Source organism: Bacillus sp. FSL M8-0277, from assembly GCF_037975305.1.
Classification (GTDB): domain Bacteria; phylum Bacillota; class Bacilli; order Bacillales; family Bacillaceae; genus Bacillus; species Bacillus pumilus.
Genome location: NZ_CP150255.1, coordinates 749,730 through 807,400 on the forward strand (window position 1 = coordinate 749,730; position 57,671 = coordinate 807,400).

Consider the following 57,671-nt stretch of genomic DNA (forward strand, 5'->3'; position numbering starts at 1 on the left):
CAAGATGTGGAACGAGAGTGGATTGCTCAATTATCTGAGATAGACGGTGTTCAATTAATCGACTGCCGTCAGCTTGCGAAGCAATATCAGATAGATGACATCTTTGATGTAAAAGGAGAGCAAGCCGCACATCTCCCATTCACTGAAGTCTTTTGTGGAGCCATCGGTACAAAAGTCGCACGCGAGTTCATTGCATGGCAAGGTGCACCATTTAAGGTAGCGGCCATTGATTGTGATCACACGCTTTGGAGAGGTGTCGTTTCAGAAGACGGTATAGAAGGCATCGATATTACGCCAGAACATCAAATGCTTCAGCGCTTTTTAAAACAAAAGCAGCAAGAGGGTCTCCTGCTTGTCTTAAGCAGCAGGAATAATGAAGAAGATGTGTGGCGCGTGTTTGAAAACCACCCAGATATGATCTTGCAAAAAGACGATATTGTCGACTGGCGGATCAACTGGGAAAGTAAACCGGCACATCTCAAAGAGATGGCAGATTCACTGAATCTTTCATTATCTCAGTTTATTTTCTTAGACGATGATCCTGCTCAGTGCTTGCGTATGAATGAAGAGCTGCCTGAAGTGATGACACTGCTACTACCTGCCAATGAAAAAGCGATCCCATTATTCGCTCAGCATGCTTGGGCATTTGACCGCTATGATGTCACAGATGAAGATAGGTGGCGAACAACAAGCTACAAGGCTGAAAAAGCTCGTCAAAAGGAGAAAGCAGAATCGCCGTCAATGGAGCAATTTTTACAAGATTTGAATTTGAACATAAGTGTAACAGAGTGGGGAGAAAAGCACCTTGCCCGCGTGGCGCAAATGAGCAGTCGCATTAACCAATTCCGCTTAAATGATCAGCGCTTTGATGAACAGCAGCTGAGAGAGCGGATGGAAAATGAGCTTGTTAAGGGCTGGGTTATTGAGGCAGCGGATCGCTTCAGTCATGAAGGAATTGTAGGGGCGATCTTGGCTCATCATGCAGGCGACACCTTGATCATTGATGCATGGATGCTAAGCTGCCGTGCTCTAGGGAAAGGGATTGAGCAAAAATGTCTGACATGGCTCGCTGAATATAGCCGTCAGCACCAGCTTTCTTCTATTGAATTCACATTTGCATCGACTGGACGTAATGAGCTATTCAAGTCATTTATGAAAGAGCACCAGATGCAGGAGATGGGGGAGCAGCAAACATACCGGATACAAGTGGAAGAAATCGGTTCACTGAGCGATCACATTCAGATCGTCGACCACCTGTCACCTCGTCAGCACCTGGCTGAAGAAATAGAAGGTCAAAGGGTGGAGACAGCAAGTCATTCAGCTTCTGAAGGTTACACATGGGAAACGATTCAAACAGATCAAACGCTGCACAGCGGGTATGTAAAAGCCCTTAAGGTACATGATCAAGAAGGTCTTCGTTCATTATTAAAGACGGAACTAACGCAGGATCAGGGACTTTACGCACAGCCAACCAATGAACGCGAGGCATTGCTTCTTGAGATTTGGTGTGACATTCTTCATGTGGAAAAAGTAGGAATTGACAACGACTTTTTCGATTTAGGAGGAAATTCTTTACTTGCTGTCAAAATGGAAGTAGAGATTGAAAAGAAGGGTTGGTATGTTGATGATTTGAATTTTGCTGAAAAACACACCATTCGAGAATTAGCAAAATATATGAAGAGGGAGAATCAGCATGCATAAAGATGTAAAAGCCATATATGAAGAATCAAAAATTTTAGATGAGGCCACTCATTTATACGGAGTCCAGCGAAGTGACATCCACTTTATCGCAGATGCAGAAAACTATGTGTATGAACTTAAAAAAGACGGAGAGTCTTTCATTTTAAAAATTACCCATACCATCCGCAGATCACCTGATTATATTTTAGGTGAAATGGAATGGCTCCATCACTTAGCGAAGGGCGGACTTTCGGTTGCAAAACCAATTGCTTCATTAAATGGCCGTGATATCGAGCAAGTAGACGATGGGCAAGGCGGTTCATTTTTACTGCGGGTCTATGAAAAAGCACCGGGTCATAAAGTCGAAGAGGCAGACTGGAATGATGAATTATTTTATGCCCTTGGACAGTACACAGGCCGCATGCATAAACTGACAAAAAGCTATCAGCTGTCAGATACGCGATATAAAAGACAAGAGTGGGATGAAGAGGAGCAGCTTAAATTGCGTAAGTATGTCCCAGCCGATCAGACGCTTGTATTCGAACAAGCGGATCGGTTGATGGAAAAGCTGGCAAAGCTTCCGAAAAATCAGGATACGTACGGATTGGTTCATGCGGATCTTCATCACGGAAACTTCCACTGGGATCAAGGCAAAATTACGACCTTTGATTTCGATGATATTGGGTACAACTGGTTTATGAATGACATTAGCATTTTGCTATACAATGTGTTGTGGTACCCAGTCATTCCATACGAAGACAAAGCAGCTTTTGCAGGAAACTTTATGAAGCAGTTCCTTAAAGGCTATCGTGAAGAGAATGAGCTTGGGGATGAGTGGCTTGCCTACATTCCTGACTTCCTTCGCTTACGTCACGTGCTAATCTATGGCTTGCTGCATCAAGCATTTGATTTGGCTACCATCGGAGAAGAAGAGAAGGCCATGCTCGCTAGCTTCCGCTCCGACATTGAGCAAGCAGCACCGATTACGACGTTTGACTTTACAAAGCTAAGTCAATCTTAAAATCAAAATCCCCGCCTATGTGATGAGGCGGGGATTGTTTTTTTATGGGCGATAGGTGGACGGTGATTCAATGATATGAAACAGGTTCTTTCCTTGCTTTGTATTATCGATCCAGCCTTGAAATGCTGCTTTACCAGGTCCATATGCATAGACAGGGACATCCTCACCTGTATGAGCAAAGGTTGTCCAGCCTGAGAAAGAACGCTGATCAAAGATGTGTTGAATGCTGAGTTGAATTGTACTGGCCTTCCCTGATTGTGCCGCTTTCTCCACCTGTGAGATTTCCTCATTTGTGAGCGAGAAATCAATATGGGTGTGAAGGACATCACGTACCGATTGTCCGCCTGCGATTTTCTTTGCCATATACACAGGTGTTTTCTTAGCAGCTAAAATAGGTGCTGGGTCCCATTTATAGCCAGTTTCACTTGTCATGCCGTCTGCACCAAACGAAAAGCCGCCAGTCGCATGATCTGCTGTGATGACAACGAGTGTTTCTTGATCCTTTTTAGCGAATTGAAGAGCCGCTTGGACTGCTTCCTCAAAATCCTCCATCTCACTCATTGCGCCGACCACATCATTTTCATGTCCAGCAGAATCAATGGTACTACCTTCAAGCAGCATGAAAAACCCATGCGAATTGTCTTGATTTAATTGGGCTAATGCTGACTGCGTCATGGCTTTTAAAGTAGGCACATGCTTTGGACGATCGATGGCTCGATCCAGTTCGTCCTCCTGGAATAAGCCGAGCATTTTCGAAGATGATTGGGAGGTTAAATCATCTTTTGACCTTAGTATGGAATAACCGCTCTTCTCAAATTCTTTCACAAGATCACGGTCTTTTCGGTCAAAATATTGCATGCCGCCACCTAGAAGGATATCAACTTTGTGCTCTCCGCCTATTTTCTCATCATAAAAGTGGTCTGCAATTTGTTCTTTGTTTTTTCGGGAGACGTTATGTGTGCCAAAAGCGGCAGGTGTAGCATCGGTGATGTCAGATGAGACAACAAAGGCTGTTTTCATTTGTGCTTCCTTTGCTGCTTCAACGACACTTCTAAGAGGTTCTTTTTCTTGGTTGACGGCGATGGCATCATTGTATGTCTTTTTTCCAGTCGCCATGGCCGTGGCTGCGGCAGCTGAGTCGGTAATATTATCTCGAGGATCATCTGGGTGTGTGGTCTGCATCCCGACTAAATACGGGTCCCAGACGGTTTGTGCTTTTGGAGAACCAAGCTTTTCCTGCTTGAATGTGCGGTAGGCTTTGATCACGGGCATCCCCATTCCATCGCCAACGATAAAAATAACATTTTTTGGTGTTTTCGTTTGTTTCTTGTCTGCTGCATTTGTTGAGACGGGAGTGACATAATGTGAGGTCAATAAAGCAGCGAATACGAGTACCGCTAGAATCCCACTCATAAGAAAAATACGTTTTTTACGATCCATAGAGCCCATGAAAAATCCCCTTTTATCATTTATTTCATAATTTGTATTTTATTTGAATGAGGGCAATGGTTCAACCCCTTTTCCCATAAAAAAAGGGATGAGACTTTTGCCTCATCACCTTTTATACCGTATCACACTTGACGCCAACGACGCCTTCTAGATCTTTAATATCAAAATACACATCGGTTGTATAGCGATCTTTATGCACGCGTACACGTACTTCCATAATCGGATAGTTCTTTTCTGTTAAATCATCAATACGAACAGAATGAATGCGAATGTTGAGGGCTTTCATTTCTTTTAAAATATCCGTCATACGGTTTCGATCAGAAAGTGACATTCTGATGCGGATTTCTTTTTCCTGTAAGCGAATCGGTCCGATTCGCTGGAAGAGCCATGGTAGAAATTCGACACTAACCAGAATAAAGAAAAGACTGAGGAAGGCTTCTTTATAAAATCCTGCACCTGTTGCAACCCCAAGTCCTGCTGCTCCCCAGATCATCGCAGAAGTCGTAAGACCTGAGATGACATCATTGCTTTTTCGCAGAATCACACCTGCTCCAATAAAACCAACACCAGATATAATTTGCGCCGGTAACCTGAGTGGGTCCATTTGAAGCCTAGAGACTCGAGGGAAATTGTAGGCTGCATCAATGCTGATGATGGTTAACACGCAGGAGCTGACAGCAATGACAATACACGTTTTTAAGCCGAGTGGCTTTTTCTTCAGCTCGCGTTCAAGCCCAATAATCAAACCGATTAAGGTGGCCACGGCTAATTTTAAGACTGTATCCCATTCAATTGTCCAAAACATGCGTATCGCTCCTTCACTTCATGTACGTTTCACATCATGTATATGATCTTCTCACAGCCCATATGGCTGCACAACTCTTATTTTATTCAGAATCGGAAGAAAGAAAAGCTTTTTATTTAATTTAAAAAGAGAGTCATCCGCATAAGGCAGACGACCCTTCATGTTCTTTATTTTGTTTCTTCTTCAAGATGATTTTCCATTTTGTTAAATAGCTGTTTTGATGCTTTTGACGGCTTACTTGTCAATAAGCTCACAATAATGGCAGCTAATCCACTTAACGCAAAGCCAGGAATCATTTCATAAATACCTGTTGCATGGTTAAGGCCTGTCGTGATCCATGTGAGAACGACTATCGCCCCAACAATCATCCCGACAAGGGCACCATGATGATTCATTCGCTTCCAGTATAGGCAAAGTAAGATGACTGGACCGAATGAAGAACCAAATCCAGCCCACGCATAACCGACAAGGTCAAGAATGGTATCACTTGGATTAAGTGAAAGGCAAAGGGCAATCACAGCGACAACGAGTACAGACATACGGCCAATCATCACGAGCTCTTTATCAGATGCTTTTTTTCTAAAGAACGTTCTGTATAAATCCTCTGTCATTGCACTTGCCGTGACAAGCAGCTGAGACGAAATTGAACTCATAATCGCCGCTAAAATGGCAGAAAGTAAAAATCCAGTGATATATGGATGGAACAGCACCTTAGAAAAGACGATAAAGATCGTTTCAGGGTCAGCAAGGTTCATACCCGTTTCATGAACATAGGCAACACCGACTAAACCGACAGATAGTGAACCAATTACTGAAATAATCATCCAGCTCATTCCGATGCGGCGTGCTGGTTTTAAGTCTTTGACGGACGTAATCGCCATAAAGCGCACGATAATATGCGGCTGTCCAAAGTAACCTAGTCCCCAAGCGAGGAAGGATATAATGCCAATGACGCTCGTTCCTCTAAAAATATCAAGCAATTTAGGATCAATCTGTTGAATATCTTGGAATGTAGCAACAGGTCCGCCTAATTGTGTAAAGGCAACGATCGGCACGAGCACTAATGCTAAAAACATGATAGCTCCTTGGACAAAGTCCGTTAAGCTCACTGCCAGGAATCCACCAAACAATGTATACAAAATAACAATACTTGACGTCAAAATCAGTCCAAACATGTAGTGTGCACCAAATGCTGACTCAAATAAACGTCCGCCTGATACCATCCCAGACGATGTATACAGCGTAAAGAAAATTAAAATGATGACAGCTGATACAGCTTTTAATAAAGAAGATGATCCTTTGAATCGTTTATCAAAGAAATCAGGAATTGTAATGGCATCATCAGCAATTTCTGTATAAGAACGTAAACGGGGTGCAAGAATGAGATAGTTTAAGTAAGCACCGACGATGAGACCAATCGCAAGCCAGGTAGTGGATAAACCTGTTTTATACATTTCACCTGGTACACCCATCAGCATCCAGCCGCTCATATCCGCAGCACCTGCTGAAAGAGCTGTAACGAATGGACCAAGTCCGCGTCCACCAAGCATATAATCATTTAAATCATGTGTTTTCCTGAATGCATACCAACCGATGGCAAGCATCCCGATAAAATAAATAGATAAGGAAATTGTAACTTCAATACTCATTTTGTGTTCTCACCTTTTTCGTATAAATTTGACATCACCTCAATCAAAATATCCAGAAGTGTCAGGGCTAGTTTTTTGATTGAATGCCCTTCTCACTGCTATGGTTACTTAACCTAACAGAGTATTCCCAAGTGATCAACCTTCTTAAACCTCCTCATTTTGAAGAAAAAATGGACAGATCGGTGATACGAATCAGTTTGTATGCGCTTACAAAAGTAAATAAAAGTAAAAATTTTCTGAAAATAAAAGGTGGTCTGTATGACTATTTTCTTTATCTGTTGGATCACTATGATGCTTCGAGAGAAAAGGGCTCTTGCTGCGCCTGTGTAAAGTTGCTTTAGAACAGTAAAATTTGATATGATAAAGTGTATATGACTTATGATCATGACCACGAACACGTATCATTTTTGGAGGTGAACCTGCATGTCTAGAATTTCAATAGAAGAAGTAAAGCACGTGGCGCATTTGGCACGGCTTGCAATTACAGAAGAAGAAGCTGAAATGTTTACTGAACAGCTTGATAGCATCATTTCATTTGCAGAGCAGTTAAACGAGGTAGATACGGAAAACGTTGAACCAACAACACACGTATTAAAAATGAAAAACGTCATGAGAGAAGATGTTCCGAATAAAGGTCTTTCCATTGAGGCAGTCATCAAAAACGCGCCTGATCATAAAGACGGCTATATTCGTGTGCCATCAATTTTGGACTAAAGGAGGCCTGAGGCATGTCACTGTTTGATCACAAAATTTCTGAATTAAAAGAGCTTTTACATAAAAAGGAACTGTCTGTTTCTGATTTAGTGGACGAGTCTTATAAACGAATCAATGAAGTAGACGGGAAAGTACAAGCATTCCTTGCATTAGACGAAGAGAAAGCTCGTGCGTATGCAAAGGAATTGGACGAGGCAGTTGGTGAAAAGGACGAGCTTGGTCTATTGTTCGGTATGCCAATCGGTGTGAAAGATAACATCGTCACAAAGGATTTACGTACAACAGCATCTAGTAAAATCCTGCAAAACTTTGATCCTATTTATGATGCAACGGTTGTCAATCGTTTAAGAGATGCGGAAGCAGTCACAATCGGTAAATTAAATATGGACGAATTTGCAATGGGATCTTCTACAGAGAACTCAGGCTACAAAGCAACGAAAAACCCTTGGAATTTAAACACTGTTCCAGGTGGATCAAGTGGTGGCTCAGCAGCTTCTGTTGCAGCAGGTGAAGTACCATTCTCACTTGGATCAGATACGGGCGGTTCGATTCGCCAGCCGGCATCATTCTGCGGCGTTGTGGGCTTGAAGCCGACGTATGGCCGTGTATCTAGATACGGCTTAATCGCATTTGCTTCTTCATTAGATCAAATCGGGCCGATTACGCGTAACGTTGAGGACAATGCCTACGTTCTTCAAGCGATTGCTGGAGTCGATCAAATGGACGCAACGAGTGCAAATGTCGACGTCCCAGATTTTCTTTCTTCATTAACTGGCGACATCAAAGGCATGAAAATTGCAGTGCCAAAAGAATACCTTGGAGAAGGTGTTGGCGAGGAAGCAAAAGAGTCTGTTCTTCAAGCGTTAAAAGTATTAGAAGGACTTGGTGCCACATGGGAAGAAGTGTCTCTTCCGCATTCTAAATATGCGCTTGCGACTTACTACTTACTGTCTTCTTCAGAGGCATCTGCAAACCTTGCGCGTTTTGACGGCATCCGTTATGGCTACCGTACAGATAATGCCGACAACCTGATTGATTTATATAAAAATACTCGTTCTGAAGGCTTTGGAAACGAAGTGAAACGCCGCATCATGCTTGGCACATTCGCTCTTAGCTCAGGATATTATGATGCATACTATAAAAAGGCGCAAAAAGTCCGTACATTGATCAAAAAAGACTTCGAAGATGTTTTTGAAAAGTATGATGTCATTGTAGGGCCAACAACGCCAACTCCTGCATTTAACATTGGTGAAAAGACAAGCGATCCACTGACGATGTACGCGAACGATATTTTAACGATCCCTGTGAACCTTGCAGGCGTTCCAGGAATCAGTGTGCCTTGTGGATTTGCAAACGGTCTTCCGTTAGGACTGCAAATCATTGGTAAGCACTTTGATGAAGGAACGGTTTACCGCGTGGCTCACGCTTTCGAGCAAGCAACAGATCATCATAAAGCAAAACCTGAACTGTAAGGGGTGAATCAGAATGAACTTTGAAACGGTAATTGGACTTGAAGTCCACGTTGAGCTAAAAACACAATCAAAAATTTTCTCCAGCTCGCCGACACCTTTTGGTGCAGCTGCCAACACGCAAACAAGTGTCATCGACCTTGGATATCCTGGCGTACTGCCTGTATTGAACAAAGAAGCAGTGAACTTTGCAATGAAAGCAGCTATGGCGCTAAACTGCGAGATCGCAACAGATACAAAATTTGACCGTAAAAACTACTTCTATCCTGATAACCCAAAGGCGTATCAAATTTCTCAATTTGATAAACCGATCGGTGAAAACGGCTGGATTGAAATTGAAGTAGAAGGCAAAACGAAACGAATCGGTATTACGCGTCTCCATTTGGAAGAGGATGCAGGTAAACTGACACACACAGGCGACGGATATTCACTTGTTGACTTCAACCGTCAAGGCACACCGCTTGTTGAAATCGTATCTGAGCCAGACATTCGCACACCAGAAGAAGCGTATGCGTACTTAGAAAAACTAAAATCTATTATTCAATATACAGGCGTATCTGACTGTAAGATGGAAGAAGGCTCACTTCGCTGTGATGCCAATATTTCACTTCGTCCGATTGGCCGTGAAGAGTTTGGAACGAAAACAGAGCTCAAGAACTTGAACTCATTTGCTTTCGTACAAAAAGGTCTTGAATTCGAAGAGAAACGCCAAGAGCAAGTATTGCTTTCTGGCGGCTTGATCGAACAAGAAACTCGCCGCTATGACGAAGCGTCTAAAAAGACGATCCTCATGCGTGTCAAAGAGGGCTCAGATGATTACCGCTACTTCCCAGAACCAGATTTGGTGGAGCTGTACATTGATGACGAGTGGAAAGAACGCGTAAGAGCATCGATTCCAGAGCTTCCAGACGAGCGCCGCAAACGCTACATCGATGAGCTTGGGCTTCCTGCATATGATGCGATGGTGCTGACGCTGACAAAAGAAATGTCTGATTTCTTTGAAGCAACCATTTCAGAAGGTGCAGAAGCGAAGCAAGCTTCAAACTGGCTGATGGGTGAAGTATCTGCCTACTTAAATTCAGCTCAAAAAGAGCTGGAAGATACAAAGCTAACGCCGCAAGGCCTGGCTGGCATGATCAATCTCATCGAAAAAGGAACGATTTCTTCTAAGATTGCCAAAAAGGTATTCAAAGAGCTGATTGAAAATGGGGGAGACGCAGAAACAATCGTCAAAGAAAAAGGACTTGTCCAAATTTCTGACGAAGGTGCCCTGCTCAAACTTGTCACAGAAGCACTTGATAACAACCCGCAATCCATCGAAGACTTTAAAAACGGAAAAGATCGCGCGATTGGTTTCTTAGTCGGACAAATCATGAAAGCATCGAAGGGACAAGCAAACCCGCCGATGGTCAACAAGATTCTCCTAGAAGAAATCAAAAAACGCTAATGAACAATAGCAAAAACCGCCTCATGAGAAGAGGCGGTTTTTTTTGCTTGAACTGACAGGGTCTTATAATAGATTCAGACCACCGCCGTATATTAATTCGGAGATTCTTTTCTTATAATGAAGTATAAGCGAAAGTGCACATTCGAAGGGGGATAAAGGTGAACGAACCGGAAAAACAGCACGTAAAGTTATGAAAGAAACAGCTTCAATTGTTCGACTACTCTTATGACAGCAGGGTCCTCACACTTTTCTAAATTCGTCAGCATCCCTTGAATGACTGGCTTACGAGGCTCAGCTTTCGCCAGTTCTTCTTCAATGACTTCAATGGATACAAGGGTATCATCAGAAAGCAAATGCTCAAGCTTTAACAAACGAAGCTCCTCTTCTAGGGATGCAGCGCTCGGCGCTTCATCGTCCCAAATGGTTGGCTTTAAGATCGGTTTCGTCTGAGAACGAAGCATACCTTGAACCAAATCATCTAATCGTTCGAGTATAAAGGAAGAGAGCTCATCAAATGATAATTGCATCTGATCTTGTAAAAGCAGCACCTGCACATACGATTGGATGATTCCTTGAATCATGACTGACAGGTCAGTTATAAATGGTTCGATCTCCTGTCCATAAGTGGTCAAGATGGAAATTTGAATTTCATCATTCATTTGCTTTTTCACAGTTTTTGAATACTTTTTAATTTGCTGGTTTTCTGGAATAATGTTCTCGCTGAGGATCAAAATGATAAAATCCTTGTTCTCAGCAAAATGCTGAAACTGTTCAGCGATTTGCTTCTGGAAGATCTCTCTCGGTGCGAGATGCTGATTCTCTTTTCGAATCGTTTCAATAGTTTGCATAGAAGTGTCGATATAATATTCAAACGCTCGGTTGAAAAGCTGTTCTTTTGATTTGAAATGCAAATAAAACGCGCCTTTCGATATTCCGCACTCATCTGCTATTTCCTGAATGGTCGTAGAAGAAAAACCCTTTTTCGCAAACAACTGGATGCTTGCTTTAATGATTTTTTCTTTTTTTTCGTTCATGAAATAAGGCCCCTTCAGCTTTAGAATGTTACGTCAAACGCAAGAGAAATGGTTGACGGCATTGTATATCACCGTTTATTATGATATAGAATGACCAGTCAGTCAATACATAAAGGAAAATGGAGGACATAATGAATTCGATCATCAATTTTGTATTAAAGAATAAGTTCGCTGTATGGCTCATGACAATTATCGTAACAGTTGCTGGTCTATATGCTGGATTGAATATGAAACAAGAATCAATCCCGAATATCAACACTCCAGTCATTACGGTTTCTACAACGTATCCTGGCGCAACGCCGGACGAAGTATCAGATAAGGTGACCGATCCAATTGAGAAGTCTATTCAAAACCTAAACGGAGTCAATGTGGTCACATCCAATTCTTTTGAAAATGCTTCATCGATTCAAGTCGAGTACGATTATAACAAAGACATGGATGAAGCAAAAAAGGAAATTGAAGATGCGGTTAACAACATCAATTTTCCGGAAAATGCAGAAAAACCAAAAATCGCACGCTTTAGTATCAATGCGGTTCCAATATTAGCACTCAGTGTATCTGGTGATAAAGAATCATTAGAAAACCTGACGAAAAAAGTGGAAGGTGACCTTGTCCCTTCACTTGAAGGATTAGACGGTGTATCTTCCGTCGAAGCTTCTGGACAGCAAATCAAAGAAGTAGAATTTTCGTTTAAACAAAAAAAATTGAAAGAATACGGTTTAGATGAAGAAACCGTCCAAAACATGATCAAAGGCTCTGATGTGAATGTGCCATTAGGTTTATACACATTTGGCAACAAACAAAAATCAGTTGTCGTGGACGGCAATATTTTAAGCGTCAAAGATTTGAAAAACATGCGAATTCCTGTCACACCAAGTGCAAGCAGTGGAGCTGGAGCACCATCTAGCGGCGCTGAAAACCCAGGTGCGCAAGGTGCGGAGCAGCAGGCTGGAAATGCAAGTCAGCAGCAAGCAGCAGCCCAGCAGCAACCTAGTGGAAGTGCAGCGAGCGGTCAATCTGTAGAGCTGCCGACAATTAAGCTTTCTGAGATTGCGGATATTAAAGTCGTCAAGAATGCAGAATCGATCTCTAGAACAAATGGAAAAGACAGTATCGGTCTGCAAATTGTCAAAGGCTCTGATGCCAACACAGTAAGTGTAGCAGAAGCAGTCACAAAAGAACTTGAGAAGTTTAAGAAAGATAACAAAGGAATCAAAGTAAGTACCACATATGATCAAGCAGAACCGATTAAAGAGTCCGTTAGCACAATGCTGAATAAGGCTATCATCGGAGCGATTTTTGCGATCATTATCATTATGTTGTTCCTTCGAGATATCAAATCAACCTTAATTTCGGTCATCTCCATTCCGTTATCTCTGTTGATTGCTGTTTTAATATTAAATCAGCTGGATATCACACTAAATATCATGACACTTGGTGCCATGACCGTCGCCATTGGGCGTGTTGTTGATGACTCCATTGTTGTCATAGAAAACATATATCGACGAATGGCATTAAAGGATGAGCCATTAAAAGGAAAAGAACTCGTTAAAGAAGCCACAAAAGAAATGTTTATTCCAATCATGTCTTCGACGATCGTCACAATTGCGGTCTTCTTACCGCTAGCACTTGTGGGTGGAATGATTGGTGAACTATTCATCCCATTTGCATTAACGATTGTGTTTGCTTTAATGGCTTCACTCCTTGTCGCCATTACGATTGTTCCAATGATGGCACACAGTCTATTTAAAAAGAACCTGTACGGCACAGCGAAAAAGGTAAAAGAACATAAACCAAGCAAGCTTGCTGGCGGTTATAGACGTGTACTCAATTGGACATTGAACCACAAATGGATCACATCAGGAATTGCCATTCTTATGCTTGTCGGAAGCTTATTCTTAGCACCACTTGTCGGTGTCAGCTTCTTACCACAGGAAGCAGAGAAGACGGCGATGGTGACTTATACACCTGAACCTGGACAAACGAGAGAACAAGCTATCGATGAAACGAAAAAAGCAGAAGAATATTTGATCAAACGTGACCATGTCAATACTGTTCAATATTCACTAGGCTCTTCAAATGCCCTGACAGCAAGTGTAGGCGGCAATTCTAACGGTGCGTTATTCTTCGTACAATATGATGAAGACACACCAAACTTTGATAAAGAAAAAGATAAAGTGGTCAAAGCCCTGCAAGACAAAACGTCTAAAGGGGAATGGAAATCACAAGACTTCTCATCTGCTGGCGCAAGCAATACAGTAACGTACTATGTCTACGGTGACAAAGTAAGCGATATTGAAGGCACAGTAAAAGATGTCGAGAACATCTTAAAAGATGAGAAAAACCTGAAAAATGTCAGCACAAGCTTATCTGAGAAATACGACGAATATACGTTTAATGCAGATCAAGAAAAACTGGCGAAACTGGGTCTAACTGCTTCACAAATCGCTCAAGCGATTGCTCCTCAAAATAGTGAAACAACACTGACGAAAGTAACTGAGGACGGCAAAGAACTTGATGTGAATCTTCAAACGGAAAAAGATGAATATAAGAGCAAAAAAGATTTAGAAAATAAAAAGATCACAACACCAACAGGGCAAGAAGTCCGAATTGGTGATGTCGTAAAAGTAAGAAATGGTACGACAGCGAATACGGTGACAAAACGTGATGGAAAAATCTACGCAGAAGTGTCTGGAGACATGACAACAGATGATGTCTCAAGTGTGACACAGGATGTTCAGAAAAAAGTCGACAAGCTTGATCTGAAATCTGGCGTAACGATTGACACAGGCGGCGTAAGTGCGGATATTGAGGAATCCTTTACACAGCTTGGGCTCGCAATGCTCGCAGCGATTGCCATTGTGTATCTCGTTCTCGTCATCACATTTGGCGGAGGTCTTGCACCATTTGCAATTCTCTTCTCGCTTCCATTTACAATTATTGGCGCGCTCGTTGGATTGTTTTTAGCAAAAGAAACCATCAGCTTAAACGCCATGATTGGATTGCTCATGCTGATCGGAATTGTTGTGACAAACGCGATCGTCTTAATTGACCGAGTCATTCATAAAGAGAAAGAAGGACTCTCAACAAGAGAGGCATTACTGGAAGCTGGTACAATAAGAGTACGTCCAATCTTAATGACGGCACTTGCGACAATTGGGGCACTTCTTCCATTAGCATTAGGATTTGAAGGCGGAAGCCAAATTGTTTCAAAAGGACTTGGCGTCACAGTCATTGGTGGTCTCGCAAGTTCAACATTGTTAACACTGGTTATCGTACCAATCGTATACGAAGTGTTAAGCAAATTTAAACGCAAAAAGAAATACGTAGAAGAAGATTGAGATGGGGCCCCGCTTTGATGGCGGGGCTTTTTTATGTTGAAATCTGACAAACAGCTCTTTTCATAAGCTCTTCAAATGCTTGGAAAAATGCGTCACGATCGACATGATCAATCACTTGAATTGATTTTCCATCTGTATGCTCTTCGGTACGTCCTTGCTTTGGCGTTTCGGTGTAAACGATCGCATTCATTTCCTTTGAACGAGTAAATGATGAGGAAGCAAGAGTGATCGTTGTCAGCACGTCCCATAAGTAGTAAGTCGAGTTGGTTTCGTGATGAATGAGAGGCGGGCAAAAGGCGTAACACTGCCCAATAAAATCAATCCCGATATGAGAACGAAGGGAAGCCCACCGCTGACGAATATCAGGTGTAAGCGGAACTTGATTTGTGCTCTCAAGTGCGACCATTTCAATAGGAAAGCGTTCCTTGAAGACGGTGCTGACAGCATAAGGGTCCCAAAATGCATTCCATTCTGCTGTCCCATCATGCTCGGGTTCCTCCACATTCCCTTTCTCAAGAAATGTACCGCCCATCCATACCAATTTTTCAATTTTATTAGAGATTGAAGGATCTTCTTCTAAGGCGCGTGCAAGGTCTGTGAGCGGACCTGTAAAGAGCAGCGTGACAGGTTCTGCAGACTTTTTAACAGTTTCGATTAAATGAAGATGTGCTGGAAGCTTGGACACTTTTGTATCAACAGTGCCTTTCTCGTTTAAGATAGGTAAGGCGTCTACATAAAAAGCATGCATGCGCCACTCTTTTGGAAAGGGATTGACGCCTCTAGAATTTGAAGCAGCGACTTCAATTTCATATGGGCTAAATCGATCAATGATTTTTTGAGACGCACTGAGAGCAGGCTCTAAATAACAATCAGCAGGAATCACAGACGTCCCAATCACTTTCAGATGTTCCATTTGAAGGAGAAGAAATAACGAGACGAGGTCATCAACACCACCATCATGATTAAAATAGACAGGCTTTTTCATCGCAAACCATCCTTTACAGCGTTTTCTTTTATCTTATCAGAATGCTTTCTTGCTGAGGGAAATGTGGCAGGAGATTTGTCATATTAGGGTGTTGTTCTGTTGCCATTTTCAAATCTCATAGTATAATTAAAGGTTGTTAGTGGTGAAAATAGATTGCATAATGAATATAGGATGATGATGAATGAAACGTGCTCGAATTATATACAATCCGACATCTGGGCGTGAACTCTTCAAGAAGAATTTGCCGCAGGTTTTGCAAAAATTTGAACAAGCCGGCTATGAAACATCTTGTCATGCAACGACATGTGCAGGAGATGCGACACAAGCAGCTGAGAATGCCGCACAGAGAGACTTTGATTTAATTGTAGCAGCAGGTGGAGACGGCACGATCAATGAAGTCGTCAATGGACTAGCACCGCTTGAAAAAAGACCAAAACTAGGAATTATTCCGGTTGGAACAACAAATGACTTCGCAAGAGCACTTGGAATTCCACGAGAAGGTGTTTTAAAAGCAACAGATGCCATTATAGATGGTATAGCGAAGCCGCTTGATATCGGTAAAGTCAATGGCCATTATTTTATTAATATTGCAGGCGGCGGCCGGTTAACAGAGCTCACCTATGAAGTGCCTAGTAAGCTGAAGACAATGCTTGGACAGCTTGCTTATTATTTAAAAGGCATGGAGATGCTTCCTTCGATCCGCCCGACAGAAGTCGAAATTGAATATGACGGCAAATTGTTTCATGGAGAAATCATGCTGTTTCTTGTTTCACTCACAAACTCAGTAGGCGGCTTTGAAAAGCTAGCGCCAGATTCTGTTTTAGATGATGGAATGTTTGACCTGATTATTTTAAAGAAGGTCAATTTAGCAGAAGCCATTCGAGTAGTCAGCCTTGCACTGCGAGGCGAGCATATTCATGATAACAATGTCATCTACACAAAAGCGAATCGCGTGAAGGTAGATGTAAAAGATAAAATGCAATTAAATTTAGATGGCGAATTCGGCGGCATGCTGCCAGGTGAATTTGAAAACCTGTATCGTCATATTGAATTTATAGTGCCAAAAGCAACAGCTGAAAAAATAGGGTAGAGATTGAACTTGGTTCCTTATGGCACCAAGTTTTTCTTTGCAAATGAGGTGATAAAATTGGTGAAAATGAAACCGCCTGTTGAAAAGAATGAATACTACAATGTAACCTTCGAAGACTTAACGCACGAAGGTGCAGGTGTAGCGAAAATTGAAGGATTCCCTGTCTTTGTACCGAATGCACTGCCTGACGAACAAGGGAAAATCAAAGTCACACGTGTCAAAAAAGGATTTGCTTTTGGGCGACTCATGGAGCTGACAAAGGAAAGTCAGCATAGGCAAGATGCGCCATGTCCTATCTATAAGCAGTGCGGCGGCTGTCAAATTCAGCATATGAGCTATGAAGGCCAGCTGCTATTTAAACAGAAACAAGTAAAGGACGTTTTAGAGCGGATCGGCAAGCTTGATATGAGCCGTGTAAAAGTTCATCCTGTACTCGGCATGGAAGACCCTTGGAATTACAGAAACAAAGCACAAGTTCCAATTGGCGAACGCGAAGGCGGACTAGTTGCAGGATTTTATCAGCAGCGTACCCATGAAATCATCGATATGGAAAAATGTTTGATCCAGCAGTCAGAAAATGACGAAGTGGTACAGGCAGTAAAAGACATATGTAATGCGTTTGGCATCAAAGCATATAACGAAGAGCGGCACAAAGGCTGGCTGCGTCATGTGATGGTTCGCTACGGCATTGCAACAGGTGAAATGATGGTTGTGTTTGTGACTAGAACGGCTGACTTTCCGCAAAAGCAGCAGGTGATTGAGCAGATTATAGCACGCTTCCCACATGTTCGGTCAATTGTGCAAAACGTGAATTCAAAGAAAACAAATGTCATTTTCGGAGACGAAACGACCGTTTTATGGGGTGAAGAATACATTTATGACACGATTGGCGACATCAAATTTGCCATTTCAGCCCGCTCATTTTATCAAGTGAACCCCGCCCAAACAAAGGTGCTTTACGACAAAGCGCTTGAATATGCAGAGCTGCAAGGCGAAGAAACCGTCATCGATGCCTACTGCGGAATCGGTACGATATCCTTATTTCTCGCACAAAAAGCAGGCAGAGTATATGGCGTAGAAATTGTGCCAGAAGCAATTGAAGACGCAAAACGCAACGCTGCCTTAAACGGGATCAACAACGTCGAATTCGCAGTCGGCGAAGCAGAAACCGTCATCCCAAACTGGTACAAAGAAGGCATCAAAGCAGATACCCTCGTCGTCGATCCACCAAGAAAAGGCTGTGACGAAGCACTGCTTGACACCATTTTAAAGATGAAGCCAAATCGAGTTGTTTACGTCTCCTGTAATCCTGGGACGCTAGCTCGTGATTTGCGTATTCTTGAAGATGGTGGGTATGTGACGGAGGAAGTGCAGCCTGTGGATATGTTTCCGCATACGAGTCATGTGGAGTGCGTGGCAAGTCTTGTAATCAATCATTAATTGAGATATCCCGATTTCGTGAAAAATATCGATATCGGGATATTCTTATTTTTGCTTCCCCTCCGTTAGAATGAAAAATTCGCTTGAAATGCTATTAAAATAAAACTCTATAGACATATGAATATAGATAGAAAAAGCTATGAAATGAATAAACCCCTTCTCCATTATTGGGACTGACCCCGTAAGATGAGACAAATAAAAAACACCTTCAAGTTTGAAAATGGATCGTTGTGATCCGAAATAAAACATGGAGGTGTTTTTTCTATGGGGACAAGAGTGAGTTATCCGGTTGAAGTCAAACAGAAGGCTGTAGAAATGAGATTGGCAGGCGTACCTATGAAAGAGATCATGCAGAAATTGAATATCAAGAATAAGACGCAGGTTCAGACATGGGTGAGGTGGCATAAGGCTGGGGATACACACCGGTTCGAACAGCCTGTTGGAAAACAATATACCTATGGAAAGGGTCCCGAGTACTCTTCCGAATTAGAGAGACTGCAGGCAGAAAATCGCTATTTGAGTCAACAGAATGAAGTGTTAAAAAAGTACAACGAATTGGAAAGGAAGTTGATAAGGAAACGTCAATCAAACTGGTAGAAGAATTTCACAAAACGATGACGGTACAGGACATCTGTGTCCATTTAGGCATCTTACGTACTTCGTATTATAGATGGAAAAAGGATCTGACTCAGAATCATTCTAAAAGACAACTAGAGAAACAGGTCGGCACGTTGTGCCGAAAGCACAAATATCGATATGGTTATCGAAAAATCACAGCCATACTAAAAATGAGAATGCGTATTAACCATAAAACTGTTCAACGTATCATGCAGAAAAACCAGTGGCAATGCCGGGTTAAAATGAAAAAGCGTAAGAAGAATGGGCAGCCCTATGCCGTGGCCGGTAACATACTGGATCGGAACTTTCAGTCTGATCGCCCTCTTGAAAAACTAGTAACGGACATCACGTATTTGCCTTATGGACAGAAACAATTGTACCTTTCCAGTATATTGGATTTATATAATGGAGAAGTGATTGCTTTTACGATTGGTGATAAGCAGGACACAGACTTTATCTTAAACACACTTAATCAGCTCCCAGCACTGCCTGAGAATTGCGTGTTACATAGCGATCAAGGTTCTGTATATACATCTTACGAGTATCAGAAAGCTGTTCATATAAAAGGCATTACCATGAGCATGTCCCGTAAAGGGACGCCCGCTGATAATGCCTCCATCGAATCGTTTCATTCCTCACTAAAGTCTGAAACGTTCTATCTTAACAGGATTGACCGCACTACGACCAGCATCGTAGAACGCACTGTCAAAGAATACATTTATTATTATAACAACATTCGTATTCAAACGAAACTAAACAACCAATCACCGATAAACTATCGGCAATTGGCTGTATAAAGGTGTTTTGATCCCTGTCTCAAAAACGGGGGTCAGTCCCATTGGATAGGGGGTTCTTCTTCTATATTTTGATTCTTTTGATCAAGCGCAGAGGATATGATATCAAGTCCGATGTATAAAAAGCTAACAAAGAAAGATAAAATCAATACACCATTCCCCCATATAGAAACTTCAATTATCTTCAAATTTAGTACATATTTAATCGTGAAGTAAATAAGAGCCCACGAAGCAAAAAATTCTAAAATATAAGTTATCCAATTTGGGATCTTCAACAAAAAAGTGATTCCTTTCCCTATAAATAAAACGATAAATGACCAAAAAATCACAATGATGCTAACTAACAACGAGAAGGTAATCATAGAAAAAAATGAATCATAAGTGATGTATTCACCGAAAAGAAAATTCACTCCCAATGATACTAGATAAAGCATGACAGTTGGAAGGGCAATAACTAAACTTAGGGAAAAAAATATAAGCAAAATAAGAAGAACGGCAGCAATAGCGCCAGGGGCTTCATCTACAACGTTTTTCTTTCTTAAAAAAGTATAGAGTATGATAGACACTAAAAGGAGTATTAAAAAAGTCAATGAAATCACGTAAGAAAAAGACATGAAGACCCTCCATAAAAAAGGGCTATTAGAAAACTAATAGCACTTATTGATTATTTAAAGAAGATTAATAATGAATTTTGCCAAAGTTTTAGCAATATCTCTAGGCGCACCCATTTTAATAAAAGCTTTTATGAATTGTTTTTCCGTTTTCTGATCCAAGCAGCAGCTTTTAAGAAAATCACTTTTATCTATGCGATACACAAAAATTGTAACAAAAACCATACTAAGAATGAATTGTATCTTAGTACTGTATTTTATCAGTTTAACAATTTTTTCTGTGTTATTCGCTGCCGGTTGGTCACTTGATAAAATTATTACTTCTAACACTTATCATGTAACAGAAAAGGCAATTACAATTTAAAAAGTCCCTGCATAGGGCTTTTTTATTTGAATATCTTTTCATTAGTTTGCCGGATGCTGTACCTGCTGCCCGTCGCATGACACGTTTCCCAGAAGTAGCTTTTGAACGGCGTTTACGTCTCCTCAAATTTTTGATATTTTATAAAGTGCTGATAGTATTTTGTTCATTTTATACTCCTTTTGCGTTGAATCCTTACAAAAGTATATAATGATAAAAATTGCTGAAAGACTTTATAGAAGGACATGCCCTTTAGGCGCTATGTCATGAGAGGAATTGGATGAAAGATGAGTAAAAATTTCTGGCGTGATTTACCGAGGCCGTTTTTTATATTAGCACCAATGGAAGAAGTGACAGATGTTGTGTTTCGTCATGTTGTGAGTGAGGCGGCGAGACCTGATGTGTTTTTTACAGAGTTTACGAACAGTGAGAGCTATTGCCATCCTGATGGGATTCAAAGTGTGAAGGGGCGTTTAACTTTCACAGAGGATGAGCAGCCGATTGTTGCTCATATTTGGGGAGACAAGCCTGAAAACTTTAGACAAATGAGCATTGGAATGGCAGAATTAGGGTTTCAGGGGCTTGATATTAATATGGGCTGTCCTGTTCCGAATGTCACGCAAAACGGGAAGGGCAGTGGATTGATTCTTCGTCCAGACGTTGCCGCAGAACTGATTCAAGCTGCAAAAGCTGGGGGACTGCCTGTCAGTGTAAAAACAAGACTTGGTTTTACAGAGGTCGATGAATGGCGCGATTGGCTCAGACACATTTTGGAGCAAGACATTGTGAACTTATCGATCCACCTTCGTACTAGAAAGGAAATGAGCCAGGTGGATGCGCATTGGGAGCTCATTCCTGAGATTGTAAAACTTCGTGATGAAGTAGCACCTGATACGCTTTTGACCATCAATGGTGATATTCCTGATCGTCAAACGGGCTTAAAGCTCGCTGAGCAGTATGGTGTGGACGGTGTGATGATTGGGCGCGGGATTTTCCATAACCCATTTGCTTTTGAAAAAGAGCCGAAGGAGCATACGAGTGATGAGCTGCTAGGTCTTTTAAGATTGCATCTTGATCTTCATGATCAATATTCCTCATTAGGCTTGCGTCCATTCAAGGCGTTACATCGTTTCTTTAAGATTTATGTAAAAGGATTCAGAGGAGCGAGCTTCCTAAGAAACCAATTAATGAACACATCATCAACAGATGAAGTGCGTGCAATGCTAGATGAATTTGAAGCGAGAAATCAAGAACAATCATGATGAGAAAGAGGAGGGGAAGCCCTTCTCTTTTTTCTATGAATAGGTCTATTAAACTAGTGGCTCTAAATGGTAAAATGAGATAGAAATAACAATTGGAGGTATTTTATTTGAAACCATTTTGGGATACAGACATAGAAAGTGAAGAGACATTTAAGAAAATCAATGAGAAAGGCATTGCAAAAGCGGAAAAGAAGCTAGGCGTCACCTTGCCTGATACATATAAAAAACTGATTCTTGAACAAAATGGCGGGTATACCCTGCATAACGCTTTTCCAACGGACCAGCCGAATGGATGGGCAGAGGATCATGTGTCATTTGATCATTTAAGAGGAATTGCTAAAAATGAAGGCATTATGGATAGTGATTATTTAATAGAAGAATGGGAATTGCCTGAGGGACTTGTGCTCATTTGTGGGGATGGTCATACTTGGATTGCATTGGATTACAGAGAAACAAAGGAGCATCCGCCGATTCATTACTTTGATCTAGAATATGAGACGGATTTCAAATTAGCGGATTCGTTTGATGAATTGCTTGCGGGGCATTATACCGCAGAGGATAGTGAAGAAGATGGGATGTCAGATGAAGAGTGGCAGGCTGAATATGAAAAGCAGAATAAACCATTATCAAAAGAAGAAGTGAAAGATATCTTTTTAACCAAAGACCCTGAGCAGCTTTCAAAAATCGCGAATTTCCAAGTAGAACAAATTGATGATATCAAGTGGATTTTTTCTGAAGTAGAAACATATATGGACACCCTTCAGAACGAAGAAATGTTAACGACTGCTGGCTGGGCAATCAATACGATCTTTATAATGAATGATGAAATGATTAAGCAGCATGCTGATGTTGTCGAGCATGCACGTCGTTTTGCGAAACAATTGAGTCAATCAGAAATAGATGAGATGCATAACATTGCCATTAATATATCAATCGCATTTGAATTTGATTTAGAGGAATAAGTATTTATCATTTTTAAAATAGACCCCCTCACCAAAAAGGGGGTCACCATTTCCTTACTCCGCACTCTCCTCAACCTCACGGCTATCCTCTGTTTCACCTATATAAATAGGGCCGTTTGCGTGGTCGATTCGGATTGGCCATTCGTATGGGACATGCAGGCGTCGTGCGATGGCTCTCCAAAACTTTGCAGAATCAAATTCTAGTTCTTGAAAGTCTTTGAGCAATTCTTTATAGGAAGATCCGTCAAATTGAATGTACGAGTCTTGCAGACGCATAAAGGCATAATGTCTCACTTCTAATGCTGCCGCAGCTTCCATTTCTTCTTCTGTTGCTTCTCCAATGATTGTTCCTGCGGGCGGAAGCATGTCGTATACGTTAAATTCCTCTTCTTCTTCGTGTGCTGCATTGTGCTGTTGATCTGACATTTCTCTTCACTCCTTCTAGTTTTCATCAAAATTTGATTCGTGCTTACCTCTATTATCGGAAGGAAATGCGAAATGTGGAATGAAAAAAGAAGTAGATTCACAACACTTGCTTTTTCTTCTTGAATCTTTTATGATCAATTACAGATATAAAAGGTCTGTAATAGATAGAAAGGGATGTTCCTATGAAATATTCTAAAGCGACCAACTATGCGCTGCATACGATGGTGTTTTTAACTCTTGCACCAAAGGGGAAAGCAATAGGCGTTGAGCCTCTCGCCAAGATGCAAGACCTTTCACCCACTTATTTATCCAAAATCTTAACAAAGCTTGTGAAGGCAGGATTGATTGAATCAACACCTGGCGCAAAAGGTGGCTACGCCATTATGAAACAGAAGGAAGACATTTCGTTTTTAGATGTGATTCAGGCGGTAGAAGGACAAACCAATTTATTTCGTTGTTCCTTAGAACATGATTCTTTCATGCCTCATGATGGCTGTTTGATTGAACAGGTCATGCAGGATGTTGAAACGAAAATGCAGGAAACACTAAGTCAAAAGCGGTTAGTTGATATCGCAAGTCAAATAGAACAGACAGAAAAAAATCCATTTTTCAACATGTGATTTTTTTGAACCAATTATAGATATTAAGAGTCTTTAAAGTCTTGAATAAAAAGGGGAGATTGACATGTTATTAGATTGTGCCATTATTGGAGGCGGGCCAGCCGGATTAAGTGCAGCACTTGTTGTGGGGCGAGGCAGAAAACAGGTCATTGTATTCGATGACAAGATGCCAAGAAATCGAGTGACCCAGGAATCACATGGGTTTATTACAAACGATGGGATGACACCGTTTGAGATCAGACAAGCGGGTGAAGCAGATCTCCAAAACTACTCCAATATCCAAATCAAACGAACTAGAATTGTTGAGATACAAAACAATGAGGTCAACTTTGCGTTACTGACACAAGAGGGAGAAAGATTCGAAGCGAAGAAAATCATATTGGCAACAGGACTAGAGGATATACTGCCAGAGATCAAGGGGATGCATGAAGTGTATGGAAAGACGTTGTTTAGCTGTCCTTTCTGCGATGGCTGGGAGCTAAAGGATAAGCCGCTTGCTCTCATTGCTGAGAATCCACGCGCCTTGCATATGGCTAAACTTCTTTCCAATTGGACAAAGGATTTGATCGTGTTTACGAATGGGAAGCAAGTGTTTGCTGAAGAGGAGAAGGCACTCCTATCAGCTCATTCTATACAAGTCATTGATGTAACGATTATGTCCATTCATCATGAGAATGGACAAATGCACTCTCTTAACCTTGCGAATGGGGAAACGGTGAATAGAGAAGGCGGATTTGTCGCAAGTGAATTCAAGCAGTCAGCTCCATTTGCTGAAAAACTAGGCTGTCAAATGACGAAAAATGCCGGCATTGAAACAGATATTCTTGGACGTACAACCGTCAGCGGTGTCTTTGCATGCGGTGACAATTTAGGTGGGCCTGCTCAACTTGTTCTTGCAGCAGCTGCTGGTAGCCAAGCAGGAATGGGCGTCATCCATGAACTTGTGCAAGAAGAATTTCAACAAAAAACATCTCTATGAAAGGAGATGTTTAGCGATGAACGGTTTTCCGTTTTGCTAAAACGTGAGCTGTCCATTCAAAAAGTGCGTAGATGACAAAGAAGATCAAGATCCAGCTGCTGACATCGACCCATACATTGGTGATATGAATGAAGTTCGCCTGATCAAGTCCAGCCTGTATCCACATGGTGATCAATGCTGTGAGGAACACCTGTAAAAACCATTTTTTCAATTGGTCACACCTCCATCTCTTTCTATCATATAAGAAATGACAGTTTATTTCCAATTGTGTTTCCATCAGTTTCAACGGTAAAATAAGAAATAAAACCAATGGAAGGATATGACATGAGCGATCAAACCGATAGTTTTTTAAAAAGTCATTTTCCTGATCTTGTCCTCACGCCGCCTCTTTTTTATGGGCGGCCTTTTGGGCTTCGCTTTGAAGTGGCAGATTGGTCATTAGGAGAAGAATCAGTTGTATTAGAAAAAGCAGGGGATCGTGCTTTGAAAATTGTCAGATATGCTTTTGATCTACAGCACTGGCTATTAGACTATGACCGCTCTCAGATGGATCAGTTGTTTACAGAGAAATAAGAAAACCGCACTTGTCGACAAGTGCGGTTCTGTTTTATGCTTCTACTTTATTGAAGAACTGTGGTAAATATTCTTTGTGTGCTTCTAGCATTTCATCTAGGATGCTTTTTGCAATGGCATCTGATGGGACGAGCGGGTTGATTGTCATTGCGACAAGTGCTGTGTTGTAATCGCCTGTCACGGCTGCTTCAGCGGCAACACGTTCAAAGGATTTAATTTGAGAAATAAGTCCTTTGACTGCGACTGGCATTTCACCAACAGCGATTGGTTTAGGGCCGTCTTTTGTGATGACACAGTTCAGTTCAACAGCAGAATCATTTGGAATGTCACTGATGGCACCATTGTTGATCGTGTTCACAGGCTGAATGTCGTGCTTGTCGTTATAAATGGATGCAATCAAGTTACAAGCTGCATCACTGTAGTAGGCACCGCCTCGTTTTTCAAGCTGTGGCGGCTTGATATCAAGATCAGGGTCTTTGTACAGCTCGAACAGGTCATTTTCTAGTGCACGAACGACTTCTGCACGAGTGCCCTCATTCTCTGCTGCTTTCTTTTCTTCAGCCAGCATATCACTTGTTTTGTAGTAGTAGCGGTGATATGGACATGGAATCACGCCAAGCCCTTTTAAGAAATCAGCATCCCACGGAATGGCATGAATGTTGTTCATCGACATCGTGGAGTTTGGATCTGCCATGTCTTCGATGACTTGATCCATGATACTTTTGCCATCTAAGAATACATTGAGTCCAAAGACCATATGGTTCAATCCAGCAAAGCTGACCTCGACTCTGCTTGCGTCGACATCAAGCCCTTTGGCAATTCCCATGCGAATGCCGATTGGCACGTTGCATAGTCCAACGACTTTGCGATGGTTTGAATAGCGAAGTACGGCTTCTGTAACCATACCCGCTGGATTTGTGAAGTTCACAAGCCATGCGTTTGGGCACAGTTCTTCAATATCTTTCACAATATCAAGAATGACTGGAATGGTGCGAAGCCCTTTGAATAGACCTCCTGGACCATTCGTTTCTTGACCAATGACATCATATTTTAAAGGAATGCGTTCATCCTTCATACGTGCTTCGAGAAGTCCGACACGGAATTGTGTTGTGACGAAATCAGCGTCCGCAAGCGCTTTCCGGCGATCTAATGTTAAATGAACCTCGATTGGAAGTCCTGCCTTTTTCACCATTCGTTTTGCAAGATCTCCGACGATTTCAAGCTTTTCTTTTCCCGCTTCAATATCGACAAGCCAAAGCTCGCTAATCGGGAATTCATCGTACCGTTTAATAAATCCTTCTACAAGCTCTGGTGTATAGCTTGATCCTCCGCCAATTGTGACAACCTTTAATCCTTTTGCCATGTTCTGCACCTCCGAATAATGTAACGCGCAATGTTATAATAGAGAAAAGCCCATTCTTTTGTTTGTACATCTATAGCTTATCGTGAGAGCATCTCGTGCGTAAATGACTTCAGCGTCTTTAGGCAAGGGTGCCCTATTTAGAGATTTGTTACATAAAAGAAACACATTGTGACATGCTGTTGGAGAAAGGGGAAGTCAGATGTTTTCAAGTGAGGTTATTTCCAGCTTTAATGAACTAGAAAGCGCTTTATACCGATACATCATGGAAAACAGTGAAAAGGTCGTGTATATGAGAATTCGGGACTTAGCAGATGCTGCCCATATATCCACCTCGTCTGTCCTTCGCTTTTGCCGAAAAGTAAATTGTGAAGGCTTTTCAGAGTTTAAAGTGAAGCTTAAAATGTATTTAGAAGCAGAGCAGACACCTACTTTAAAAAGCACCCAGCACTTTCTGTATGAATTTATTGAACGAACACTAAAAGGGGACTTTGAGGGGAAAATTAAAGAGGCAGCAAGACTCATTGCCGATGCAAAAAATGTGCTGTTTATTGGCACTGGCAGCTCTGGCATTTTGGCGCAGTATGGGGCGAGGTACTTTTCAAGTCTTGAGAAATTTTCATTTTACATCAATGATCCGTTTTTCCCGATGAATATGCAGTATTTAGACAATAGTGTCACCATTGTGCTGTCTGTATCAGGGGAGAACAGTATTACGATTGATCATATTTCGAAGTTAAAAAGAGAAGGAAGCAAAATCATTAGCATTACAAACAATCAGCACTGTACGGTTTCGCGCATTTCTGATTTAAATATTGCTTATTACGTGACAGACGAACGGGTTCACAGAGCTAATATTACGACACAGACGCCCGTTGTGTATATTTTAGAAGCGATGGCACGTGATATGTTCGCGATGTTAAAGGAAAAGTAAAAGAGCCGCTGCATGAATCAGCCGCTCTCTTTTTTCTGCTTTATAAAAGCGAGGATGGCAATACCGGAACAGACAAGCACAAATAGACCGCCTAGCAAATACACAAATCTCGTTCCGAATGTATCCGCAATCAATCCAACAAAGAAAATAGATAAACTGACAGATATAGAAGAGAGGACGTATTGAGCCGAATACACTTTTGATAAATCATGGACTGGTGTTTCCGTTTGAAGAATGGTTTGCTGTGAAACATCCCGAATTTGATAGGCAGGCCCCATCAAAATACAAAGCAGCAACGCAAGCCACGGGAGGCTGTTCAGCGCAAATAGAATGGTCAGCACTGCATAAATAAAAGAGCCTGCTGCCATAAAGAGGAGAAGCTTTTTTTGAATAAATCGGCTCAACCATGTAGCCAAGATCCCGCCTATAATGGCACCTATATAATAAGCAGCATTGATAAATCCCCACCATTCTCCACCTTCCTTTAAAACAAGTGTGACAAAGGCAAGCGTAACCGGTCCGACCCACAAAGCACCTGCAATATTTTCAGAAACATCCATGAAGGTCAGGGTGCGAACCGTTTTGTTTGTCCAAATGATCATCCAGCCATCCTTGAACCTGTTCTTCGTATTTGCTTTTTGAACCGTGTCTTCTTGCTTGAGTAGAGAAAAAACAGGGATGATAAATAGATAAGACAACGCAATCATGAAACAAGAGGCCCACATTAAATAAAATGGCCCAATCAATAGGACAAGCATTCCAGTGAACGAATAGCCGGCAATTTGAACAGATTGATGAAAAATGGAGGCTGTACTGTTCGCTTTCACAAGCTGATTTGCTGGCACCAGCATCGGCATGATGGACTGTAATAAAGGACTAATGAACCCGCCAGTGATGGAAATTAAAATGAACGCACTAAATAGCCAGATCAGATGCTGCTGAAAGAAATGAAATTGTGTCGTGAACACGACGAGCATCCCAATCCGTAAAAGAGGGACCCATTTCAATAGACGATCGGCGTGAAAGTGAGCGGTCAAAACAGGAGAGATGAGCCCAGCCAATAGCTGACATAGCGTTCTTATGAGCGGAAATACAGCAGCATAGGCAACAGATTGTGTATCTTGATAAATAACTAACGTAATCGTCATCAAAAATAGAATATCACTTAGCATGAGAAGGCTTTTACTGCCTGTATAACACCAAAACTTGTTTCCCATATCCAATCGACTCCTTCTTTTCCAAAAACAAGTTCAGTATACCATGGTGATGAAGTACCCAGAGGATTTTCATTCAAAAATACATCTTAAGTATGAGAGGATTGTGATAAGCTAAATGAAACACATCGTAAGGAAAGGGGTTCAATCAATGAAAACATTACCAGCACATGACTTTTTGGACAAACACGGTATCCCATATGAAATCAAAACATTTTCTTCCGAAACAGAGAAGGGAGCCGCAAATGTAGCAGCAGCCCTTGGTTTTCGCGAAAGACAAATGATCAAAACATTGATTTTTGAAACAGGGGAAGGAGAGCAGCTGCTTGTGATGGTTGGCGCTGACCAGCATATTAAGTCAGGGAAACTAAAGAAAGCGGCTGGCTCTCGTAATATTAAAATGGCATCACCAGAGAAGGTTCTAGAAGTGACAGGCTACCGAATTGGCTCAATACCGCCGTTTTGCTGGCAGCCAGAAGGCTTCCGCACCATCATCGAAGCTTCGCTATTAGAGGAGGAAATATTAGGCGTTGGAGCAGGTGAATGGGGAAATGAAATACTGATCACACCAGAACAATTAGTGAAAGCCTCAAAGGCTGTACCGTATGACATCGTGCAGCCAGTAGAATAGAAAAAAGTGCCTGTTTCTCATGCAGGCACCTTTTTAATTTGCAGCCGGCTCCTTAAATGGACCGATATCTTTCATTTGCAGGAAGGCATCCACGGTTCTATTTTCTTCAAGGTCATTCGCCCGTTTGCAGATCACAACAGGTCTGACGATTTCTATGCCTTCGATATATACACGCCCAATCTCTTTCTGCTTGAGACTGCCTTGAACCGCATCACGGGGAACAAGTGTGATCCCATAGCCAGCTTTAATCATTTGAATCGCTTCATGAACACCGCTGAATTGTAAATCAACAGTCGGTTTTTTAATTCCTTTCGAGGTGAACAGGGAAAAGAGCTTATCTCTAGTGGAGCTGCCTTCTTCACGCATTAAAAAGGGCTCCTGACTCAGGCGCTCTAGCGGAACGGTTTTTCCGTTCAACAGATGGTCTGCTGGCACAATAAAATCATAGCTTAAATTCGTCAAATGAGAGGTAACGATCTCCTCATGATGCAAATCTTCAATTACAGCGATGGCGACATCTGATTCATATTGAAGCAGGCTCTCTATCACTTGAGCGGAATTTCCGCTTTTTAATTCGATTTCTGACTGTGGTGATGACGTTTTAAAAGCAGCCAGCCAATCAGGCAGTAAAAAGTTGAGTGGTACATAGGTAGAACCGATGCGGAGGCGCCCCTTCTTCCCGTTTTGTAATAGCGTGATCTGATATTCTACTTCCTTTTCAGCCTCAAACACTTGCCGGGCATAAGGATACAGCATCTTTCCCATTTCTGTGAGCGCAATGCCCCGACCGTTTCGTTTAAAAAGGCGAAACCCGATCTCTCGTTCAATGCTTCTAAGCTGAGCCGTCACAGCTGGCTGTGTCAAAGATAGTGCGTCGGCAGTTTGTGTGACGCTTTTTGTCTCTGCGACCTTTGCAAAAATCCGAAGGGCATGTAAATTCAACTTCGCACCACCTATCAATTATTTTGATAAAACAATCAAAAACATTCATTAGATTTATTATAAGGCATCCCTTATCGTAAAGGTAGCGAAGGGGGAAGAAAAAATGGATCGTCGTCAAAAGCAAGTTGTGTCAATATCGCTCATCACAGCATTTGCACTTATTGGGGATTCAATGCTCTATATTGTTCTCCCGGTCTATTGGAAAGAGATTGGTTTATCATCTATTTGGGAGGTCGGGTTACTGCTGTCCATCAACCGATTCATTCGTATCCCGCTAGCACCTGTCGTATGGTGGCTCTATCGCTATATCCCAATGAAGACGGGTGTATTGATCGCGATTTTGATCGCGTCAGTGACCACGATATTATATGGGATGAGCGGCTTTTGGCTGCTGCTTATCTGCCGCTGCGCATGGGGTCTCGCTTGGACATTACTCCGAATGAGCGGGATGAGGGTTTTGGCTGAAATGGACGAAGGCTCACAAGGACATTTGACGGGGCTTTATAATGGGCTTTACCGGCTTGGTAGTTTATTTGGCATGTTATTTGGCGGAATCTTTGCTAGCTTGATCGGCTTCCAGTCCATGACGCTAGTCTTTGGTTTACTTACATTGATGGGATGCATTTTTTATGTATCGTTGGATGAAATTGAAAAGAGAGAAGGCACGCAGGTGTATCATGGCATCAAACAAAAGTGGTTTACACGAGATGTTGTAAAAGTACTGATAACAGGCATGCTGATCGCACTGATCATTCAAGGTTTATTCGCATCCACGCTGAGTCATGTCATTGAAGCAAAGATTGACCAGGATCAATTGACTCTGTTTGGCTTTGTCATCGGAGCTTCGGCTTTAAGCGGTGTGCTTCAAGCAATTAGGTGGGGATGGGAACCATTTGTGGCACCGAGAACGGGCAAATGGTTTGATCGGCTTGTGATGAAGGAACGAATGCTATGCTGGATGTTTCTTTCATTTGGAGGGCTCAGTTTTCTTGGGGTCATGCTGAAGGTAAGCGGCTGGTTCCTATTGATGCTGCTTTTGATTCAGCTGCTGGCAACGATTGTCACAACGTTCACCGATACACTTGCCTTTCAAAAAGCCTCTGCTCAAACAGATAAGAACCGCTTTCTCGCCAGCTATTCTTTTGTTCAAGATATGGGGGCTGCTTTAGGGCCTTTGTGCGGGTATACGTTGATTCAGTTTTTCGGAACAAACAGCGTCTTTTGGTTGATGCTCATCATAAGCTTAATGCTTGTCAGCATGTGGGTAAGAGGCGGGCAGCATGTTTCTTCTAGTGCAGTGTAAAAAATAAAGCGTTATATAAAAAAACTGCCTCATGCAGCTGATCGCAGGAGGCAGTCATATTCTCTTATTCTAAGTCTGAATCGTAGGCTTTTTGCGTGAGCTGGCTGACAACCTCTTTTAATCCATTTGGTTTATGGAATTCAACAGGTGTGCTTCCTTTTTCGAAGACAATTTGGTCTGCTTCGACGAGCACGACATATCGATTGTTGACCTTCGCAATATGGATCAAGTGGCCAAAGTCGGCTAAAAGTCCTTTGATTTCTGTTTCACCTAGACGCATTTTCATTGTGATGTCAGGGGTTTGTTCCACAATGTGAGAAGCTGCTAGTGTGACCTGTTCTGTATCGAGTGTTTCTCTAATTTCTCGTTTTTCACTCGCTTCCCATATTTCAAGATCCTCTTCGAACTGCTTTAATTCTTCACTTTCATCCTGTAATGTTTCAAATACTTGTTCCTGCACCATGTTCATAACCTGTGATTTCATGATTTCAGGCATAGATTCTCCGTATTCGACGAATTTCAGAAAGTCCTCAAAATAACGAGCATGTGAGGATTGGTGAATTTTCACTTCAGCTTCCTCTGTCATGCCCTCTTCTGGCATAAAAGGGTATTGAATTGATTTCATGTTTTTTGTTGTAATCGCCATTTCTACTTTTTTGATCAAGGTAGATGTATCAGCGATAGAAGCAACTTTCTGTTCAAAATCGCATTTCATAATAAAGACAAAGGAGTCATCGAAGTACTTTTTAGGAACGGCAGACGCAACTAAAAAAACGCCGCCTCTGACAGCACTTGTATCTAAATACGTGCGAACAAACTGTTCACTGCATTCATTAAATACTTCTTTTGTATCGGCAAATCTCGTTTGATGAAATAAATTGTAGTTTGGATTTGAATCGAGTTCATGACCGGGTTCGACAATGAACCGGCCAATTTTGGTTGGTACTTGTTCAGATTTAGGGTGTCTGTCCACTTTTCGTTTGACGATTTTTTTTAGCTCACCATCTAAAAAGTCCTTCAGCTCACTTTGTTCAAATTCCTCTTGATCTAATGTTTGATAATGCTTGAACCGTTTATTTGCTTGTTCATCTTTGCCTTCGATTTCTACGACAAAGAATGATAGAAAACGTATCGTAAAATCCATTGATTGGTCACCACTTTTTCTTCTTCGGATATGTTGAGTATAGAAAAAGGAGTGAAAATCGTCAACGAATGGAGAAATATCGTGTCATTATTTCCCGAGAAATGTTTATGGAAAAACACTTGATAATAATTATCATTCTTGATAGAATGATAAAAGAAAAGAAGGAACCTGCCAGTTCCTTCATCTCAGAAAAATCACTTATTTTGTTTCAAATGTTTCGCAATCAGTTTCAGTATTGCGAGTCACATCAGTCATTGTGTTTTTACCAATTTTAATGGTAGAAGCCGTACAGCTGTTATCAGCCCAAAAACGGCAAGAGTTCACTTCACAAAGTACGTTTTGTGCCATGGGAATTCACCTCCGTGATTCATATTGAGAATGAAGCAAGCTGCCACTTGAATTCATCCCATCTAGTAGTCTCTTGATAAAAAGAGGCTGTTTGTGCTGTTGATGCACATGTTTATCATACCATCTACCCTGATAATATACAATTTAAACTTTGAAAGAGCGAGAATACAAATCTCGCTCTTTTTTTATTTGTAAAAATAGTTAAATGCTAGGTGGCATCCTCTCTCATTTCGACATATGAATAGAGTAGATTCAAAACCTGAAGTCGGACAAAGTATGAGGGTACATGTACTGATTTTCCGCATAAAGATAAGGTTTTCAATCAAAAATTTTTCATAGAGAGATGAGGGGAGAAGATGAAAGCAGTCATTCTCTGCGGAGGAAAGGGAACGAGAATGAGTGAGGTCACACAAGCGCTTCCTAAACCACTTGCTATGATCGGAGATCGGCCTATTCTATGGCATATTATGAAAATCTATCAGTATTACGGAGTAGATGAGTTTATCTTATTGCTTGGATATAAAGGAGAGAAGATCAAAGAGTATTTCCTGAACTACGACTGGCGGCATCACAGCATGAAGCTAGATATGGCGACAGGGGAAATGAAGCTTTTAGGAAAGTCAGAGAACTGGAAAATCACTTTTTTAGATACAGGCGAGAATACGATGACAGGCGGACGGTTAAAGCAGGCACAGGACTACATTGGGGATGAAACATTCATGATGACGTATGGTGATGGACTTGCCAATGTCAATATGTTTCATCTGCTGAAGCGTCATCAGGATCTTGGGGCAGCTGCGACTGTCACAGGAATTGAAAAGAAGTCACAGTACGGGACGTTGAAGGTATATAACGGGATGGCACAATCCTTCTCTGAGAAGACAGACAGTATCGGGATGATCAATGGAGGATTTTTTGTGTTGTCTCCAAAGGTATTTGACTATTTGACAGACGATGATCAATGCGTGTTTGAAGCGGAGCCTCTTCAAAATCTGGCGAATGATGGAGAGCTTGCGGTTTATGAGCACCACGGATTTTGGACAGCGATCGATACGTATAAGAACCTGAAGGAAATCAATGGCATGTGGACAAATGGAAAACAACCATGGAAGGTTTGGTGACGGCATGAGCGGATTTTGGAATGGGAAAAACGTATTTGTGACTGGATGTACAGGACTATTGGGAAGCTATCTCGTCAAGGAATTGATTGATCAAGGGGCAAACGTGACGGGACTTGTGCGTGATCAGGTGCCAAGGTCGAATTTATATCAAGGCAGTCAATTTGAAAAGATGAATGTGGTGCAAGGTGCATTGGAGGATATGCAAACGATTGAACGTGCGTTAGGAGAATACGAAATTGATACCGTCTTCCATTTGGCGGCGCAGGCCATTGTTGGGGTCGCAAATAGACACCCTATTTCTACATTTGAAGCCAATATTTTAGGGACATGGAATGTGCTTGAGGCGTGCAGAAGACAGCCGCTGATCAAACGAGTCATCGTGGCATCAAGTGACAAAGCATACGGCGATCAGGAGCAGCTTCCATACGATGAAGACATGCCGCTAAATGGGAAACATCCGTATGATGTATCAAAGAGCTGTGCAGATTTAATTTCTCATACGTATTACAACACATATGGTCTTCCAGTTTGTATTACGCGCTGCGGCAATTTATACGGGGGCGGGGATTTAAATTTCAACAGAATCATTCCGCAAACCATCCAGCTTGTGCTAGAAGGAGAAGCGCCGGAAATTAGAAGTGACGGGACATTTATTCGTGATTATTTCTACATTGAAGATGCGGTTAAGGCTTATTTGTTGCTAGCTGAGAAGATGGAGGAAAAAGGGCTCGCTGGAGAAGCCTTTAACTTTAGTAATGAAATTCAGCTGACGGTTCTTGAGCTCGTAGATAAGATTTTAAAGGCAATGGGCAGTGAACTGAAGCCTCGTATTTTAAACCAAGGAACGCATGAGATAAAGCATCAATATTTGTCGGCAGAAAAGGCGAGAAAGCTGCTTGATTGGAAGCCAGACTACTCGATTGATGAAGGTTTAGAGAAGACGATTAAATGGTACCGCGAATTCTTTCAAAAATAGAGGTGTAAGTAGATGAACAGCATATATTGTACGGTTCTATCAAGTGGAAGACTTTATCAAGCCATTGCGTTTTTCTTGTCATTGAAGCAAGTAGAAGATGATGCTGTCATCAAGACGTTATGTATGGATGATGCTGCATTTGATCTGCTTCAAAAAATGAATTTTCCTCATGTTGATCTTGTTCATGTACGGGAGCTCGAAACGCCGGAGCTGCTGGAGAAAAAAGAGGAACGGGATGCCTCGGAATATTGCTGGACATTAAAACCGATGTGGATTGAGTGGTTATTTGAACAGGAGCAGGCAGAAGGAGTAACCTATCTTGATGCGGATTTATTTTTTTATGAGAGCCCGCAAGTGATTTTTCAACATCAGCCGGATGCCTCTGTTTTACTTTCGAGAGGGGATATTGTGATTCCGAGCTTTGATCCTGAGGAAGTGAAGATGCTTCAGAAGCTTTTAGGTCGCTATAATTCTGGCTTCCTGCATTTTAAAGGAGATAAAGCCGGACGAAAATGCCTCAGCTGGTGGAAGGAAGAATGCTTGAAGGAATGCAAAAATGCACCGGGCGAAGGCAAGTTTGGAGATCAAGGATATCTCGATCATATGCCGAAGCTGTTTGAAAAAGTGGAGGATATCCAAACAAAAGGCGTGAATATTGGTCATTGGAACTATGGGCAGCATTCCTATCGGGAAGAAAATGGACGGATTTTGCTGGAGGATGGGCAACCGCTCATTTGCTATCATTTCAGCGGCTTTCGCATCGTGAGCAAGGATGAGATGCAGCAAATTCATGAAAAAGGGAGAGATGATCTGCCGTTTTTCCAAGAAGCCTATCGAAACGTGCTGCGCCATGTGATTGAATCTGTTGAGCAGGTCGATCCGCTGTTTAACGGCTATGCCAAATTGGAGGAGGATGACGCATGAATGAGAAGCCAAAGGTAAGCGTCATTATTCCGAGCTATAATGCCAAGGAGCGTTTAGAAGGGAGTCTTTTTTCTTTAACGCTTCAGAATACGGATATTCCGTTTGAGGTCATTGTCACTGATAATGGGTCAACGGACGGCACGATGGAAATGCTTGAGAACATTGAGGTGAATTTCCCGTTTAAAAAGGTGCGTATTCCTGTCAATCAAGGGATAGCCAAGGGGCGCAATCATGCCATTCGCGAGGCGGAGGGAGACCTGCTGATATTCCATGACAGCGATATGCTGGCAGAGCCGCAATTTATTCAAAAGCATGCGGAGGCACATGCTGATCATGAGGACCTTGTCATTTGTGGTGTATGCTGGAAGCGGATTTATCGTTATTTTTACGAAGCATTTGATCAGGATCATATCAATCGGTTGAAAAAGCAAGGCCTGTATAAGCGGAAAATGAATGATAAAACGCCTCTTTTATCAATGAAGGAAGTTGAAAATGGTGCATTTCTAGAGAAAAGTTTCGATTTGCAGTCTGAGTTTATTGATATCCTCAAAGACATTTTGCGCACGTACAACTATGATTTAGGCTCTTATGAGCTGCCGTGGCGATTTTTTATTACGAATAACTCCTCTGTCAAACGCAAGCATGTCATCGCGCTCGGGATGTTTGATGAACAGATCGTTCGGTATGGGTTTGAGGATTATGATTTAGGAATTCGTCTGCATCAGCTTGGTCTCTCCTTTGAATTGCGAGAGGATATCATGAGCGTGCATCAGGAGCATCCAAGTAATTTAACGTCATTTGATGACATCAAATATAACATTTTGTATATGTGCGAGAAGTACAACAATATTGATGCCATTGATGTCCATTTGGCTTTCTCTGGTCCGTTTTCTCACACCGTCACAAATGACATTGTGAAAGAGGTTCGGCAGCTACGTGAAAATCCGGTATTCGATGGTCTGCTCTCTTATTTTTTAGAGCTGCTTCATTTGATCACGGAGCGGAACGTAGGCGTCAAACGGGATAAAAAAGATCAGCTGACCGCTAGACATGTCCCTTTGAAAAAGCTGTCAGAGGCAGCGCAGCTTGCGCGGCAGGAATATGGCTGCACAGTGCTTGTAGAAGCCATTCAAGGGCTGACAAAAGAGCTATTACGCGTTGATTTGTTTCAAGTGGATGTGTTGTAGATGGCATCTTATCATTTTACAACCATTGTGTCGAATACCCATGTTTTTAAGCTTTTGGCGCTGATTCATTCGCTTGAACAAACCGCTCATTCATTCAAGTTGTCTGTTCTATGTGCAGACCCTTTGGCTTACAAGGTGTTAAGCGAATTTCCTCATCCGCACGTTCAATATGAACAGCTTGAAGATATTGAAGATGAGACGCTGCGAAAGGCAAAGGATGATCGGACGTTCCATGAGTATTGCTGGACGTTAAAGCCCGTTTTTTTGCTCAAAATCCTTGAGTCCTCAGAAGCGGATTATCTCGCCCATTTGGATACGGATTTGTATTTTTATCATGATCCAGAGGCGATATTTGCAGAGAATCCACTCGCTCATTTATTTTTGACGGATCATATGAATTCCAAGCGGTTCTATCACTTTTATGAGTTATCTGGCCGCTTCAATACTGGATTTGTCGGCTGCCGCAACACAGACGTTGCCAAACGGGCGGTCACACAATGGAAGGAAAACTGTCTTGCACACTGTACAGTCGAAATGGATACAAAAAATAAGACGTATGGAGATCAGCGGTATGTTGAAAGATGGATCGATGATTTTGAAGGGGTCCATGTGGTGACATCTAAAGGAGCCAATGCCGCGATTTGGAATATTGAAAACTACAAGCTTTCAGTTGTGAAAGGGGAAATGTATCTCGACGAATGTCCACTCTTGTTCTATCATTTTTCTGCCTTTACGATCATTGATGGGAATACCTTTAATCTGAATTGGTATTACTATATGACAGAACAAAAGCTTGTGGATCATCTATATATTCCATATGCCGATTTGGTTCATCAAAAAATCAAACAGGTGCAAAAGGTCTTTCCGGAATTCCAGCAAGGGTTTATTGCAAAGAAGCATGTACCTGATACGCATTTTTATGAGATATGAAAAAACCGCTCAATCACTGAGCGGTTTTCTCCTTTTTATGATTCATTCCATTTGGAGATGGCTTGATCGCTAGGTAGTAAGAATGCAAGGATGCCTAATATCGGTAAAAAGGCGACTCCGATCATGGTAGGCGTTAAACCGAAGGCATCAATGAATGAGCCTAGAGCGACCGATCCGATTGCACCCATACCAAACGCAAGTCCAACCGTTAAACCAGACATTGTGCCAATTTTCCCGGGAAATAGTTCTTGAGCATAAACGACTGTGACAGAGAAGCTTGACGTCAGAATGACTCCAATCAGTCCAAGTAAAACATAGGCAAAAACAGGTCCGGCAAATGGCAGCAGCAAGGCAAGTGGAAAGGATGCCAATAAGGAAATTAAAATCACCGTTTTCTTGCCGAAGCGGTCTGCAAGCGGCCCGCCTAAAAAAGTCCCAATTGCACCTAGAATGAGAAATAAGAAAATATAAGTCTGTGATTCTTTAATCGTCAATCCATATTGTTCAATCGCATAAAACGCATAGAAATTTGATATCGCATTTCCATACCAAGAGCGGGCAAAGATGAGAAAGACGATAATGCCAAGTGCTGTGAGTGCTGACTTACGGTGAAGTTCAGATCTTGCAGCTTTTGGTGGAGCTTTTTTCGCTTGAGCTCGAATGGTTTGAAGTCTTCCTGCGTACCATCTTGAAATATAAAGAAGGAAACCGACAGCTATCATTCCAACAATCGTAAACCAAGCCACGCCTGGCTGACCGAGAGGGACGAGCATTAAAGCAGCGATCAGCGGAGCAAAGGCTTGACCTGTATTTCCGCCTACTTGATAGATGGATTGTGCAAGTCCTCGTCTTGGACCAGCTGCCATGTTGGCAACGCGGGAACCCTCTGGATGAAAAATGGCAGAGCCGAGTCCGATAAAGACAACGCAAAGCAAGATGGTGGCAAAGGAAGGCGCAAACGCAAGCCCGAATATACCGACAGCACTAGAAAATAAAGCAACCGGGAGTGCATAAGGCATCGGCCTTTTATCTGTGTACCACCCAATAGCGGGCTGCATCACGGAGGAGACCATATTTAATGTAAAGGCAATCAGCCCTAATTGTGTAAAGGTCAGCCCCATTGAGCGTTCTAAAATAGGGAACATGGCAGGAATAACGGCTTGCAAAGTGTCATTGAGCATATGGCAAATGCCAATAATCAATAAAATGGGATAAACCGTTGATCCAGTGACAGAATTTTGAGGTTTATCCTTTGTACGAGCAGCAATAGCCAATGAGACTTCCTCCTTTCATTCAACTGTTTTCTATTTTGCATTCTTCTCATTTTATTCATAAGGTGAACTATAAAACAATAGCAAATTGTCATGATTTAGAAAAAAGAGACACAAGCGCTTGTGTCTCTAAATGGTTACTTATAAAAAGTTGCGATGACAGGCTTCATTTTTTGAATAACGAGTCCACTACCACCGCGATTTTTTACACCTTCAATCATGCCGACGAGGACGTAATCTTCTTTTTTAGGATTAAAAGCAAGTAAAAATCCATTTTCAGAACCGTCTGTCGCTCCTTGTTTGCTTTTCAGCTCTGCCGTTCCTGTTTTAGCGGCAATATCAGCTCCTTCAATTTGTAAGGAGTGAGCTGTACCGTTTGGACTCGTCACGACCTGAGTGAGCGCGTTTTTCACTGTATTTGCCGAGTCTTCTTTGATGATTTGTTTTGGTGATGCTGTTTTCTCATCTTGAACGACTCGAGGATAGACAAGCTTGCCTCCTGTTGCAAATGGAGAATAGGCATGTAATTGTTCAATCGGTGACATGAGTAATTCTCCTTGACCATATGCTGAGTCAGCAAGTAAGATGTCCGATTGAATGCCGTCGTTTGATACTTGTGCTGGTTTCATTGTAAATGGCATGTGCAAATCTTCACCAAACCCAAATGCTTTCACTTTTTTTTCATAGGTGTCTTTGCCAATTTCCAGTGCTTCCTGTCCGAAGTAAATATTATCTGAGTACACGAGGGCATCAACCATATTTACGTTTTCTTTATCGTGAACCCGTGTAATTCGATAATTGCCCCAAGATTGATCCTTTTGCCATTTCAGTCCATGGATGGTGCGTACTTTATTAGGCTTTGTGACACCTGTTTCCAGCCCGATGGCTGCTGTAATGGTTTTGAATGTAGACCCTGGTGCATACCGGCTCGCATACCGGGCTTGGAATGGGAGATCTGGGTTTTCACTGTATGCCTGATATTGCTTAGGTGTGATCCCATTTGTCATAAGATTGACATCATAGGAAGGGGCGCTGACAAGCGCTAATAGATCCCCCGATGATGGATTCATGATCGTGACGGCCCCTTTTTCACCTTTCAGCTGTTCATAGGCTTTTTTCTGTAAAGAGGCATCAATGGTCAGCTTCACTGTTTTTCCATCTTGTCGATCTGACTTTTGCAATGTTTCTTCAATGCCTGTTTCATCATGGACGATCAAAATGCTTCCGCCATCTTGTCCGCGCAAGTTTTTGTCAAATGTGAATTCAAGACCGGTTTTGCCAATGATTTGATCTGCTTTTAATGCCGGATTTCTTTTGATATCATCTGCATTTGCTTTCCCGACATAGCCGGTGAGATGGGCGGCGGCTTCGTTATAAGGATAGTAACGCATTTCCTTCGATTGATAGGTGACGCCTTTTATATCCTTTGGAATCGGCTTCTGTTCTAACATTGATTTGAGCGGGACAAACGTGTCGTCTGTGACCCATGCTTGTTTCAGCTGATTGTCGATTAGTTCTTCATCTAAATCAAACGCCTTGCTGATTTTTTTGATATTGCGTTCTTTTTCTTCCCCTGTGCCAAGCTTTCCTGGGATGATGCCAAGTGCGCTTCCACCAGTTGTTTCTGCTAGGGTACGCCCTTTTCGATCGACGATGTTTCCACGGACAGCAGGGTCTGATTTGACCTTGATGGTATCTCCCTTCTCCATTTGCGGGAAGATGAGATTTGGCTTCCAGTCGACTTTCCATTTGTCATCTTCTTCTGAGAGAACGCCCTTGTAAGAAAGCTTGTGCAGCTTGCCCAATGACGTTTTCATTGTCACATCATAGGAAAATTGATACCCATTTCCTTTGTCCTGTTTTTCGACGTTGAGCTTTGATATGTTCAAATCATAAGCACCAATTCCGTTAAAGATATTGTCGTATTTTTCGGCTAGTTGTTTTTTTGAGAAGTCATTGGCTTTCAAAGACGCACTTGTTACCTCATCAGCCAGCCTTGTAAAGTCTTTCTTCTCCATTTGTTTCGTAAAGGATTGAGCCGCTTTTAAAGCTTCTTTTTCTTTTGAAAAAAGAGAATCTTTTAAGAAAAAGAAAGCAGCAGCAACTACGATGATACTAAGAATGGGGATCATGACTTTTTTCTGTTTCCAAAATGATTTTCGTTGATCCGTATACAATAAAAACACCTCAATTTTTGATTAGATCCTCTATATTTTACAGTGATTGGTCGTGATTTGTATAGTTTCTCCTATGAAAATAGACCAAGGCACGATGTCATGGTTTTGGGAAAGGGACGAAAATGATAGCTTGTTTCTATGAAAGATATCTTCATTTTTTCTTATGATTTAAAGGATTTCTTAAGAGATCATCGAATGTGAAAAAATAGAAAAATATACAAACGCTTTCAATAGGGGGAATTGTTATCGTTTATAAAAAGGTGAATGTGATTGGACTTGTTCTTGGACCGGCACTCTTCTTGCTCATTCTTTTTCTCATACCTGAAAATGAATTGACCTATGCTGCGAGGGTAGTCTTGGGCATTACCGCTTGGACGGCTACATGGTGGGTGACAGAAGCACTGCCCATACCTGCAACATCTTTATTGCCCATCATCCTACTGCCGACACTTGGCGGGCTTTCTATGGAACAGACATCAAGAGCTTATGGAGATCCGATCGTTTTTATGTACATGGGAGGATTTATGATTGCAATTGCCATTGAAAAATGGAATCTGCATAGAAGAATGGCCTTACACATTTTAAGGGTGATTGGCACACGAAGTGACCGCATTGTATTAGGTGTCATGATTGCGACTGCTTTTTTATCTATGTGGATTTCAAATGCAGCGACAGCCCTGATGATGCTTCCGGTGGCACTGGCTGTGATTAAAGAGGTCAAGGCTAATGACATCTTAGCTGGTCCATCTCTTGAGCGATTCAGTAAAAGCATTTTATTGTCGGTTGCGTATTCAGCGTCAATTGGTGGTTTGGCAACACTTGTTGGGTCTGTGCCAAATGCTGTGTTTGCTGCAATGTCAAAAAAGCTATTAGATCGGGAAATTATGTTTTTTGAGTGGTTTTTGTTTGGTTTTCCGGTTGCGATGAATCTGCTCATTCTCTTATTTCTGTATTTGACCAAGGTACAGTTCAAAGTAGAGCACACAGGTGAAATGAGTGTAACGTTCATTCGAAAAGGATTAGAGAATTTAGGGAAAATGAAACAAGAGGAGAAATGGGTGTTTGGTGTTTTTCTTATGACGGCGTTTTTGTGGATTTTTAAGCTCTTTTTGTTTGGAGGAATCACCGTATCTGATACATCTATCGCCATTTTCGGTGCCATGCTGTTATTTCTCATTCCAGCAACAAACGGAGAGAGAATATTAGAATGGCAGGATATGAAACAGCTACCATGGGGGCTGTTGCTTTTGTTTGGAGGTGGGCTTTCACTCGCTACGGGCTTTGCAGAAACCAATCTAACAGGATGGATCGGGGAAAATCTACAGCATTTAAATGGGCTTTCGTATATCATGCTATTGATCATTTTAACGGGAGCGATTTTGTTTATGACTGAAATTATGTCAAATACAGCTGTTGCCAATATGATTATTCCGATTACGGTAGGGCTTGGGCTTGCGATTGGCATCGAGCCCTATGGGTTAATGGCTGCGGCTGCTTTGGCTTCCTCATGTGCGTTTATGCTGCCGATTTCCACACCGCCAAATGCTGCTGTCTTTAGTGCGGACGTGCTGAAAATATCTGATATGGTCAGGGCAGGCTTTTGGTTAAATATCATGAGTATTGTGGTGATTGTCCTTGCGGTGTATTTCTGGCTCCCGATTGTGCTTAAAAGCTGAGCGGGTTAAGATGATGGCTTTGATCGAATCGAGACTGTCGGTGTTTTTGTTTCTTTTGGCTTCGGTGGAGGTGCTGATTTTTTGATGTGCGTGTCCTTTGGCGTATAATAGGTTGCCCCAATATTGAGCCTGCCTTGAAGCTGATCAATGGAAAGCTCCCCAAACTCTAAATGGTAATCAATTTTGTCCACATGCAGGGATTCGATATGAATGTGTGTATCCTCTGAGACAGGAGAAGCTGGTGCGGACATTTTTTGCTCGAGAGCGGTGAGCCTTTTCTCCAGCTCGGTGACAGAGGGGGATGGACTGGATTCAGTTTTTTTAAAGAGTGATAGAATGAAATGTTTCAAGTAGACCACAACCTTTTCTTCTGCCTTGATCTAGTCTATGGAAAAGCTGTGAGATATATACTTATAGAGATGACAAGAAAGGGGAGACGCACATGCTGCCTACTCAGATTCACATTGCTCATATGAAAACGAATTCGATTGGCACAGGATCATCTATGACGTTTGGCTCGACGTTTGTTCGCAATCATTGCAGTACGATCAAAAGGAACAATGGCTTTGGGGAACAGAATGCTGATGGCGTGATCACGATCCTTCCGATTGAAGCGATTGATGATCGTGATCAAATCGACGCCGTGAGTATCAATATTCGTCATCTATGATAATAGCAGTCGCTTTTCCTTCATCCTTTTGCAGCCTGATATAAAGTACACCGTCTTTAAAGGCCGCATTCATTTGTCCAAGAATCATTTCTGGAAGCCGGATTTTCTTTTCAAACGGACCATACTTCCCCTGCTTTTGGCGAAAATCCTGCTCATTAAAAAAGGAAAGACGCTGTCCTTTCACAACCAAATATTCACCATATGATAACACTTGTACATCTTCCTTTCGGTAGCCAGGTAAATAAATTAAGTACTGAATTTCTGTCGCGGTTTCCACCATGTCGATTGGTGGAAACGACGCATCTGGGCCGCGCTGATCCTGCTGTGTGAATGTAAAGGGAGATGGACCATTTGCCATAAAGGGAGATCTTTGCTCATCATCGAAGATCATTTTCCAAAAATCATCCCCATGCATTTGCTGGGCAATATCCATCCACTGCTTCATTTTTTCGAAGTCCATGTGAAGACCTCCTGTTAACATACTTGATGGGTGCTTGCATATACCTATAAAAAGGAGGTTTATCTGTGGTTCAACCAACTCCGTATATCAATATTAATATTTTCATGTTAAAAATTAATTCCTTTGAAAATGCATCGGCGGTGAATGTCGGACAAAATTTGTTAGCAGAGTGGCAAAACTCAGATAAAAAAAATCAGGGGTACGGACAAAATTTTGGAGATGCGAGCGGTTTTGTCGGGACAAAAAGCCATGTAGATGATCGAGATCAAGTGGACTCACCTGCCTCTTTTTCACCAGCAGCTAAACCCATTCAAAGGAAGTGACGTGTGATGTTATTCTCACCCTCAGTCGTCAATGTCGGTGCTTTTAAAATCAATGCAATGGATCGGGGTGCATCACTGACGCTAGGTCCTTATCAGCAGATCGATTATTTTCTCTCAATGAAATTGAACCAAGGATTTGGAGAGGACAATGGAGATTGTTCACCGCTTGTCATACCGATTTCAAGCGTGTTAGATCCAGATATGGTGGACTCAAATTCAGTCAAAAACAGCGTGGTTTAAGCAAAAAAAGAGACCGGGAATCCCCGTGTCTCTTTTCTAATTTGTTTCATTCAGATGGCTTTTTCGTCTTGCATAGGTGAAATAGACAACGACACCAATGGCCACCCAGATCAGGAAGGCTCTCCATGTCTCCCATTTCAGTGTAGCAGCCAATATCATACAAATGACCGCACTAATAATGGGAAGGTAAGGTACAAAAGGTACTTTAAAAGCTGTCTTCATATTCGGATGTTTTTTCCGTAGTACGATCACAGCGATAGAGATCACCGTAAAGGCTGCAAGTGTACCGATGCTGACTAAATTCGCTAGCGTAGATAAGTTAACGAATCCAACGATACATGCCGCAACAGCACCTGTGAGCCAAGTGTTGGCAACCGGTGTTTTCGATTTTGGATGAACGTTTGAAAAGATTTTCGGCATGAGTCCATCTCGGCTCATGGCAAAGGTTAAGCGAACTTGAGCATAAACAAGTGCAATTAACACTGTCGTAATCCCGATAATAGCACCTGCGGATATAATGCCCGCCACACTATTCAGGCCAACAACTTGAAGAGCAAATGCGACAGGGTCACTGACATTCAGCTTCGTATAGTGAACCATGCCTGTTAAGACGAATGAAACACCAATGTATAAAATCGTACAAACACCGAGCGCACCGATGATTCCGATTGGCATCGCCTTTTGAGGATTTTTGACTTCTTCAGACGCATTAGCGATTGCATCAAATCCAAGGTAAGCAAAAAAGACAGTCGCCGCTCCAGCAATCACGCCGTGAAAGCCCATCGGCATAAAAGGTGTCCAGTTTTCAGGTTTGACGTAAGCAAAGCCAGAAATGATAAAGAGAAGGACGATGGCAATTTTAATCAGCACAATGATGTTATTCAGCTTCGTACTTTCTTTGACGCCTCTTGAGACGATAAAGGTGATGAGCAAAATAATGAGTGCGCCTGGAAGGTTAAAGACGGCTCCATCAGCGGCTCCAGGTGCAGCTGATAATGCCTTCGGTATGTGCAGACCGAATCCACTGAGCAGTGATTGAAAATAGGACGACCATCCGCTTGCTACAGCAGAGAGCGCAATGACATATTCAAGCATGAGATCCCAGCCCATTAAGAAGGCGAGAAATTCCCCAAGTGTTGCGTAGGAATACGTATAGACGCTTCCTGACACAGGAATGGACGAGGAGAATTCAGCGTAGCAAAAAGCAGCAAGGGCGCATGCGATCGCAGCTAAAATAAAAGATATAATAATCGCAGGTCCCGCATCTTTCGCAGCAGCAACCCCCGTAATCACAAAGATACCAGTCCCGACCACGCAGCCAATGCCAAGCAAGATTAAATCAAACGTATTTAACGATCGGCTGAGCCGCTTCGTTTGACTTTCAAGCATGAGCTGGTCGAGAGACTTTTTTCGAAATAAAGAACTCATGTTGACCTCCTAATGGATAAATCTTTTCGTAAGACGAGTGTTAGTATATGCTTAAATGATAATTTAGTCAATTGGTTGGAGAACGCTTTAAATCACTAAAGTATTAAACGCCACAATCGAATTTGTGCTTAAAAAGAGACATCCGCCAAGAGATGGAAGGCGGATGTGGCGATAGATAGTCTATGTCTATTTAGTAAATATTTTTTCATTATACAGCACACTTGGATGAGTGGGGTTATGGGCGGCGGAGGCAAGGTGATGTGTTTTGGCTTTCTCCAAATTGCCGAGCTGATAATAACAATAGCAAAGCTGAAGGTGAGGATACCACGTTTTATACTGTGTGAGTGTGAAGGCTGCTTCGTTTTCAGGAGCCTTCAGCGCCTGCTCATACCAAAAGATCGCTGCCTGATGTTTATTTTGAATTTTTAGATGATCCCCGATCCGGCAGCAAAATTCTGGCCGAGGCTGATCATATAAGAAAGAACGTAATAATGAGGATAAAGCCGCTTCCTCGAAACCTACCGCATAATAGCAGTCGGCTAAATATTGGCATGCGCGAATTTCATCCTCAATCCAGCACTGTTTTGTCGCTAAAAATTCATGATAAAAACGAATCGCTCTGACATGCTGCTTGTTATCTCTTAATTCATTGGCAAAGTAAAAGAGATCACGGGGTGTCATGTTCTCTCCCTTTGCCAGCATATCTTCATAAATTCGCAAGTTGCGCCCAGGCTCACCAGCGGTTGTTTTCTTACGCTTTTGGTGTGTGACGGCGATATCGGCTGGAAAGATGTTGCCATACACTTGAAGATACTCATGAACGGCTCCGTACCATTGAAAGTTTAAGGCACGCTTCACTAGGCGATTTCTTCTATATTTAAAATTCACCCGACCGTCTTCATCAAATCCCACATGATAAAACATCGAGACGGCATCTACCGAAGGATCGAGTGTCTCTTTGAGCTGAAGAAATTTTTGACGGTCTTCTTCTAGCAGAACATCGTCTGCATCAAGCCATAAAATATACTCTTTCGTTGCACGTGAGAAAGCGAAATTGCGGGCTTTGGCAAAATGCTGAACCCATTCGAAATCAAGTACCTGTGCTGAAAAGGAGTGAGCAATCTCCTTCGTACGATCTGTTGAACCTGTATCAACGATGATCATCTCATCGACAATGTCTTGAACAGAGGAGAGGCAGTCCGCTAACACCTCCTCTTCATTTTTCACGATCATACATAAGCTAATGGTTACCATCTTTAGATCACCTCTTCATAGTGTATCGAGCAGCAAAAGGAAACATTCTTTTCAGCAGCAGGTTTTTTAAAACTAGTTTTCTGCTACTGGCTGATTTAGAATAAAGGAAGAATCTATGTAAGGGCTGATAAAAATGAGTTTATTGAATGTTGAAGGATTATATAAAACCTATGGCGAGAAAACGCTGTTTGATCATATTTCTTTTCATATAGAACCAAAGGAACGCATCGGATTGATTGGACCAAACGGAACAGGAAAGTCAACGCTCCTAAAGGTCATTGCAGGACTTGAATCGTTTGAGGAGGGTGACATCACGAAGGCAGGGACACTTGATATCGAATTTCTTGAGCAGGACCCTGAAATGAACGGGGATGAAACGATTCTCGATTACATTTTTTCTGGAACAGCACCCATGATTCAAACGATGAAGGCATATGAACAGGCACTCGCTGATTTAGAGCATGATCCGCAAAATGAAGCAAAACAAGAGGCGCTCATGCGCATGCAAAATCGAATGGATCAGGAAGACGCATGGGATGCGAACCTGTCAGCCAAAACGATTTTGACAAAGCTTGGCGTCAAAGATGTGAGCCGTTCTGTTCATGCCTTATCAGGCGGACAGAAAAAGCGTGTCGCGATTGCTAAAAATTTAATTCAGCCTGCGGGATTGCTGATTTTAGATGAGCCAACCAACCATCTCGATAATGCAACGATTGAATGGCTCGAGGGATATTTGAGTCAATACAGCGGTGCTGTCATTCTGGTGACGCATGATCGTTATTTCCTCAACCGTGTGGCCAATCGAATTTATGAATTGAATCAAGGACAGCTCTATACGTATAAAGGAAATTATGAAGTCTTTTTAGAAAAAAGAGCGGAACGAGAAGCCGAAGCTCAGGTAAAAGAAACGAAGCGTCAAAACTTACTCAGACGCGAGCTTGCATGGCTGAGAAGAGGGGCAAAAGCAAGAACGACGAAGCAGAAAGCACGCATCGGCAGAGCCGAAGAGCTGATGGATCAAAAAGGGCCTGATGCGAAGGGAGAGCTGGATTTCGCCATCGGTTCCCATCGCCTAGGAAAACAAGTCATAGAGGCAGAAGACTTGTCGATTTCCTTTGCTGGCCAGAACCTTGTGGAGCGGTTTACAGACTTAGTCGTGCCGGGCGACCGGATTGGGTTTATCGGACCGAATGGAGTCGGAAAAACGACGCTACTCAACTGTCTAGCGGGTAAAATTGAACCGACTTCAGGACAATTGACGATTGGACAAACCGTTCGTATTGGCTATTACACGCAGGATCACAAGGAAATGGATGAAGAGCTGACGATCATTGAATACATCAAGGAAACAGCTGAAATCGTTAAGACATCTGATGGCGCCATAGTGACAGCAGAGCAAATGCTAGAGCGGTTCCTATTCCCAAGATCCATGCAACGGACGTTTATTCGCAAGCTGTCAGGGGGAGAACGCCGCAGATTGTATTTACTGAAAGTCTTAATGGAAGAACCGAATGTTCTCTTTCTAGATGAGCCGACGAACGATCTTGATACGGAGACACTTAGCATTTTAGAGGATTATTTAGAACAGTTCCCTGGCGTTGTCATGACCGTATCGCATGATCGTTATTTCTTAGACCGAGTGGTTCACCGTCTGCTTGTCTTTGAAGGAAATGGCCGCATTTCACACTACCAAGGTGCTTACAGCGATTACATGGAGCAAGAAAAAGAGGCGAAGCGGACAGAGACAAAGCCCGTTGAGAAACAAGTAGAAGCGGCGCCTAAAAAGAGAAAAAAACTTTCTTATAAAGATCAGCTTGAATGGGACGGAATTGAAGACCGGATTCAGGCATTAGAGGAAAAACATCAGCAGCTTGAAGCCAGCATTGCAGAAGCAGGCAGTGATTTTGGGAAAATTCAAGAGCTGATGGACGAACAAAAAGCCGTTGCTGAAGAACTAGAACAAGCAATGGACCGCTGGACAGAACTGTCGATCATGATTGAGGAATTAGAGGGTTAATCCTAATATGAAACCTGTAGAACATTCTACAGGTTTTTTGCTTTACATCAAAACACGAGAGAATCAAGAACTCAAACATTTACGTTTACGTTAAGGTTATAAAGGTGTATAATAAATCATGAATTGATGAGCAGGAGGCACTGGCAATGGAATGGATGAAAATTGATCAAGTGGCGAAAAGAAGCGGGCTGACGAAACGGACGATTCGTTTCTATGAAGAGATTGGTTTATTATCAGCACCAAAGCGGACAGAGGGCGGTGTCAGACTGTACTCAGAGGACGACATGGAAGAACTAGAGAAAGTAATGCAGGCAAAAGAGGTACTCGGCTTTTCTTTACAAGAGCTTCAATCGTTTATGGAAATAGGAAAACAGCTAGAGCTAAATAAAGAAGGCTATTTGCTGTCGCTTGATCCGAAGGAACGATTAGAGAAGCTGTTAGATATGGATGCGCAGCTGACTGTGCAGCATCAATTGATTACAAAAAAGCTTGAAACGATTCAATCCTTTAAAAAGGATCTTGAAACGATGAAAGATAAAGCGGCTCATGCAATTGAGCAATTACAAAAATAAACACCTCTGTGTGTTTATTTTATTTTGTCAACATTTGAAGGAAAGGTTCTGATGGAATGAAGGAAGAAGAAGTGTTAAAACAGCGTACAAGTCTGCTTAGACAGCCGAAGGCCGTCTGGGCTGTTGCCTTTGCATGTGTGATTTCATTTATGGGGATAGGACTTGTGGACCCGATTTTGCCGGCCATTGCATCACAATTAGATGCATCTCCAAGTCAGGTCTCTCTTTTATTTACGAGCTACTTACTTGTGACCGGCTTTGTGATGTTTTTTACCGGCTTTCTCTCTAGCCGGATTGGTGCGAAATGGACGTTATTAATCGGACTTATTTTTATTATTGTCTTTTCTGCTTTAGGCGGTACCTCTTCAACGATTAACGAATTAATCGGCTTTAGAGGTGGATGGGGCATCGGGAATGCCTTATTCATTTCAACGGCTCTCTCTGTCATTGTTGGCGTGTCTGTTGGAGGAAGTGCGAAGGCCATTATTTTATACGAGGCTGCACTAGGTCTTGGGATTTCGGTTGGACCACTGCTTGGGGGAGAGCTTGGGACGATCTCTTGGCGCGGACCATTCTTTGGCGTTGCGGTATTAATGCTTGTTGCTCTTTTAGCCATTACGTTTATGCTTCCACCGATGCAAAAACCTCAGAAAAAGGTGAAATTATTCGAGGCTGTCGGGGCGTTAAAATATAAAGGGCTTTTAACGATGGCATCTGCCGCTTTCTTATACAATTTTGGTTTCTTTGTGCTTTTAGCATATTCGCCATTTGTGCTTCATCTGGATGAGCATGGTCTTGGTTATGTCTTTTTTGGATGGGGACTATTTTTAGCTGTGACATCCGTCTTCTCAGCGCCGGTCATTCATCGCAAGCTTGGGACATTGACTTCTCTTGTGGTTCTGTTTGCTTCGTTTGCTGTGATTTTATTCGGTATTGGGATCTGGACTTCACATGTAGTCGTCGTCATCTGCGGAATTGTCATTGCTGGGGGTATTCTTGGCATGATCAATACTGTGCTCACGACCGCTGTGATGGGATCAGCACCGGTTGAGCGTTCCATTGCTTCATCCTCTTACAGTGCTGTACGGTTTATTGGGGGCGCGATTGCTCCTTGGATTGCCGGCGTACTTGCTGAATCTTATACAGCAAGCACCCCTTACTATGTGGGGGCGGCTGTCGTTCTGTTAGGTATGATCATCCTGCTGATTGGTCGTAAGCATCTCATCAATATTCAAGCAGGTCATTAAATAGAAAAAGCCATATATCTGCATCACATATATGGCTCAGCGTGTAGACAAACCCTCGCATTCTTTGTCAGGACTGCGTTCCGGTGCTCACGAATGTTCAATTCGCTCCACTCCGGTACTCGTCCTTCCTAGACTTCAAAGGTTTTCTATCATGCTGAAAAGAAGACAAAGGGCTAAAATAAAGATCATTTTAGCCCTTTGTCAACAATCTGAAGCCTATAATACTTTGGTCGTCCAAGATTCGCAATTCCAAGTTTCAGTGGCTACATCTTGATAAAATTCAGGTTCGTGAGAGATCAATAAGACGCTCCCTTTGTATTCCTTTAATGCACGTTTTAGTTCTTCTTTTGCATCGACATCCAAGTGATTGGTCGGCTCATCGAGAACAAGTAAGTTGGTTTCTTCGTTGATCAGCTTGCAAAGACGGACTTTTGCTTTTTCTCCTCCGCTTAATACAGACACGCGGCTTTCAATATGCTTTGTCGTTAATCCGCATTTTGCAAGAGCGGCTCTCACTTCATATTGCGTGTAAGAAGGGAAGGTGCCCCATACCTCTTCAATACAGGTGTTGCTGTTTTGCTCTTTTACTTCTTGCTCAAAGTAGCCAATATGAAGGAATTCTCCGCGTTCCACCTCACCCGAAATTGGCGAGATTTCTCCAAGGAGACTTCGCAGCAATGTCGTTTTTCCGATCCCGTTAGCGCCGTATAACGCAATTTTTTGCCCGCGTTCCATTTTCAGATTTAATGGACGAGAGAGCGGTTCATCATAACCAATGACCAAATCTTTTGTTTCAAAAATCAATTTCCCAGAAGTCCGTGCCGTCTTAAAGTGGAATTCAGGCTTTGGCTTTTCTGCTGCGAGTTCAATCATATCCATTTTATCCAGCTTCTTCTGACGGGACATGGCCATATTTCTTGTGCTGACACGTGCTTTGTTTCTTGCAACAAAGTCCTTTAATTCAGCGACTTCCTGCTGCTGCCTTTTATAAGCTGCTTCAAGCTGCTGCTTTTTGACTTCATACACTTGTTTAAATTGATCATAATCACCAACATAGCGCGTGAGCTCTTGATTTTCAACATGATAGATCAAGTTAATGACGCTGTTTAAAAACGGAATATCATGTGAAATGAGGATAAACGCATTTTCATATTCCTGTAAATAGCGCTTCAGCCACTCAATATGCTGCTCATCTAAATAGTTGGTCGGCTCATCGAGGAGGAGAATTTCTGGCTTCTCTAACAGCAATTTCGCAAGCAATACTTTTGTACGCTGCCCGCCGCTCAGCTCCGTCACATCACGGTCTAGCCCGAGATCCGTTAACCCAAGACCTCTGGCTATTTCTTCAACCTTGGAATCAATGATATAGAAATCATTGTTTGTGAGCGCATCTTGAATAACGCCCACTTCCTCTAACAGCTTTTCCAGCTCATCAGGATCGGCTTCACCCATTTTGCCGTAAATGTCATTCATCGCTGCTTCCATGGAAAATAAATAGTGGAATGCATCCTGAAGGACTTCGCGGATCGTTCTTCCCTTTTCTAGCACAGTGTGCTGATCAAGGTAGCCAACACGGACATTTTTTGCCCACTCGACTTTTCCTGCATCTGGCTCCAGCTTGCCAGTAATAATATTCATAAACGTTGACTTTCCTTCACCGTTGGCGCCAATTAAGCCGACATGCTCGCCTTTTAATAAACGGAAGGAGACTTCGTGAAAAATGGCTCTGTCGCCAAAGCCATGGCTTAAATCTTTAACAGATAATATCATTTTTTACACCTCAAATAGATTCAAAACGGCTAGTGCCTCTCATGATTATATCGAACTGTCCGGCTCGATAAAAGCATCAAAAGAAAAATTGCGTTTCAAAGCTGATTTTGAGATACTAAAGGATAGATTGAATGAGGATAAAGGAGATCGACATGATAGAAAATTGGGCATTTTTGAAAGAAGCAAAGCCATTTATACAAGAGAACTTCCAAGCGGCTGGCTTTGAAAAACCAACAGCTATACAAGAAAAAACAGCAGAATGGATTACGGAGAAGCGTGATGTGATTGCAGAATCGCCTACGGGAACGGGGAAGACACTGGCGTATGTGTTGCCGCTTTTAAATAAAATCGATGTGAATATCAAGCACCCGCAAGTCTTAATCTTGGCACCTTCAAGAGAGCTTGTGATGCAAATTTTTGATGTCGTTCAAGAGTTCAAACAAGGATCAGACATCAAAGCGATCTCCTTGATTGGTGGAGCGAACATTAAAAAGCAGCAGGAAAAACTAAAGAAACACCCGAACATCGTTGTCGCAACACCTGGCCGTGTACAAGAATTAATCAAAATCAAGAAACTAAAAATGCACGAAGTCAAAACAATCGTGCTAGATGAAGCAGATCAGCTTCTTGTGCCAGAGCATATGAAAACGATCCAAGCGATCATTAAATCCACATTAAAAGAAAGACAAATTCTTTGTTTCTCTGCGACCTTAAAAGACGAAACGGTCCAACTGATTAAAGAAATGACGTCTGAACCAGAAGTATTGAAAATTGCTAGAAGTGAGGAAGAAGCGCAGAAAGTAGGACACTATTATCTATTATGTGACCAGCGTGACAAAGTAAAACTTCTGCAAAAGCTATCAAGGCTTGAGGACATGCAGGCGCTCGTTTTTGTGCGTGATATTACGAATCTAAGCATTTATGCAGAGAAATTAGCGTATCACCATGTCGACCTCGGTGTTCTTCATAGTGAAGCGAAAAAAGCAGAGCGAGCTATCATCTTAAAGGAATTTGAACAGCGTGAATTCCCGCTTCTTCTTGCAACAGATATCGCAGCAAGAGGCATCGATATTGACGATCTGCCGTATGTGATCCATGCCGACCTGCCAAACGAAGAAGGCTATATCCACCGTTCAGGCAGAACCGGTCGCGCAGGAAAGGAAGGGGCTGTCATCAGCCTAGTCACACCTCAAGAGCAATCAATGCTGAAAAAAATGGCGAAAAAGCTGAATCTTTCGCTTCAGGAAATTGTTTATAAGCAAGGCCAGCTGCATCTTGCGCCAAAGCAAGCATAGAAAAAGGACCCTTCCACATGGAGGGTCCTTTCTTTTTATGAAATTTTGACAAGCTGTTTTCCGACATTTTCCCCTTTGAATAGTCCGAGGAATGCATCAGGAATGTTGTCAAAGCCTTCAATGATTGTTTCTTTGTAAGTCAGTTTGTCTTCTTTTACCCATTGTGCGAGATCTCTTGCTGCTTCTTCAAAACGATCTGAATAGTTGGCAACAATGAAGCCTTGCATCAATGCGCTTGTTTTAATGAGTTTTGTTTGCACACGCGGTCCGATGTCCTCGCTTGCGCTAATATTATAAGACGAAATCGCGCCGCACACTGGAATACGTGCGAAGCGGTTCAAATAATTCATCACAGCATCAGATATTTCGCCGCCTACATTGTCAAAATACACATCGACGCCGTTAGGGCATGCCTTTGCAATAGCATCATCTAAGTCATTTGTTGTTTTATAATTAATTGTTTCATCAAAACCCAGTTCTTTTAAATAAGCCAGCTTATCATCAGATCCCGCAATCCCAACGACGTGAGCGCCTTTGATCTTAGCAATTTGCCCAACAACGGAACCAACAGCACCTGCGGCCCCAGAAATGACAACGGTCTCGCCTTCTTTTGGCTGACCAATCGCAAGAAGACCGAAATAAGCGGTTTGTCCTGGCATGCCTAAAATGCCTAAATAATAGGACAATGGCGCAATGGATGGATCAATTTTAGTCAGAGATTCAGCTTTGGCTGTAGAATATTCTTGCCAGCCAAGGAATCCAAGAACAAAATCACCTTTTTCAAATTGAGACGATTTAGACTCGACAACTTCTCCGACAACACCGCCCTGAATCACTTCATTTAGCTTGAATGGAGGTGTATAGGATTTTGTATCCTGCATTCGTCCTCTCATATAAGGATCTACAGAAACATATTTCGTTTGAATCAAGACTTCACCATCTTGCGGCACAGGTATATCGACTGTTTCAAAATGAAAAACATCTTTTGTAGGTAATCCTTGTGGACGTTTGGCTAATTGAATTTGCTTTTGTTGACTCATGTCAAATCCTCCCTTTCACTTGCAACCTAGATTTACATTAACATGATGCTTCTTTTCATTCAAAACATACGGTCTATTTCAAGCACATACAAAAAAGCAGCCGCCATCTCAGAGATGAGGACTACTTTTTTGGAAGTCAACAGAGAGGAGCGGTGGCAGACAGCCAAACAGCTGATACACGTCCGCATCACGTTCTTTTAATAAATATTCGTTCGCATTTTGCATGGAGGCTTTCATCATATCGCGCGTCACAAAAGGAAAAAGGATATTCAAGTATGAGGACAACAGGTCTTGTGGATCTTGTTCAATTGACTCGATATCTCCAATGTTAATAATGATGGAAAAGAGATAATCAATGGAGATGCGAAAGTGCTGTTCAGCAAACAATGTAAGCGGCTTTGCTTTTGCTTCTTCAGGATTCCACTTTTGAAAAAGCTGTTTCACCAAATCACTGACAACCCAAGCATTAAACTGCTGCTCCGCTGAAAAGTAATACATCAGCTCTACCTCATTTCTAGCCTCCAGTACAAGAATTGTACACCAAAATAGCAGGGATGAACATAATATTTCTGAAAATTTAGTCATTTTTACAGGGTTTTTGTCAAAAATAAGTCAATAGGCATGGCTAGTACACAATGTAAAATGGATGTGCTCAAGGAAGGTTTAATGATAAAAGTGACGGGTAAAAGATTCGTAAGACGCTAAAGGAGGAATATAAAATGAAACCTGTTGTAAGAGAGTATTCAAATGATGAAACACTTCAAAGAGATGTAGAGCAATTAAAATCACTCGGTGTTGCAAGAGAGGACATTTATGTTCTGTCCCATGACGATGATCGTACAGAGCGTATTGCTGGAAACGCAGATGCCAATACGATAGGTCCAAGAGAAGTTGGACTGAAACATGCTGTTGGGAACATCTTTAGTAAAAAGGGCGATGAGCTCCGAAATAAAATCCATGAAATTGGTTTCTCTAAAGAAGAAGCTGAAACATTTGAAGAACATTTAGACGAAGGGAAAGTCCTTCTCTTTGTGACAGACCATGAAAAAGTGAAAACTTGGGCATAATCGCCAACTGAAAAAAGTCTCTTACTTTCGTAAGGGGCTTTTTTTCATGCCTTCATCTCTGAAGGAGAGGATGCATCTTTTTTACTATATTAAGAAAAAACAGCAGATTGGAATAAACAGTAAATCATCTAATTGAAAATGCAGATATACCAAAGAAAATGATAGGAAATGAGAAAGGAATAGTCAAAATATCACAAAAATCTATTCGGGAAATAATTATTGTATCTTTCAATTTTGTTTCAAAATGTAATGGGAATCTTGTGTAATTTAGTAGATAAATTTCTTAGTTCTATTGGTTTATGTTGTGTTTTTATGTAGAAATAAGTGTTTTGAGGTCAAAAAACCACGAAAAATACCTGTATTTTCAATTAGAAAATTCATTTTAATGTTTAGGAAATAATTTGTTGACAAAATAATATAAAAACAATATATTTGGCTTATTCCAGTTGTTATGGAAGTAGTTGTTAAATTTCTGATGGGTTTATTCTAGGCACACTCTAGTGATAGGTGGTGGCATAAAACCAAGGTAAAAGCACTCGGGAAATTTCTACTAAAACACAAGAAAATGGTTTTTTACATGAAGAAGAAATGATAGTCGATTTAAACAGTAGATGATCTTTCTAATATGATCACTTTGCAAGAGATAATTAAAAGACGTCGTATTCCTGCACAATAGAGAAAGCGTTTTCAAGAAAGGCAGTGAGTTGATCGAACGGTGAAGGAGGTGAACTCATATGAAAAAAAGAGAGAACAAGCTGAGGCGCTGCAGCTGTCAAATGGCTGCATATGAGGATGCATGCTGAAAAAGAAGAGTGAACAT

The 57,671-nt window shown here is 42.0% G+C and carries 53 protein-coding genes (1 of these 53 only partly in view); 31 read left to right on the top strand and 22 right to left on the bottom strand.

The features are described 5' to 3' along the window. Nucleotides 1–1,701, top strand: partial view of an HAD-IIIC family phosphatase gene (locus tag MKZ05_RS03575; protein ID WP_339161424.1) — the 3' end only. 4,710 nt of this gene lie to the left of the window's left edge; the window shows 1,701 of its 6,411 coding nt (coding positions 4,711–6,411); its start codon lies off the left edge, out of view; the stop codon is at nucleotides 1,699–1,701. Beyond that, complete coding sequence (locus MKZ05_RS03580) at nucleotides 1,694–2,701, top strand: phosphotransferase enzyme family protein (RefSeq protein ID WP_335356195.1); 1,008 nt, start codon at nucleotides 1,694–1,696, stop codon at nucleotides 2,699–2,701. Before MKZ05_RS03575 ends, MKZ05_RS03580 begins: the two co-directional genes overlap by 8 nt. Nucleotides 2,702–2,743: 42 nt before the next feature. Here the strand turns inward: MKZ05_RS03580 and MKZ05_RS03585 are convergent, their stop codons facing one another. The 3 genes from MKZ05_RS03585 to putP all read right to left on the bottom strand — a co-directional run bounded on the left by MKZ05_RS03585 (nucleotide 2,744) and on the right by putP (nucleotide 6,604). Next, nucleotides 2,744–4,150: an alkaline phosphatase gene (locus MKZ05_RS03585; protein WP_339161428.1), complete on the bottom strand. Its 1,407-nt coding sequence runs from the start codon at nucleotides 4,148–4,150 to the stop codon at nucleotides 2,744–2,746. Nucleotides 4,151–4,262: 112 nt separating this feature from the next. Continuing rightward, nucleotides 4,263–4,961 carry an MgtC/SapB family protein gene (locus tag MKZ05_RS03590; RefSeq protein WP_170966033.1) on the bottom strand — a complete coding sequence of 233 codons (699 nt, stop codon included), beginning with the start codon at nucleotides 4,959–4,961 and terminating at the stop codon, nucleotides 4,263–4,265. 161 nt (nucleotides 4,962–5,122) lie between these two features. Then, entirely contained in the window at nucleotides 5,123–6,604 is a 1,482-nt protein-coding gene (gene putP / locus MKZ05_RS03595; protein ID WP_050945741.1) for a sodium/proline symporter PutP, read from the bottom strand. Nucleotides 6,605–7,027: 423 nt separating this feature from the next. Here putP and gatC point away from each other — a divergent pair, with 423 nt between their 5' ends. Genes gatC through gatB form a run of 3 tightly spaced genes read left to right on the top strand, consistent with a single transcriptional unit; the run spans nucleotide 7,028 to nucleotide 10,234 of the window. Next, entirely contained in the window at nucleotides 7,028–7,318 is a 291-nt protein-coding gene (gene gatC / locus MKZ05_RS03600) for an Asp-tRNA(Asn)/Glu-tRNA(Gln) amidotransferase subunit GatC (RefSeq protein ID WP_003213898.1), read from the top strand. Nucleotides 7,319–7,332: 14 nt separating this feature from the next. Next, on the top strand, nucleotides 7,333–8,790 hold the full coding sequence (gene gatA / locus MKZ05_RS03605; protein WP_339161431.1) for an Asp-tRNA(Asn)/Glu-tRNA(Gln) amidotransferase subunit GatA: 1,458 nt from the start codon (nucleotides 7,333–7,335) through the stop codon (nucleotides 8,788–8,790). A gap of 13 nt (nucleotides 8,791–8,803) precedes the next feature. After that, on the top strand, nucleotides 8,804–10,234 hold the full coding sequence (gatB, locus tag MKZ05_RS03610) for an Asp-tRNA(Asn)/Glu-tRNA(Gln) amidotransferase subunit GatB (RefSeq protein ID WP_003214292.1): 1,431 nt from the start codon (nucleotides 8,804–8,806) through the stop codon (nucleotides 10,232–10,234). A gap of 188 nt (nucleotides 10,235–10,422) precedes the next feature. Here the strand turns inward: gatB and MKZ05_RS03615 are convergent, their stop codons facing one another. Continuing rightward, on the bottom strand, nucleotides 10,423–11,268 hold the full coding sequence (locus MKZ05_RS03615) for a TetR/AcrR family transcriptional regulator (RefSeq protein ID WP_003214065.1): 846 nt from the start codon (nucleotides 11,266–11,268) through the stop codon (nucleotides 10,423–10,425). Between the two features lie 131 nt (nucleotides 11,269–11,399). Here MKZ05_RS03615 and MKZ05_RS03620 point away from each other — a divergent pair, with 131 nt between their 5' ends. Then, complete coding sequence (locus tag MKZ05_RS03620) at nucleotides 11,400–14,609, top strand: efflux RND transporter permease subunit (protein ID WP_003213881.1); 3,210 nt, start codon at nucleotides 11,400–11,402, stop codon at nucleotides 14,607–14,609. Nucleotides 14,610–14,640: 31 nt separating this feature from the next. On the opposite strand, the gene MKZ05_RS03625 is transcribed toward MKZ05_RS03620, so the two are convergent. Further along, a complete protein-coding gene (locus MKZ05_RS03625) occupies nucleotides 14,641–15,594 on the bottom strand; it encodes a nucleoside hydrolase (protein ID WP_212046312.1) in 954 nt (317 codons plus the stop codon). Nucleotides 15,595–15,775: 181 nt separating this feature from the next. Between MKZ05_RS03625 and MKZ05_RS03630 the strand changes: the two genes are divergently transcribed. From MKZ05_RS03630 to MKZ05_RS03640, 3 genes are all read left to right on the top strand, one after another. Beyond that, nucleotides 15,776–16,684 (top strand): diacylglycerol kinase, encoded by a 909-nt coding sequence (locus MKZ05_RS03630; protein WP_050945745.1) that lies wholly within the window; start codon nucleotides 15,776–15,778, stop codon nucleotides 16,682–16,684. 60 nt (nucleotides 16,685–16,744) lie between these two features. After that, entirely contained in the window at nucleotides 16,745–18,124 is a 1,380-nt protein-coding gene (gene rlmD / locus MKZ05_RS03635) for a 23S rRNA (uracil(1939)-C(5))-methyltransferase RlmD (RefSeq protein ID WP_339161435.1), read from the top strand. A gap of 264 nt (nucleotides 18,125–18,388) precedes the next feature. Then, a protein-coding gene (locus tag MKZ05_RS03640) for an IS3 family transposase (protein ID WP_339160451.1) occupies nucleotides 18,389–19,539 on the top strand; the annotation gives its coding sequence in 2 pieces (ribosomal slippage) (nucleotides 18,389–18,662 and nucleotides 18,662–19,539; 1,152 coding nt in all). Between the two features lie 32 nt (nucleotides 19,540–19,571). Here MKZ05_RS03640 and MKZ05_RS03645 read toward each other — a convergent pair. Beyond that, nucleotides 19,572–20,150, bottom strand: coding sequence for a hypothetical protein (locus tag MKZ05_RS03645; RefSeq protein WP_339161438.1), 579 nt, complete (start codon nucleotides 20,148–20,150; stop codon nucleotides 19,572–19,574). Between the two features lie 645 nt (nucleotides 20,151–20,795). On the opposite strand from MKZ05_RS03645, the gene MKZ05_RS03650 reads away from it, so the two are divergent. Beyond that, on the top strand, nucleotides 20,796–21,770 hold the full coding sequence (locus MKZ05_RS03650; RefSeq protein ID WP_106032789.1) for a tRNA-dihydrouridine synthase: 975 nt from the start codon (nucleotides 20,796–20,798) through the stop codon (nucleotides 21,768–21,770). 107 nt (nucleotides 21,771–21,877) lie between these two features. Continuing rightward, entirely contained in the window at nucleotides 21,878–22,732 is an 855-nt protein-coding gene (locus MKZ05_RS03655) for an SMI1/KNR4 family protein (RefSeq protein ID WP_050945749.1), read from the top strand. 54 nt (nucleotides 22,733–22,786) lie between these two features. Here MKZ05_RS03655 and MKZ05_RS03660 read toward each other — a convergent pair whose 3' ends face one another. Next, nucleotides 22,787–23,158 carry a hypothetical protein gene (locus tag MKZ05_RS03660; RefSeq protein WP_106030035.1) on the bottom strand — a complete coding sequence of 124 codons (372 nt, stop codon included), beginning with the start codon at nucleotides 23,156–23,158 and terminating at the stop codon, nucleotides 22,787–22,789. Nucleotides 23,159–23,340: 182 nt separating this feature from the next. On the opposite strand from MKZ05_RS03660, the gene MKZ05_RS03665 reads away from it, so the two are divergent. Together MKZ05_RS03665 and MKZ05_RS03670 are read left to right on the top strand one after the other, a co-directional pair. Then, the gene (locus tag MKZ05_RS03665) at nucleotides 23,341–23,778 is read left to right on the top strand and encodes an Rrf2 family transcriptional regulator (protein WP_253622867.1); all 438 of its coding nucleotides are present in this window, start codon (nucleotides 23,341–23,343) and stop codon (nucleotides 23,776–23,778) included. A 64-nt stretch (nucleotides 23,779–23,842) separates the two neighbouring features. Then, the gene (locus tag MKZ05_RS03670) at nucleotides 23,843–24,757 is read left to right on the top strand and encodes an NAD(P)/FAD-dependent oxidoreductase (protein WP_339161441.1); all 915 of its coding nucleotides are present in this window, start codon (nucleotides 23,843–23,845) and stop codon (nucleotides 24,755–24,757) included. 10 nt (nucleotides 24,758–24,767) lie between these two features. On the opposite strand, the gene MKZ05_RS03675 is transcribed toward MKZ05_RS03670, so the two are convergent. After that, the gene (locus MKZ05_RS03675) at nucleotides 24,768–24,968 is read right to left on the bottom strand and encodes a hypothetical protein (RefSeq protein ID WP_327840057.1); all 201 of its coding nucleotides are present in this window, start codon (nucleotides 24,966–24,968) and stop codon (nucleotides 24,768–24,770) included. 113 nt (nucleotides 24,969–25,081) lie between these two features. Between MKZ05_RS03675 and MKZ05_RS03680 the strand changes: the two genes are divergently transcribed. Beyond that, the gene (locus MKZ05_RS03680; RefSeq protein ID WP_327840059.1) at nucleotides 25,082–25,330 is read left to right on the top strand and encodes a hypothetical protein; all 249 of its coding nucleotides are present in this window, start codon (nucleotides 25,082–25,084) and stop codon (nucleotides 25,328–25,330) included. Between the two features lie 34 nt (nucleotides 25,331–25,364). Here MKZ05_RS03680 and MKZ05_RS03685 read toward each other — a convergent pair whose 3' ends face one another. After that, complete coding sequence (locus MKZ05_RS03685) at nucleotides 25,365–26,693, bottom strand: 6-phospho-beta-glucosidase (protein WP_050945753.1); 1,329 nt, start codon at nucleotides 26,691–26,693, stop codon at nucleotides 25,365–25,367. 199 nt (nucleotides 26,694–26,892) lie between these two features. On the opposite strand from MKZ05_RS03685, the gene MKZ05_RS03690 reads away from it, so the two are divergent. Continuing rightward, on the top strand, nucleotides 26,893–27,624 hold the full coding sequence (locus tag MKZ05_RS03690) for a MurR/RpiR family transcriptional regulator (protein ID WP_137055419.1): 732 nt from the start codon (nucleotides 26,893–26,895) through the stop codon (nucleotides 27,622–27,624). 17 nt (nucleotides 27,625–27,641) lie between these two features. On the opposite strand, the gene MKZ05_RS03695 is transcribed toward MKZ05_RS03690, so the two are convergent. Beyond that, complete coding sequence (locus MKZ05_RS03695) at nucleotides 27,642–28,841, bottom strand: MFS transporter (protein ID WP_050945754.1); 1,200 nt, start codon at nucleotides 28,839–28,841, stop codon at nucleotides 27,642–27,644. Nucleotides 28,842–28,989: 148 nt separating this feature from the next. Here MKZ05_RS03695 and MKZ05_RS03700 point away from each other — a divergent pair, with 148 nt between their 5' ends. Beyond that, nucleotides 28,990–29,469: a YbaK/EbsC family protein gene (locus MKZ05_RS03700; RefSeq protein WP_339161445.1), complete on the top strand. Its 480-nt coding sequence runs from the start codon at nucleotides 28,990–28,992 to the stop codon at nucleotides 29,467–29,469. Between the two features lie 33 nt (nucleotides 29,470–29,502). Here MKZ05_RS03700 and MKZ05_RS03705 read toward each other — a convergent pair whose 3' ends face one another. Next, the gene (locus MKZ05_RS03705) at nucleotides 29,503–30,411 is read right to left on the bottom strand and encodes a LysR family transcriptional regulator (RefSeq protein ID WP_339161448.1); all 909 of its coding nucleotides are present in this window, start codon (nucleotides 30,409–30,411) and stop codon (nucleotides 29,503–29,505) included. Nucleotides 30,412–30,514: 103 nt separating this feature from the next. Here MKZ05_RS03705 and MKZ05_RS03710 point away from each other — a divergent pair, with 103 nt between their 5' ends. Next, nucleotides 30,515–31,714: an MFS transporter gene (locus MKZ05_RS03710; RefSeq protein WP_339161451.1), complete on the top strand. Its 1,200-nt coding sequence runs from the start codon at nucleotides 30,515–30,517 to the stop codon at nucleotides 31,712–31,714. A 64-nt stretch (nucleotides 31,715–31,778) separates the two neighbouring features. Here the strand turns inward: MKZ05_RS03710 and MKZ05_RS03715 are convergent, their stop codons facing one another. Together MKZ05_RS03715 and MKZ05_RS03720 are read right to left on the bottom strand one after the other, a co-directional pair. Continuing rightward, nucleotides 31,779–32,858: a DUF3900 domain-containing protein gene (locus tag MKZ05_RS03715; protein WP_339161453.1), complete on the bottom strand. Its 1,080-nt coding sequence runs from the start codon at nucleotides 32,856–32,858 to the stop codon at nucleotides 31,779–31,781. 198 nt (nucleotides 32,859–33,056) lie between these two features. Continuing rightward, a complete protein-coding gene (locus MKZ05_RS03720; protein WP_080984809.1) occupies nucleotides 33,057–33,206 on the bottom strand; it encodes a DUF1540 domain-containing protein in 150 nt (49 codons plus the stop codon). A gap of 356 nt (nucleotides 33,207–33,562) precedes the next feature. Between MKZ05_RS03720 and rfbF the strand changes: the two genes are divergently transcribed. From rfbF to MKZ05_RS03745, 5 genes are read left to right on the top strand one after another with little or no spacing between them, the layout of a single operon-like run. Beyond that, nucleotides 33,563–34,327 (top strand): glucose-1-phosphate cytidylyltransferase, encoded by a 765-nt coding sequence (gene rfbF / locus MKZ05_RS03725; RefSeq protein ID WP_050945759.1) that lies wholly within the window; start codon nucleotides 33,563–33,565, stop codon nucleotides 34,325–34,327. A 4-nt stretch (nucleotides 34,328–34,331) separates the two neighbouring features. After that, entirely contained in the window at nucleotides 34,332–35,303 is a 972-nt protein-coding gene (locus tag MKZ05_RS03730) for a GDP-mannose 4,6-dehydratase (protein ID WP_339162350.1), read from the top strand. A 12-nt stretch (nucleotides 35,304–35,315) separates the two neighbouring features. After that, nucleotides 35,316–36,227: a putative nucleotide-diphospho-sugar transferase gene (locus MKZ05_RS03735; RefSeq protein ID WP_137055416.1), complete on the top strand. Its 912-nt coding sequence runs from the start codon at nucleotides 35,316–35,318 to the stop codon at nucleotides 36,225–36,227. After that, a complete protein-coding gene (locus MKZ05_RS03740) occupies nucleotides 36,224–37,414 on the top strand; it encodes a glycosyltransferase family 2 protein (protein WP_050945761.1) in 1,191 nt (396 codons plus the stop codon). The genes MKZ05_RS03735 and MKZ05_RS03740 overlap by 4 nt, the downstream gene beginning before the upstream one ends. Further along, the gene (locus MKZ05_RS03745) at nucleotides 37,415–38,344 is read left to right on the top strand and encodes a putative nucleotide-diphospho-sugar transferase (RefSeq protein WP_339161458.1); all 930 of its coding nucleotides are present in this window, start codon (nucleotides 37,415–37,417) and stop codon (nucleotides 38,342–38,344) included. A gap of 35 nt (nucleotides 38,345–38,379) precedes the next feature. Here the strand turns inward: MKZ05_RS03745 and MKZ05_RS03750 are convergent, their stop codons facing one another. Then, a complete protein-coding gene (locus MKZ05_RS03750; RefSeq protein WP_339161460.1) occupies nucleotides 38,380–39,618 on the bottom strand; it encodes an MFS transporter in 1,239 nt (412 codons plus the stop codon). Between the two features lie 134 nt (nucleotides 39,619–39,752). After that, nucleotides 39,753–41,792 carry a penicillin-binding transpeptidase domain-containing protein gene (locus MKZ05_RS03755; protein WP_339161463.1) on the bottom strand — a complete coding sequence of 680 codons (2,040 nt, stop codon included), beginning with the start codon at nucleotides 41,790–41,792 and terminating at the stop codon, nucleotides 39,753–39,755. Nucleotides 41,793–42,052: 260 nt separating this feature from the next. On the opposite strand from MKZ05_RS03755, the gene MKZ05_RS03760 reads away from it, so the two are divergent. Continuing rightward, the gene (locus MKZ05_RS03760) at nucleotides 42,053–43,468 is read left to right on the top strand and encodes a DASS family sodium-coupled anion symporter (RefSeq protein WP_339161464.1); all 1,416 of its coding nucleotides are present in this window, start codon (nucleotides 42,053–42,055) and stop codon (nucleotides 43,466–43,468) included. Nucleotides 43,469–43,473: 5 nt separating this feature from the next. Here the strand turns inward: MKZ05_RS03760 and MKZ05_RS03765 are convergent, their stop codons facing one another. Continuing rightward, nucleotides 43,474–43,827, bottom strand: coding sequence for a hypothetical protein (locus MKZ05_RS03765; RefSeq protein ID WP_137055410.1), 354 nt, complete (start codon nucleotides 43,825–43,827; stop codon nucleotides 43,474–43,476). An 83-nt stretch (nucleotides 43,828–43,910) separates the two neighbouring features. Between MKZ05_RS03765 and MKZ05_RS03770 the strand changes: the two genes are divergently transcribed. Next, the gene (locus MKZ05_RS03770) at nucleotides 43,911–44,138 is read left to right on the top strand and encodes a hypothetical protein (protein ID WP_226804756.1); all 228 of its coding nucleotides are present in this window, start codon (nucleotides 43,911–43,913) and stop codon (nucleotides 44,136–44,138) included. Here MKZ05_RS03770 and MKZ05_RS03775 read toward each other — a convergent pair. After that, entirely contained in the window at nucleotides 44,119–44,598 is a 480-nt protein-coding gene (locus tag MKZ05_RS03775; RefSeq protein WP_137055408.1) for an Hsp20/alpha crystallin family protein, read from the bottom strand. The two genes, MKZ05_RS03770 and MKZ05_RS03775, sit on opposite strands and share 20 nt — an antisense overlap. 65 nt (nucleotides 44,599–44,663) lie before the next feature. On the opposite strand from MKZ05_RS03775, the gene MKZ05_RS03780 reads away from it, so the two are divergent. Together MKZ05_RS03780 and MKZ05_RS03785 are read left to right on the top strand one after the other, a co-directional pair. After that, nucleotides 44,664–44,921: a hypothetical protein gene (locus MKZ05_RS03780; protein WP_003213975.1), complete on the top strand. Its 258-nt coding sequence runs from the start codon at nucleotides 44,664–44,666 to the stop codon at nucleotides 44,919–44,921. A 6-nt stretch (nucleotides 44,922–44,927) separates the two neighbouring features. Beyond that, nucleotides 44,928–45,161 carry a hypothetical protein gene (locus MKZ05_RS03785; RefSeq protein WP_024424583.1) on the top strand — a complete coding sequence of 78 codons (234 nt, stop codon included), beginning with the start codon at nucleotides 44,928–44,930 and terminating at the stop codon, nucleotides 45,159–45,161. Nucleotides 45,162–45,197: 36 nt separating this feature from the next. On the opposite strand, the gene MKZ05_RS03790 is transcribed toward MKZ05_RS03785, so the two are convergent. Together MKZ05_RS03790 and MKZ05_RS03795 are read right to left on the bottom strand one after the other, a co-directional pair. Beyond that, nucleotides 45,198–46,589 carry an amino acid permease gene (locus MKZ05_RS03790; protein ID WP_050945768.1) on the bottom strand — a complete coding sequence of 464 codons (1,392 nt, stop codon included), beginning with the start codon at nucleotides 46,587–46,589 and terminating at the stop codon, nucleotides 45,198–45,200. A gap of 186 nt (nucleotides 46,590–46,775) precedes the next feature. Continuing rightward, nucleotides 46,776–47,843: a glycosyltransferase family 2 protein gene (locus MKZ05_RS03795; protein WP_003214241.1), complete on the bottom strand. Its 1,068-nt coding sequence runs from the start codon at nucleotides 47,841–47,843 to the stop codon at nucleotides 46,776–46,778. Between the two features lie 133 nt (nucleotides 47,844–47,976). Here MKZ05_RS03795 and MKZ05_RS03800 point away from each other — a divergent pair, with 133 nt between their 5' ends. The 3 genes from MKZ05_RS03800 (at nucleotide 47,977) to MKZ05_RS03810 (ending at nucleotide 51,679) form a co-directional block, all read left to right on the top strand. After that, entirely contained in the window at nucleotides 47,977–49,860 is a 1,884-nt protein-coding gene (locus MKZ05_RS03800) for an ABC-F family ATP-binding cassette domain-containing protein (protein WP_339161469.1), read from the top strand. A 146-nt stretch (nucleotides 49,861–50,006) separates the two neighbouring features. Beyond that, on the top strand, nucleotides 50,007–50,432 hold the full coding sequence (locus MKZ05_RS03805; protein WP_003213966.1) for a MerR family transcriptional regulator: 426 nt from the start codon (nucleotides 50,007–50,009) through the stop codon (nucleotides 50,430–50,432). A gap of 56 nt (nucleotides 50,433–50,488) precedes the next feature. Beyond that, complete coding sequence (locus tag MKZ05_RS03810) at nucleotides 50,489–51,679, top strand: MFS transporter (protein ID WP_003214465.1); 1,191 nt, start codon at nucleotides 50,489–50,491, stop codon at nucleotides 51,677–51,679. Nucleotides 51,680–51,895: 216 nt separating this feature from the next. On the opposite strand, the gene MKZ05_RS03815 is transcribed toward MKZ05_RS03810, so the two are convergent. Continuing rightward, a complete protein-coding gene (locus MKZ05_RS03815; RefSeq protein WP_044141251.1) occupies nucleotides 51,896–53,449 on the bottom strand; it encodes an ABC-F family ATP-binding cassette domain-containing protein in 1,554 nt (517 codons plus the stop codon). Nucleotides 53,450–53,601: 152 nt separating this feature from the next. Between MKZ05_RS03815 and MKZ05_RS03820 the strand changes: the two genes are divergently transcribed. After that, entirely contained in the window at nucleotides 53,602–54,744 is a 1,143-nt protein-coding gene (locus tag MKZ05_RS03820) for a DEAD/DEAH box helicase (protein ID WP_310026779.1), read from the top strand. 35 nt (nucleotides 54,745–54,779) lie between these two features. Here MKZ05_RS03820 and MKZ05_RS03825 read toward each other — a convergent pair whose 3' ends face one another. Beyond that, on the bottom strand, nucleotides 54,780–55,784 hold the full coding sequence (locus MKZ05_RS03825; protein WP_050945772.1) for an NADP-dependent oxidoreductase: 1,005 nt from the start codon (nucleotides 55,782–55,784) through the stop codon (nucleotides 54,780–54,782). 108 nt (nucleotides 55,785–55,892) lie between these two features. After that, nucleotides 55,893–56,282: a YfmB family protein gene (locus tag MKZ05_RS03830; RefSeq protein ID WP_003214189.1), complete on the bottom strand. Its 390-nt coding sequence runs from the start codon at nucleotides 56,280–56,282 to the stop codon at nucleotides 55,893–55,895. A gap of 221 nt (nucleotides 56,283–56,503) precedes the next feature. Here MKZ05_RS03830 and MKZ05_RS03835 point away from each other — a divergent pair, with 221 nt between their 5' ends. Further along, the gene (locus MKZ05_RS03835) at nucleotides 56,504–56,851 is read left to right on the top strand and encodes a general stress protein (protein WP_003214326.1); all 348 of its coding nucleotides are present in this window, start codon (nucleotides 56,504–56,506) and stop codon (nucleotides 56,849–56,851) included. Nucleotides 56,852–57,671: the final 820 nt, after the last annotated feature.

What these genes read in the sequence shown, in the direction of transcription:
- MKZ05_RS03580 (WP_335356195.1), top strand. Translation starts at nt 1,694, where the DNA reads ATGCATAAAGATGTAAAAGCCATATATGAAGAATCAAAAATTTTAGAT.
- MKZ05_RS03585 (WP_339161428.1), bottom strand. Translation starts at nt 4,150, where the DNA reads ATGGGCTCTATGGATCGTAAAAAACGTATTTTTCTTATGAGTGGGATT.
- putP (WP_050945741.1), bottom strand. Translation starts at nt 6,604, where the DNA reads ATGAGTATTGAAGTTACAATTTCCTTATCTATTTATTTTATCGGGATG.
- gatC (WP_003213898.1), top strand. Translation starts at nt 7,028, where the DNA reads ATGTCTAGAATTTCAATAGAAGAAGTAAAGCACGTGGCGCATTTGGCA.
- gatA (WP_339161431.1), top strand. Translation starts at nt 7,333, where the DNA reads ATGTCACTGTTTGATCACAAAATTTCTGAATTAAAAGAGCTTTTACAT.
- gatB (WP_003214292.1), top strand. Translation starts at nt 8,804, where the DNA reads ATGAACTTTGAAACGGTAATTGGACTTGAAGTCCACGTTGAGCTAAAA.
- MKZ05_RS03615 (WP_003214065.1), bottom strand. Translation starts at nt 11,268, where the DNA reads ATGAACGAAAAAAAAGAAAAAATCATTAAAGCAAGCATCCAGTTGTTT.
- MKZ05_RS03620 (WP_003213881.1), top strand. Translation starts at nt 11,400, where the DNA reads ATGAATTCGATCATCAATTTTGTATTAAAGAATAAGTTCGCTGTATGG.
- MKZ05_RS03625 (WP_212046312.1), bottom strand. Translation starts at nt 15,594, where the DNA reads ATGAAAAAGCCTGTCTATTTTAATCATGATGGTGGTGTTGATGACCTC.
- MKZ05_RS03630 (WP_050945745.1), top strand. Translation starts at nt 15,776, where the DNA reads ATGAAACGTGCTCGAATTATATACAATCCGACATCTGGGCGTGAACTC.
- MKZ05_RS03645 (WP_339161438.1), bottom strand. Translation starts at nt 20,150, where the DNA reads ATGTCTTTTTCTTACGTGATTTCATTGACTTTTTTAATACTCCTTTTA.
- MKZ05_RS03650 (WP_106032789.1), top strand. Translation starts at nt 20,796, where the DNA reads ATGAGTAAAAATTTCTGGCGTGATTTACCGAGGCCGTTTTTTATATTA.
- MKZ05_RS03660 (WP_106030035.1), bottom strand. Translation starts at nt 23,158, where the DNA reads ATGTCAGATCAACAGCACAATGCAGCACACGAAGAAGAAGAGGAATTT.
- MKZ05_RS03665 (WP_253622867.1), top strand. Translation starts at nt 23,341, where the DNA reads ATGAAATATTCTAAAGCGACCAACTATGCGCTGCATACGATGGTGTTT.
- MKZ05_RS03670 (WP_339161441.1), top strand. Translation starts at nt 23,843, where the DNA reads ATGTTATTAGATTGTGCCATTATTGGAGGCGGGCCAGCCGGATTAAGT.
- MKZ05_RS03680 (WP_327840059.1), top strand. Translation starts at nt 25,082, where the DNA reads ATGAGCGATCAAACCGATAGTTTTTTAAAAAGTCATTTTCCTGATCTT.
- MKZ05_RS03685 (WP_050945753.1), bottom strand. Translation starts at nt 26,693, where the DNA reads ATGGCAAAAGGATTAAAGGTTGTCACAATTGGCGGAGGATCAAGCTAT.
- MKZ05_RS03690 (WP_137055419.1), top strand. Translation starts at nt 26,893, where the DNA reads ATGTTTTCAAGTGAGGTTATTTCCAGCTTTAATGAACTAGAAAGCGCT.
- MKZ05_RS03695 (WP_050945754.1), bottom strand. Translation starts at nt 28,841, where the DNA reads ATGGGAAACAAGTTTTGGTGTTATACAGGCAGTAAAAGCCTTCTCATG.
- MKZ05_RS03700 (WP_339161445.1), top strand. Translation starts at nt 28,990, where the DNA reads ATGAAAACATTACCAGCACATGACTTTTTGGACAAACACGGTATCCCA.
- MKZ05_RS03710 (WP_339161451.1), top strand. Translation starts at nt 30,515, where the DNA reads ATGGATCGTCGTCAAAAGCAAGTTGTGTCAATATCGCTCATCACAGCA.
- MKZ05_RS03715 (WP_339161453.1), bottom strand. Translation starts at nt 32,858, where the DNA reads ATGGATTTTACGATACGTTTTCTATCATTCTTTGTCGTAGAAATCGAA.
- MKZ05_RS03720 (WP_080984809.1), bottom strand. Translation starts at nt 33,206, where the DNA reads ATGGCACAAAACGTACTTTGTGAAGTGAACTCTTGCCGTTTTTGGGCT.
- rfbF (WP_050945759.1), top strand. Translation starts at nt 33,563, where the DNA reads ATGAAAGCAGTCATTCTCTGCGGAGGAAAGGGAACGAGAATGAGTGAG.
- MKZ05_RS03730 (WP_339162350.1), top strand. Translation starts at nt 34,332, where the DNA reads ATGAGCGGATTTTGGAATGGGAAAAACGTATTTGTGACTGGATGTACA.
- MKZ05_RS03735 (WP_137055416.1), top strand. Translation starts at nt 35,316, where the DNA reads ATGAACAGCATATATTGTACGGTTCTATCAAGTGGAAGACTTTATCAA.
- MKZ05_RS03740 (WP_050945761.1), top strand. Translation starts at nt 36,224, where the DNA reads ATGAATGAGAAGCCAAAGGTAAGCGTCATTATTCCGAGCTATAATGCC.
- MKZ05_RS03745 (WP_339161458.1), top strand. Translation starts at nt 37,415, where the DNA reads ATGGCATCTTATCATTTTACAACCATTGTGTCGAATACCCATGTTTTT.
- MKZ05_RS03770 (WP_226804756.1), top strand. Translation starts at nt 43,911, where the DNA reads ATGCTGCCTACTCAGATTCACATTGCTCATATGAAAACGAATTCGATT.
- MKZ05_RS03775 (WP_137055408.1), bottom strand. Translation starts at nt 44,598, where the DNA reads ATGGACTTCGAAAAAATGAAGCAGTGGATGGATATTGCCCAGCAAATG.
- MKZ05_RS03785 (WP_024424583.1), top strand. Translation starts at nt 44,928, where the DNA reads ATGTTATTCTCACCCTCAGTCGTCAATGTCGGTGCTTTTAAAATCAAT.
- MKZ05_RS03790 (WP_050945768.1), bottom strand. Translation starts at nt 46,589, where the DNA reads ATGAGTTCTTTATTTCGAAAAAAGTCTCTCGACCAGCTCATGCTTGAA.
- MKZ05_RS03795 (WP_003214241.1), bottom strand. Translation starts at nt 47,843, where the DNA reads ATGGTAACCATTAGCTTATGTATGATCGTGAAAAATGAAGAGGAGGTG.
- MKZ05_RS03800 (WP_339161469.1), top strand. Translation starts at nt 47,977, where the DNA reads ATGAGTTTATTGAATGTTGAAGGATTATATAAAACCTATGGCGAGAAA.
- MKZ05_RS03805 (WP_003213966.1), top strand. Translation starts at nt 50,007, where the DNA reads ATGGAATGGATGAAAATTGATCAAGTGGCGAAAAGAAGCGGGCTGACG.
- MKZ05_RS03810 (WP_003214465.1), top strand. Translation starts at nt 50,489, where the DNA reads ATGAAGGAAGAAGAAGTGTTAAAACAGCGTACAAGTCTGCTTAGACAG.
- MKZ05_RS03815 (WP_044141251.1), bottom strand. Translation starts at nt 53,449, where the DNA reads ATGATATTATCTGTTAAAGATTTAAGCCATGGCTTTGGCGACAGAGCC.
- MKZ05_RS03820 (WP_310026779.1), top strand. Translation starts at nt 53,602, where the DNA reads ATGATAGAAAATTGGGCATTTTTGAAAGAAGCAAAGCCATTTATACAA.
- MKZ05_RS03825 (WP_050945772.1), bottom strand. Translation starts at nt 55,784, where the DNA reads ATGAGTCAACAAAAGCAAATTCAATTAGCCAAACGTCCACAAGGATTA.
- MKZ05_RS03830 (WP_003214189.1), bottom strand. Translation starts at nt 56,282, where the DNA reads ATGTATTACTTTTCAGCGGAGCAGCAGTTTAATGCTTGGGTTGTCAGT.
- MKZ05_RS03835 (WP_003214326.1), top strand. Translation starts at nt 56,504, where the DNA reads ATGAAACCTGTTGTAAGAGAGTATTCAAATGATGAAACACTTCAAAGA.